The organism is Nonomuraea gerenzanensis, from assembly GCF_020215645.1.
In the GTDB taxonomy this organism is placed as follows: domain Bacteria; phylum Actinomycetota; class Actinomycetes; order Streptosporangiales; family Streptosporangiaceae; genus Nonomuraea; species Nonomuraea gerenzanensis.
In genome coordinates, this window is the sequence record NZ_CP084058.1 from 8,546,200 (window position 1) to 8,603,870 (window position 57,671).

General features: G+C 72.2%; 45 protein-coding genes and 1 pseudogene (2 of these 46 only partly in view). 21 read left to right on the top strand and 25 right to left on the bottom strand.

All coding sequences use genetic code 11. From position 1 onward, the window contains the following. Positions 1–2,537, top strand: the 3' portion of a protein-coding gene (locus LCN96_RS39790) for a DEAD/DEAH box helicase (RefSeq protein WP_225267575.1). The gene continues 427 nt to the left of window position 1, outside the view; the window shows 2,537 of its 2,964 coding nt (coding positions 428–2,964); its start codon lies off the left edge, out of view; the stop codon is at positions 2,535–2,537. A gap of 49 nt (positions 2,538–2,586) precedes the next feature. Beyond that, the gene (locus LCN96_RS39795) at positions 2,587–3,354 is read left to right on the top strand and encodes an SWIM zinc finger family protein (protein WP_225267576.1); all 768 of its coding nucleotides are present in this window, start codon (positions 2,587–2,589) and stop codon (positions 3,352–3,354) included. A 126-nt stretch (positions 3,355–3,480) separates the two neighbouring features. Here LCN96_RS39795 and LCN96_RS39800 read toward each other — a convergent pair whose 3' ends face one another. The 8 genes from LCN96_RS39800 to ctaD all read right to left on the bottom strand — a co-directional run bounded on the left by LCN96_RS39800 (position 3,481) and on the right by ctaD (position 12,606). Continuing rightward, complete coding sequence (locus LCN96_RS39800) at positions 3,481–4,419, bottom strand: diacylglycerol/lipid kinase family protein (RefSeq protein WP_185102849.1); 939 nt, start codon at positions 4,417–4,419, stop codon at positions 3,481–3,483. A 99-nt stretch (positions 4,420–4,518) separates the two neighbouring features. Then, complete coding sequence (locus tag LCN96_RS39805) at positions 4,519–7,263, bottom strand: immune inhibitor A domain-containing protein (RefSeq protein ID WP_225267577.1); 2,745 nt, start codon at positions 7,261–7,263, stop codon at positions 4,519–4,521. 122 nt (positions 7,264–7,385) lie between these two features. Further along, a complete protein-coding gene (gene frdD / locus LCN96_RS39810) occupies positions 7,386–7,727 on the bottom strand; it encodes a fumarate reductase subunit FrdD (protein ID WP_225267578.1) in 342 nt (113 codons plus the stop codon). Next, the gene (locus tag LCN96_RS39815) at positions 7,724–8,119 is read right to left on the bottom strand and encodes a hypothetical protein (protein WP_225267579.1); all 396 of its coding nucleotides are present in this window, start codon (positions 8,117–8,119) and stop codon (positions 7,724–7,726) included. The genes frdD and LCN96_RS39815 overlap by 4 nt, the downstream gene beginning before the upstream one ends. Next, entirely contained in the window at positions 8,116–8,877 is a 762-nt protein-coding gene (sdhB, locus tag LCN96_RS39820) for a succinate dehydrogenase iron-sulfur subunit (RefSeq protein WP_225267580.1), read from the bottom strand. The genes LCN96_RS39815 and sdhB overlap by 4 nt, the downstream gene beginning before the upstream one ends. Continuing rightward, complete coding sequence (frdA, locus tag LCN96_RS39825) at positions 8,870–10,615, bottom strand: fumarate reductase (quinol) flavoprotein subunit (protein WP_225267581.1); 1,746 nt, start codon at positions 10,613–10,615, stop codon at positions 8,870–8,872. Before frdA ends, sdhB begins: the two co-directional genes overlap by 8 nt. A gap of 5 nt (positions 10,616–10,620) precedes the next feature. Further along, on the bottom strand, positions 10,621–10,854 hold the full coding sequence (locus LCN96_RS39830; protein ID WP_225267582.1) for a hypothetical protein: 234 nt from the start codon (positions 10,852–10,854) through the stop codon (positions 10,621–10,623). A 42-nt stretch (positions 10,855–10,896) separates the two neighbouring features. Further along, on the bottom strand, positions 10,897–12,606 hold the full coding sequence (gene ctaD / locus LCN96_RS39835) for an aa3-type cytochrome oxidase subunit I (protein ID WP_225267583.1): 1,710 nt from the start codon (positions 12,604–12,606) through the stop codon (positions 10,897–10,899). Between the two features lie 189 nt (positions 12,607–12,795). Here ctaD and LCN96_RS39840 point away from each other — a divergent pair. Beyond that, positions 12,796–14,010, top strand: a pseudogene (locus tag LCN96_RS39840) (aminotransferase class I/II-fold pyridoxal phosphate-dependent enzyme); the annotation flags it as partial. Between the two features lie 30 nt (positions 14,011–14,040). Here the strand turns inward: LCN96_RS39840 and LCN96_RS39845 are convergent. Next, entirely contained in the window at positions 14,041–14,562 is a 522-nt protein-coding gene (locus LCN96_RS39845) for a hypothetical protein (RefSeq protein ID WP_225267585.1), read from the bottom strand. A gap of 112 nt (positions 14,563–14,674) precedes the next feature. Here LCN96_RS39845 and LCN96_RS39850 point away from each other — a divergent pair, with 112 nt between their 5' ends. The 6 genes from LCN96_RS39850 to LCN96_RS39875 all read left to right on the top strand — a co-directional run bounded on the left by LCN96_RS39850 (position 14,675) and on the right by LCN96_RS39875 (position 24,613). Next, positions 14,675–16,036 (top strand): FAD-binding oxidoreductase, encoded by a 1,362-nt coding sequence (locus LCN96_RS39850; RefSeq protein ID WP_225267586.1) that lies wholly within the window; start codon positions 14,675–14,677, stop codon positions 16,034–16,036. Between the two features lie 171 nt (positions 16,037–16,207). Beyond that, the gene (locus LCN96_RS39855; protein WP_225267587.1) at positions 16,208–18,466 is read left to right on the top strand and encodes a serine/threonine protein kinase; all 2,259 of its coding nucleotides are present in this window, start codon (positions 16,208–16,210) and stop codon (positions 18,464–18,466) included. 72 nt (positions 18,467–18,538) lie between these two features. Beyond that, complete coding sequence (locus LCN96_RS39860; protein WP_225267588.1) at positions 18,539–20,134, top strand: acyl-CoA carboxylase subunit beta; 1,596 nt, start codon at positions 18,539–18,541, stop codon at positions 20,132–20,134. Next, entirely contained in the window at positions 20,131–22,008 is a 1,878-nt protein-coding gene (locus LCN96_RS39865; RefSeq protein WP_225267589.1) for an ATP-binding protein, read from the top strand. Before LCN96_RS39860 ends, LCN96_RS39865 begins: the two co-directional genes overlap by 4 nt. Continuing rightward, positions 22,005–22,772: an enoyl-CoA hydratase-related protein gene (locus LCN96_RS39870; protein WP_225267590.1), complete on the top strand. Its 768-nt coding sequence runs from the start codon at positions 22,005–22,007 to the stop codon at positions 22,770–22,772. The genes LCN96_RS39865 and LCN96_RS39870 overlap by 4 nt, the downstream gene beginning before the upstream one ends. 2 nt (positions 22,773–22,774) lie before the next feature. After that, complete coding sequence (locus LCN96_RS39875) at positions 22,775–24,613, top strand: acyclic terpene utilization AtuA family protein (protein ID WP_225267591.1); 1,839 nt, start codon at positions 22,775–22,777, stop codon at positions 24,611–24,613. Here LCN96_RS39875 and LCN96_RS39880 read toward each other — a convergent pair. Further along, positions 24,555–25,493, bottom strand: coding sequence for an ROK family protein (locus tag LCN96_RS39880; protein WP_225267592.1), 939 nt, complete (start codon positions 25,491–25,493; stop codon positions 24,555–24,557). The two genes, LCN96_RS39875 and LCN96_RS39880, sit on opposite strands and share 59 nt — an antisense overlap. Before the next feature lie 54 nt (positions 25,494–25,547). Between LCN96_RS39880 and LCN96_RS39885 the strand changes: the two genes are divergently transcribed. The 5 genes from LCN96_RS39885 (at position 25,548) to LCN96_RS39905 (ending at position 29,054) form a co-directional block, all read left to right on the top strand. Continuing rightward, positions 25,548–26,354 carry a GNAT family N-acetyltransferase gene (locus LCN96_RS39885; RefSeq protein ID WP_225267593.1) on the top strand — a complete coding sequence of 269 codons (807 nt, stop codon included), beginning with the start codon at positions 25,548–25,550 and terminating at the stop codon, positions 26,352–26,354. 64 nt (positions 26,355–26,418) lie between these two features. Next, the gene (locus tag LCN96_RS39890) at positions 26,419–27,432 is read left to right on the top strand and encodes a phosphotransferase family protein (RefSeq protein ID WP_225267594.1); all 1,014 of its coding nucleotides are present in this window, start codon (positions 26,419–26,421) and stop codon (positions 27,430–27,432) included. A 99-nt stretch (positions 27,433–27,531) separates the two neighbouring features. Next, positions 27,532–27,810, top strand: coding sequence for a hypothetical protein (locus tag LCN96_RS57220; RefSeq protein ID WP_311132040.1), 279 nt, complete (start codon positions 27,532–27,534; stop codon positions 27,808–27,810). Between the two features lie 56 nt (positions 27,811–27,866). Further along, the gene (locus LCN96_RS39900; RefSeq protein ID WP_225267595.1) at positions 27,867–28,718 is read left to right on the top strand and encodes a helix-turn-helix domain-containing protein; all 852 of its coding nucleotides are present in this window, start codon (positions 27,867–27,869) and stop codon (positions 28,716–28,718) included. Between the two features lie 69 nt (positions 28,719–28,787). After that, positions 28,788–29,054: a hypothetical protein gene (locus LCN96_RS39905; RefSeq protein WP_225267596.1), complete on the top strand. Its 267-nt coding sequence runs from the start codon at positions 28,788–28,790 to the stop codon at positions 29,052–29,054. Here the strand turns inward: LCN96_RS39905 and LCN96_RS39910 are convergent. The 6 genes from LCN96_RS39910 to LCN96_RS39935 all read right to left on the bottom strand — a co-directional run bounded on the left by LCN96_RS39910 (position 29,051) and on the right by LCN96_RS39935 (position 36,969). Continuing rightward, entirely contained in the window at positions 29,051–30,283 is a 1,233-nt protein-coding gene (locus LCN96_RS39910) for a DUF1266 domain-containing protein (protein WP_225267597.1), read from the bottom strand. The two genes, LCN96_RS39905 and LCN96_RS39910, sit on opposite strands and share 4 nt — an antisense overlap. 53 nt (positions 30,284–30,336) lie before the next feature. Further along, positions 30,337–32,415: a glycosyltransferase family 39 protein gene (locus LCN96_RS39915; protein WP_225267598.1), complete on the bottom strand. Its 2,079-nt coding sequence runs from the start codon at positions 32,413–32,415 to the stop codon at positions 30,337–30,339. Then, the gene (locus LCN96_RS39920; protein ID WP_225267599.1) at positions 32,412–33,587 is read right to left on the bottom strand and encodes a bifunctional glycosyltransferase family 2/GtrA family protein; all 1,176 of its coding nucleotides are present in this window, start codon (positions 33,585–33,587) and stop codon (positions 32,412–32,414) included. Before LCN96_RS39920 ends, LCN96_RS39915 begins: the two co-directional genes overlap by 4 nt. A gap of 25 nt (positions 33,588–33,612) precedes the next feature. Further along, positions 33,613–35,013: a HAMP domain-containing sensor histidine kinase gene (locus LCN96_RS39925; RefSeq protein WP_225267600.1), complete on the bottom strand. Its 1,401-nt coding sequence runs from the start codon at positions 35,011–35,013 to the stop codon at positions 33,613–33,615. Then, the gene (locus tag LCN96_RS39930; RefSeq protein WP_225267601.1) at positions 35,010–35,708 is read right to left on the bottom strand and encodes a response regulator transcription factor; all 699 of its coding nucleotides are present in this window, start codon (positions 35,706–35,708) and stop codon (positions 35,010–35,012) included. The genes LCN96_RS39925 and LCN96_RS39930 overlap by 4 nt, the downstream gene beginning before the upstream one ends. Positions 35,709–35,772: 64 nt before the next feature. Next, a complete protein-coding gene (locus LCN96_RS39935; RefSeq protein WP_225267602.1) occupies positions 35,773–36,969 on the bottom strand; it encodes a cytochrome P450 in 1,197 nt (398 codons plus the stop codon). Positions 36,970–37,056: 87 nt separating this feature from the next. On the opposite strand from LCN96_RS39935, the gene LCN96_RS39940 reads away from it, so the two are divergent. Continuing rightward, entirely contained in the window at positions 37,057–37,611 is a 555-nt protein-coding gene (locus tag LCN96_RS39940; protein WP_225267603.1) for a TetR/AcrR family transcriptional regulator, read from the top strand. A 12-nt stretch (positions 37,612–37,623) separates the two neighbouring features. On the opposite strand, the gene LCN96_RS39945 is transcribed toward LCN96_RS39940, so the two are convergent. Further along, complete coding sequence (locus LCN96_RS39945) at positions 37,624–39,126, bottom strand: phytoene desaturase family protein (protein WP_225267604.1); 1,503 nt, start codon at positions 39,124–39,126, stop codon at positions 37,624–37,626. Between the two features lie 81 nt (positions 39,127–39,207). After that, positions 39,208–40,098: a LysR family transcriptional regulator gene (locus LCN96_RS39950; RefSeq protein WP_225267605.1), complete on the bottom strand. Its 891-nt coding sequence runs from the start codon at positions 40,096–40,098 to the stop codon at positions 39,208–39,210. A 70-nt stretch (positions 40,099–40,168) separates the two neighbouring features. On the opposite strand from LCN96_RS39950, the gene LCN96_RS39955 reads away from it, so the two are divergent. The 4 genes from LCN96_RS39955 to LCN96_RS56905 all read left to right on the top strand — a co-directional run bounded on the left by LCN96_RS39955 (position 40,169) and on the right by LCN96_RS56905 (position 45,826). Continuing rightward, positions 40,169–41,350 (top strand): YeiH family protein, encoded by a 1,182-nt coding sequence (locus tag LCN96_RS39955; protein ID WP_225267606.1) that lies wholly within the window; start codon positions 40,169–40,171, stop codon positions 41,348–41,350. 119 nt (positions 41,351–41,469) lie between these two features. Further along, positions 41,470–42,396, top strand: coding sequence for a pseudouridine-5'-phosphate glycosidase (locus LCN96_RS39960; protein ID WP_225267607.1), 927 nt, complete (start codon positions 41,470–41,472; stop codon positions 42,394–42,396). Continuing rightward, positions 42,393–43,322 (top strand): carbohydrate kinase family protein, encoded by a 930-nt coding sequence (locus tag LCN96_RS39965; RefSeq protein ID WP_225267608.1) that lies wholly within the window; start codon positions 42,393–42,395, stop codon positions 43,320–43,322. Before LCN96_RS39960 ends, LCN96_RS39965 begins: the two co-directional genes overlap by 4 nt. An 83-nt stretch (positions 43,323–43,405) precedes the next feature. Continuing rightward, positions 43,406–45,826: a hypothetical protein gene (locus tag LCN96_RS56905; protein WP_263657377.1), complete on the top strand. Its 2,421-nt coding sequence runs from the start codon at positions 43,406–43,408 to the stop codon at positions 45,824–45,826. Here LCN96_RS56905 and LCN96_RS39975 read toward each other — a convergent pair. Next, complete coding sequence (locus LCN96_RS39975; RefSeq protein WP_225267609.1) at positions 45,816–46,409, bottom strand: helix-turn-helix domain-containing protein; 594 nt, start codon at positions 46,407–46,409, stop codon at positions 45,816–45,818. The two genes, LCN96_RS56905 and LCN96_RS39975, sit on opposite strands and share 11 nt — an antisense overlap. A gap of 70 nt (positions 46,410–46,479) precedes the next feature. Between LCN96_RS39975 and LCN96_RS39980 the strand changes: the two genes are divergently transcribed. After that, positions 46,480–47,799 carry an erythromycin esterase family protein gene (locus LCN96_RS39980; protein WP_225276157.1) on the top strand — a complete coding sequence of 440 codons (1,320 nt, stop codon included), beginning with the start codon at positions 46,480–46,482 and terminating at the stop codon, positions 47,797–47,799. Between the two features lie 51 nt (positions 47,800–47,850). Here the strand turns inward: LCN96_RS39980 and LCN96_RS57225 are convergent, their stop codons facing one another. The 6 genes from LCN96_RS57225 to LCN96_RS40015 form a co-directional block, all read right to left on the bottom strand. After that, on the bottom strand, positions 47,851–50,979 hold the full coding sequence (locus tag LCN96_RS57225; protein WP_311132042.1) for a helix-turn-helix transcriptional regulator: 3,129 nt from the start codon (positions 50,977–50,979) through the stop codon (positions 47,851–47,853). Positions 50,980–51,092: 113 nt separating this feature from the next. Then, positions 51,093–51,527: a GNAT family N-acetyltransferase gene (locus LCN96_RS39995; RefSeq protein ID WP_185102821.1), complete on the bottom strand. Its 435-nt coding sequence runs from the start codon at positions 51,525–51,527 to the stop codon at positions 51,093–51,095. 46 nt (positions 51,528–51,573) lie between these two features. Continuing rightward, the gene (locus LCN96_RS40000) at positions 51,574–52,710 is read right to left on the bottom strand and encodes an acyl-CoA dehydrogenase family protein (protein WP_225267610.1); all 1,137 of its coding nucleotides are present in this window, start codon (positions 52,708–52,710) and stop codon (positions 51,574–51,576) included. Between the two features lie 3 nt (positions 52,711–52,713). Continuing rightward, positions 52,714–53,619, bottom strand: coding sequence for a hydroxymethylglutaryl-CoA lyase (locus LCN96_RS40005; RefSeq protein ID WP_225267611.1), 906 nt, complete (start codon positions 53,617–53,619; stop codon positions 52,714–52,716). Then, the gene (locus tag LCN96_RS40010; RefSeq protein WP_225267612.1) at positions 53,619–55,652 is read right to left on the bottom strand and encodes an acetyl/propionyl/methylcrotonyl-CoA carboxylase subunit alpha; all 2,034 of its coding nucleotides are present in this window, start codon (positions 55,650–55,652) and stop codon (positions 53,619–53,621) included. Before LCN96_RS40010 ends, LCN96_RS40005 begins: the two co-directional genes overlap by 1 nt. 3 nt (positions 55,653–55,655) lie before the next feature. Then, positions 55,656–57,209 carry a carboxyl transferase domain-containing protein gene (locus LCN96_RS40015; RefSeq protein ID WP_449867119.1) on the bottom strand — a complete coding sequence of 518 codons (1,554 nt, stop codon included), beginning with the start codon at positions 57,207–57,209 and terminating at the stop codon, positions 55,656–55,658. Between the two features lie 66 nt (positions 57,210–57,275). On the opposite strand from LCN96_RS40015, the gene LCN96_RS40020 reads away from it, so the two are divergent. Next, a protein-coding gene (locus LCN96_RS40020; RefSeq protein ID WP_225267614.1) for an SACE_7040 family transcriptional regulator crosses the window boundary here: on the top strand, positions 57,276–57,671 show its 5' portion. 198 nt of this gene lie beyond the right edge of the window; 396 of the gene's 594 nt are visible here — the first part of the coding sequence; the start codon lies at positions 57,276–57,278; its stop codon lies beyond the right edge, outside the window.

Consider the following 57,671-nt stretch of genomic DNA (forward strand, 5'->3'; position numbering starts at 1 on the left):
ACCCTGCCGGGCCTGACGACGGGTGGGTGGCCCCCGGCGACAACGCCCGGGCCGGGTGGCGGCCGGTCCTGACGGGGGCGGACGCCGCCTACTTCCGCGACCTGGCCCTGGCCATGCCACCCGCCTGCCGCACCTCCTCGGTCGAACGCCCCTCCGCCGACGTCCAGCACGAGGCCCTGGAGGCGTTCACCGACGCCCTGGTCCGCCGCCGGCTGACCGGCAGCCTCCTCACCAGGCCCGCCCGAACTCTCCAGGAGCGCTGGCTGGCCGCGCTCACCGGCGACAGGCCGTCCTGCCCCGACGTGCCCGAGCTGCGCCGCGAGCTGGAGAAGTGGCGGGTGGCGGTGGCCGCGTCCGAGGGGGCGACGCGGGTGTGCTTCCGCCTGCTGGAGCCCGCCGACACCGACGACTGGCGGGTGGAGCTGGCGCTGCAGGCGGCCGACGACCCGAGCCTCTACGTTCCCGCCGCGCAGGTGTGGCGCGGGGTGACGGGGCTGCCTGGCGTGCCCGAGCGGGAGCTGCTCACCGGGCTGGGCCGGGCGGTGCGGCTGTATCCGGAGCTGGACCGGGCGCTGCGCGTGCCGGAGCCGAGCGAGCTGGCGCTCGACACGGCGGGCGCGTTCGGGTTCCTGCGGCAGGCCGCGCCGCTGTTGCAGGCGGCCGGGTTCGGGGTGCAGCTGCCGCGCTGGGCGGGGCGTACCCGGCTGGGGCTGAAGCTGACCACGCGCACCACCAAGCAGCAGTCCGCGGCGGCGAGCCAGGGCTTCGGCATGCGGGAGCTGGTGGACTTCCGGGTGGATCTCGCGGTGGGCGACGAGACGATCAGCGAGGCGGAGCTGGCCGAGCTGGCCAGGCTCAAGGTGCCGCTGGTCAGGGTGCGCGGCCAGTGGGTGGAGCTGGACGACAGGCAGCTCAAGGCGGCGCTCAGGGCCGTGGAGGGCAGCCGCGCGGGCCAGGCCAGCGCGGCCGAGATCCTGAGGCAGGTCGTGCGGAGCGACGACGAGGAGCTGCCGCTGCTGGAGATCGACGCCGACGGGGTGCTGGGCGACCTGCTGTCCGGGCAGGCCGAGCGACGGCTCACCCCGCTGGCCACCCCGCCGGGCCTGGACGCCACGCTGCGGCCGTACCAGGAGCGCGGGCTGGCGTGGCTGAGCTTCCTGTCGGAGCTGGGGCTGGGCGGGGTGCTGGCCGACGACATGGGCCTGGGCAAGACGATCACCACGCTGGCGCTGCTCGTGCACGAACGCGGCGCGGCGGCGCCGGCCGAGCCGGTCGGCGCCCCGACGTTGCTGGTGTGCCCGATGTCGCTGATCGGCAACTGGCAGCGGGAGGCCGCCAGGTTCGCGCCGGGCCTGCGCGTGTACGTGCACCACGGCAGCGGGCGCGACGCCGCCGAGATCGAGCGGGCCGACCTGGTCATCACCACGTACGGCACCGCCTACCGCGACCTGGAGACACTCAAGCGGCACCGGTGGCGCAGGGTCGTGTGCGACGAGGCCCAGGCGATCAAGAACAGCGGCACGCTGCAGGCCCAGGCCGTGCGCGCCATCCCCACGGACACCCGCCTGGCGCTGACGGGCACCCCCGTGGAGAACCACCTGGCCGAGCTCTGGTCGATCATGGAGTTCGCCAACCCGGGGCTGCTCGGCCCGCGTTCGCGGTTCAAAACCCGCTTCCAGGAGCCGATCGAGGCCCGGCAGGACGAGCAGGCGGCCAGGGCGCTCAAGCGGGCGACGGGCCCGTTCATCCTGCGCCGCCTGAAGACCGACAAGTCCATCATCTCGGACCTGCCGGAGAAGCTGGAGGTCAAGGAGTGGTGCCCGCTCACGACCGAGCAGGCCACGCTCTACCAGGCGGTCGTGGACGACATGCTGGCCAAGATCGACAGCAGTGAGGGCATCGAGCGGCGCGGCCTGGTGCTGTCGGCCATGGCCAAGCTCAAGCAGGTCTGCAACCACCCCGCCCACCTGCTGAAAGACGGCTCCCGCCTGGCCGGCAGGTCGGGCAAGCTGGCCCGCCTGGAGCAGCTCGCGGAGGAGATCCTGGCGGAGGGCGAGAAGGCCCTGCTGTTCACCCAGTACGCCGAGTTCGGCGCGATGCTGCAGCCCTACCTCGCCCAGCGCCTGGACCGCCCGGTGTTGTGGCTGCACGGCGGCCTGCCGAAGAAGACCCGCGACCGCCTGGTGGACCGCTTCCAGCACGACCCCGAGCCGACGCTGTTCGTGCTGTCGCTCAAGGCCGCCGGGGTCGGGCTCAACCTGACCGCCGCCAACCACGTCGTGCACGTGGACCGCTGGTGGAACCCGGCCGTCGAGGACCAGGCCACCGACCGCGCGTTCCGGATCGGGCAGCGCAAGAACGTGCAGGTGCGCAAGCTCATCTGCGCCGGCACCCTGGAGGAGCGCGTGGACCAGATGATCGAGCGCAAGAAGGCGCTGGCCGAGCGGGTCGTCGGCACGGGCGAGGACTGGCTGACCGACCTGTCCACCGAGGAGCTGCGCGAGGTCTTCCGGCTGACCACCGAGGGGGTGGGCTGATGGCCCGGCACGTGACGGGCAGGGCCGCCGGGCGTCAGGAGGCGCGCTGATGGCCTGGTTCGAGGGAGGCGAGCCGATCCAGGTCGAGGGCGGCATCAAGGCCAGGTCACAGCGCGGCAGCATCGGCTCGGCCTGGTGGTCGCGCCGGTTCATCGACATCCTGGAGCGCGTCTGCGACAAGGGCCGCCTCTCGCGCGGCCGGGCCTACGCCCGCAAGGGCCAGGTGCTGTCCATCGAGCTGTCCGCCGGCGAGGTCACGGCGGCGGTGCAGGGCTCACGGCCCGATCCGTACGCGGTCGTGATCAGGATCGAGGCGTACGACGAGTCGCGCTGGGCGGCCATCGAGGAGTCGATCGCGGCGCAGGCCGGCTACCGGGCCAGGCTGCTGGCGGGCGAGATGCCGACGGAGATCGAGGAGCTGTTCGCCGCGATGGGCGCCGACCTGTTCCCGCGCGATCTGGACATGAGCTGCTCCTGCCCCGACTGGGGTTTCCCCTGCAAGCACCTGTCGGCCGTGCTCTACCTGCTGGCCGAGTCGTTCGACGACGACCCGTTCCTGGTGCTGGCCTGGCGCGGGCGCACCAGGGAGCAGCTGCTCGGCTCGCTGGCCGACGAGCCCGCGGCGGATCCGCTGCGGGTGACGGACGTGCCGTTCGCGGACCGGCTGGCCGACTTCTACGCGCCGGGGGCCACGGCGCACCGGCCGGAGCGGCGTCCCGGGGCCGTCGCCCCCGATCTCCTGCCGCGGGTCTTCCCGCCGCCCGGCGACCTGGAGCGCACGCTCACCCCGGCCTACCGGAGGCTCGGGGACGCCTGACGTACGCCCCCTTCGCACTCTCCCTGCCCCGTGACGTACAGCGATCGCTCGGTTACTTTGAGTAGAGGAAGCCGCGACTAGGGAAAGGGCGCGAACGTGGGATTCTCCTGGACCTGAGCCGCTGACTCAGCGGTCCTCGAAGGCGGCGGGGACCATGACGCGCACTCCGTTCGGGACGACGCGGAGCCTGATCGGAGTGCGCAGCCGCACCTCGCCGTCCACGTCGGCGGCCATCGGCGGATCGGTCTCCAGCAGCATCTCCCTGCCGACCACGAAGGGCCCGCCCGCCAGGCTGCGCCAGCGGCCCGTCGTGGCGCGCAGCAGGGTCTCGCCGAGCAGCCGCAGCTTCTTGCCCGAGCCGAGCTGGTAGGCCACCAGCATGCCGTTGTCGATGCTGATGTCCCTGGCCACCTGCCAGCCGCCGTGGAAGCGCCCGTTGGCGATGTTGAGCTGGTGGGTCAGCAGCTCGTGGCGCTGCCCCTCCACCGTGATGAACGCGCGGAAGGCCCGGTGGTTGGGCAGGATCGTCAGCGCGGTGAGCGGGTAGGCCGGGCGGCCCACGATGCGCTTGAGCCACGGCTTGACCTTGCCCGCCACCTCGACGGAGACGCCGAAGCTGGCCAGGTTGGCGAACGGCCGGTCGTCTGCCATGCCGAGGTCGATGTCGGCCACCTTGCCGGTGGCGAACACCCTGATCGCCCCCGCCAGGTCGAGCGGCAGGCCCAGGCTGCGCGCGAAGTTGTTGGTGGTGCCCAGCGGCAGCACGCCGAGCGCCACGTCGCGGTGGGCGACGTGGCGCACGGCCGTGGACAGGGTGCCGTCGCCACCGCCGACGATGAGCAGGTCGGGGTCGGTGGCCAGGGCGGTGTCGAGCAGGTCGCGCAGCTTCTTGGTGTTGTAGACCGACAACTCCGCCAGCGGCTCGAACCCGAGGTTGTGAATCTGCTCGATCACCTCGAAGTAGTGACGGCGGCCGCGGCGCGAGCGAGTGTTCACCACCACCGCCACCCGGCGATCCCGCCGGATCGCCTCGGTGTGCTCATCTTTGGTGCGCAGTTCGCTCATGGTCATCAATCGTAGGTGCAAAGACTCGCGACCTGAGATCGATCGCTGGACGCGACCGATCATAGGGGGCCACCGGGTTACCGGTGGCCCCCTGGATGATTACTTCTTCGGGGGGACCACGTGAACGATCGCGCCGAGGTTCCCGGGCAGCGGGCTCACGAGCTTGAACTGCACGCCCAGCGCCTTGCCCTCGTCACCGGGGTTGCCGGTGCCGAGGACGGAGCCGGCGGCCACCTGGCCGTACAGCTCCGTGGCCGGGGTGCCGTCCTGGTGCACCACGCGGGTGGTGTACGTCTGGTCGCCCTTCGACGGCACGACCACCGAGGCGTCGGCGTCGCGGTAGTACAGCCCGCCGTCGATCACCTCGAGACCCGGGTACCAGGTCTTCGCGTCGGTGAAGGTGGAGACGCCCTTCTGCGCGGGGAAGTCCGTGCAGTACTCGCTGTACGGCTCGTCCGCCGCCTCCAGGCACTCCTTGAACGGGTAGGTCTTGCCGAACCCGAACGCGGCGTTGGAGGTCTGCACCCGCCCCTGCAGGTTCTTCTGCAGCGTCGGGTCCTTCTCGGCCGCGGCCCCGGTGCGGCGCAGCGGCTCGAAGTGGGAGTCCACGACGAGCAGGCTGCCCTTCGGGCCGAGGCTCGGCGGCTGCCTGAGGGTGTCGGCGATGTTGTTGTTGATGTACGTCGAGTCGCGGTACCAGACGAGCAGACCCGGCGCGTTGTACTTCACCTTCTGCACCTTCCACGCCCCGTCACGGAGGTAGTCGGTGTCGTAGGTGTACTGCAGGCCCTTGTCGAAGCCGTCGAAGTTGCGCCACTCGGCGAGGTAGAAGCGCTGGATCTCGCGCTCGCCGTTGTTGCGGGTCCAGCCCGTGCCGCTGGTGTTGGTGAACGTGCCGTGCAGGGGCTTCCAGCCCGTGTCGGTCTCGACGTCGTCGCTCCACACGGCGGCGCCGCCGTTGGTGAGCTCGAAGTCGTCCACGTGCCAGCCGCGCATCTGGTAGGCGGCGTCGGTGTTGTACGTCAGCCGCAGCTTGATCGTCTGCCCGGCGAACGGCGTCAGGTTCACGTAGTCGTGCCGCCAGGCGCCGCCGGTGTCACCGGTGAGGCCGTACTTCTTGTTGCCGAAGGTCTTGAGGTTCTTGTACGGGTCCGGGTAGTCGTCCGGCGTCGTGACCTCGTTGCCGGCCTCGTCGTAGACCTTCTGCTGGGTCCACGTCTCGCCGCCGTCGGTCGAGACCTCGACGAAGCCGAAGTCCCAGTCCTGCTCGATCTCGTAGTTGTTCCACATCCACAGCTTGAGATCGGTGCCGGCCGGGACGGGCAGGTCGCGCTGCAGGCTCAGGTTGGCCCAGTCCTGGTCGAGGCCGCTCCACCAGGCGTTGGAGCCGCTGTGCACGTCGATCATCTTCAGCGGCGTGGAGGCCAGGTTCACCCGGATGCCGTCCTGGGTGAGCTTGGGCGTGCGCGACGTCTGGCCGACGGTGACGAGCTTGGCGGCGTCACCGGGGTTGAACGTCTTCGGGTTCGCCCAGCCGAGCACCCACTTGTCCCACAGACCCATGTGGGTCGGCATGGACTGGAAGATCGGGCCGGAGTGGGAGCCGCTGGACATCAGGTCCCAGAAGTCCACGGCGGAGCTGGCCGCGCCCGAGGTGTCGTACAGGTCGGGCAGGCCCAGGTCGTGGCCGTACTCGTGGGCGAAGACGCCGACGCCGGAGTCCTCGGGCTGCACGATGTAGTTGGAGATCTTCTTGTCGGTGCCGGGGATCTTGTAGCCGCCGGCCACCGCGCTGGAGTGGGCCCAGATCGCGTACGTGCCCTGGGCGCCGCCGTCGGAGGACTTGTCCTTGCCGGCGTGCACGAGCACGAGGTGGTCGATCACGCCGTCGGGCTCGGCGAAGTTGCCGTCACCGTCGGCGTCGGAGATGTCCTCGACGTCGTAGTCGGCCCACGGGAAGTTCGGCTGGGCCTGGGCCAGCGCGTTCACCGTGTCGATCGGCAGCTGCTGGGCGCCGAGCGGGTTGTCGGGGTGGCCGGACATGTCCTGGGGCGGGTTGCCGCAGGCGGCGGCGCCGTACCAGGCCTCGGAGTGCGGGACCTTGATCCAGCCGACCGCGGAGCCGGTGACGGAGTAGGCGCCCTTGGACATCTCCTCGTACATCTTCTTCATCGTGAAGCCGGAGATGTCGATGCCGGGCTTGCCGTCGCGCGGGTCCTTCAGGTCCGGGCGCACGCGCTCGGTGATGCCCTTGTCGGTGTAGAGCATCTTGTTGAAGTGCTCGGTGCTGAAGTCCTTGACCCAGAAGGAGTTGTTGTCCTTGTGCGGCAGCGTCGCCGGGTCGGGGATCTGGTTGTGCAGCGGGCCGTTCAGCAGCGTGCTCGGCGGCTCGACGACGCAGTCGTCCGCCTCGCCCTGCGTGCTGCGCAGCCGGTTGAAGCCGGAGAAGTCGTCGTTGGCCTGCTCGTTGAACTCGACGAGGACGGTCAGCAGCTTGGCCGTGCGGGTCTGCTTGGTGTTCTTGAAGATCCACTCAGCGGGGTTGCGGCCGGTCTTGATGGCCTGGTCCTCGCGGGCGGCGAGGATCCGGCCGGTCACCGGGTTGCCGCTGTTGAACTTCCTGTCGAACTTCTGCGCGGGGGTGAGCGAGCGGGACCTCGCCTCGTTGAGCGTCGGCTGCTCGGGGTCGTCGGGGACCGCCGGAGGAGCGTAGTTGATGTAGTAGTCGGCGGCCGTCGGCTGGTACTCCGCGACGGAGGTCGCGGCGGCCGGCGGCGTGGCCAGGGCGGCGCCAAGCAGGGCGACCGCCGGGAACGTTGCTAACAGGCGCTTAGTACGTGGCACCAGGAACCCTCTCTGCCCGGGGTCGCCGGGCGCATGGCCATAGGGTGTGCAATGCCGGACGCTAAGGGGTACGTCAACCCAACGTAAAGTACGTTGTTGAAACGTGATCAAACTACGACATTTCAGAACATCAACATCACTGCGAGCACCCCGCCCGTAATGGCCCCGCCGTAACACAGAAGTGCCACGACCAGGTCGAACCTGGCAATGCCGAGCAGCTCCTCACTCGTGTGGCGGATGCGGTGCGCGGCGTGGAAGAGGCAGAGCACCACCACCACGACCAGTGCCAGCCGGACCAGCACGTTGCCCAGCAGCCCGCCCAGGTGCCCGGCGGTGGGCCAGTCGAGGACCCCGAGCGGCATGAGCACCCCGAACAGCAGCACGAGCACCGGCAGCACGAGCGCCGCCACCACTCCCCCGCCGCTGAACAGCAGCCACAGGTACGGCTCCAGTGTGCGCCTCAATGGAACCCCCTCAGCACGAAGAACGCGATCACCGCGGAGACCGCCAGCCAGAGCGAGTGGTTGCCGCCCTGGATCATCCAGGCGGGCAGCCGGTAGCCGTCCAGGCGCACGACGGTGGCCTTGGGCGCGAGGTTCAGGAACGTGACCGCGTGGAAGCACGTCGCCGCCAGGGCCAGCACGTTGAGGGCGATCATCCAGGGCTGCGCGGCCAGCGCCGCGAAGCCGGCCAGCCGGCCGCCGAGCACCGCGTCGGCCAGCAGCAGCAGGAAGACGACCGACCAGGCCACGAAGACGCTGGTCAGCTCGCGCAGCACGAAGATCGTGTAGTTGCGGGTGCGGGCGAACCAGAGGTGGTCGCGCCGCGGCCGGTACGCCGCCGGCGGCGCCTTCACCGCCTGCTCCACGGCAGCACCGAGCGCAGGGCGGCGGTCAGCTTGTAGCGCTGGATCGCCTCGGCCGGGTCCACGTGCTTGGGGCAGACCTTCGTGCACTCGCCGACGAACGTGCACCCCCACACCGCGTCGTCCTGGTTGAGCACGTCGAACCGGTCGCCCATGTCCCGCGAGTCCAGGTTGTAGCGCTGGGCCAGCGCGATGGCGGCCGGGCCGAGGAAGTCGGGGTCGAGCACGTAGACCGGGCAGGCCGAGTAGCACAGCAGGCAGTTGATGCACATGCTGTACTGCTTGTACGCCTCCAGCTGCTCGGGCGTCTGGGCGTACTCGGCGGTCAGCGGCGGGTCCTCGCCCTCCCTGATCAGCCAGGGCCGCACGGACGTCAGCTTGGCCAGGAACTCCTCGATGTCCACCACCAGGTCCCTGATCACCGGGAACCCCTTCAGCGGCTCGATCCTGACCGGCCCCTCGCCGTACTCGGTGAGGAAGGTGCCGCAGGTCAGCCGGGCCTCGCCGTTGACCGTCATGCCGCACGAGCCGCACACGCCCATCCGGCACGACCACCGGTAGGACAGGCTGCCGTCGAGCTGGTCCTTGATGTAGTTGAGGCCGTCGAGCACGGCCCAGTCGCTCATCAGCGGCACGTCGTAGCCCTGGAAGACCGGCTCGGCGTCCTGGCCCGGCCGGTACCTGGCCACTTCCAGCCGGATCGTGCGCGTGCCCGCCGCCTGCCGTACCGCTTGCGTCGTGTCAGTCACGGCCATAGACCCTTTCTCCCGGAGGCCAGCGGGTGATCGTCACGGGCAGCAGGCCGACCGACGGCGTGCCGTCGGGCGCGCGGTGCACCAGCGAGTGCGCCAGGAAGGCCGCGTCGTCCCTGGCCGAGAAGTCGGTGCGCTGGTGCGCGCCGCGCGACTCCCGCCTGTTCAGCGCGCAGGCCACGATCGTCTGCGCGATCTCCAGCATGCAGTGCAGCTCCTGCAGGCTGATCAGCTCGGTGTTGAAGGCGGTGCTGCCGTCCTCGACGCACGCCTCCTTCGCCCGCTCGCGCAGGTCCGCGAGCGTGTCCACGGCCTTGGCCAGCTCGTCGCCGGTGCGGTAGATGCCGGCCGCGCCTTCGAGCGTGTGCTGCATCTGCTCGCGCAGGTCGGCGATCCGCTCGCCTCGTCCGTCGCCGTGCCTGCTGCCCTCGCGCACGCGCTCCAACCGCCGCCGCTCGTCGCCGCCCTGGCTGCGTACGGCGGGCGGCTCGGCGTCGCGGTGCTCCTTGGCGAACCCGGCCGCCGCCAGGCCCGCCCGGCGGCCGAAGACGAGGATCTCGGGCAGTGAGTTGGAGCCGAGCCGGTTGGCGCCGTTGATGCTCACGCAGGCCGTCTCCCCTGCCGCGTACAGGCCCGCGATCGGGGTGGCGCCGTCGAGGTCGGTGTGCACGCCGCCCATCATGTAGTGCACGACCGGGCGTACCGGGATGAGGTCGGTGGCCGGGTCCAGGTTCTGGTAGCTGCGGCACAGCTCGCGGACGAACGGGATGCGGGCGTCGATCTTGCCCTCGCCGAGGTGGCGCAGGTCCAGGTAGACGACGGGCCCGTACGGGGTGTCCACCGTGCGGCCCTTGTGCTGCTCGTGCACGAACGCCTGCGACAGCCGGTCGCGCGGCCCCAGCTCCATGCTGCGCAGCTTCGGGGTGGGGGTGGGCTTGCCCAGGTCGTAGTCCTGGAGGTAGCGGTAGCCGTCCTTGTTGATCAGCCAGCCGCCCTCCGCCCTGGCCGCCTCGGTGATGAGGATGCCGGTGAACGGCAGGCCGGTGGGGTGGTACTGGACGAACTCCATGTCCTTCAGCGGCGCGCCCTCGCGGTAGGCCAGGGCCATGCCGTCGCCGGTCTTGATGGCGGCGTTGGTGGTGAAGGGGAAGACCTTGCCGCAGCCGCCGGTGGCCAGGATGACGGTCCTGGCCGGGATGGTCTCGATGCGGCCGGTCCTGATCTCCACGGCCACGACGCCGTGGACGCGCCCGTCGTCCACGACGAGCTTGGTGACGAACCACTCGTCGTACCTGATGATGTCCTGATATTTCAGAGTGGTCTGGAAGAGCGTGTGCAGCAGGTGGAAGCCGGTCTTGTCGGCCGCGTACCAGGTGCGCATCTTCTTCATGCCGCCGAACGGCCGCACCGCCACCCGGCCGTCGCTCTCCCTGCTCCACGGGCAGCCCCAGTGTTCGAGCTGGATCAGCTCTCTGGGCGCCTCGGCCACGAACGCCTCCACGGCGTCCTGGTCGCAGAGCCAGTCGCCGCCGGAGATCGTGTCGTAGCAGTGCTCATCGAGCGTGTCGCCGATGCCGATCACCGCGGCGGCGCCGCCCTCGGCGGAGACGGTGTGGCTGCGCATCGGATAGACCTTCGACACGACCGCCACCTTCAGCGAAGGATCCGTCTCGGCGACCGCGACGGCCGCGCGCAGCCCGGCCCCGCCTCCCCCGACGATGAGCACATCGATCATTGACGTCACTTCCCGTGGTCTGGCTGTATCGGGTCCTTCACCCGCTTGCCGTCGTGGCGGATGGCCGACAGGTGGATGCTGCCGTCGTGGTACTCGTGCCGGATGCGGCGGCAGCCGCAGTCGAAGAGCTGGTCGCGGATGACCAGGCCGTAGCCGTCGTCGTCGACGAGGCGATCACCTCCGGACTTCTTCCCGCAGGGGGCCGTCTCGGGGTCGAAGGGAATCTTCGTGCCTGTCATCGCCGATCTCCCTAGATAGGCGAAACATCATGGGATGAGGGGTCAGCCGGGCGGGTCCTGGCGCGGCGGCACCTCGGGAGCGCCCTCCTGCTCCTGCTCCGGTTCCGGCTTCTCGCCGGGCTCCTCGTGCGGGTAGTGCAGGTCGAAGGCCGGCCGCTCGGAGCGGATGGGCGGCATGCGGGTGAAGTTGTGGCGCGGCGGCGGGCAGCTCGTCGCCCACTCCAGGGAGTTGCCGTAGCCCCACGGGTCGTCGAGCGTGACCTTGGGCGCGTACCTGGCGGTCTTCCAGACGTTGTAGAGGAACGGCAGCGTCGAGGCGCCCAGCAGGAACGCGCCGACGGAGGAGACCTGGTTGAGCGCGGTGAAGCCGTCGGCCACGCCGTAGTCGGCGTAGCGCCTGGGCATGCCGAGCTGCCCGAGCGCGTGCTGCACCCAGAAGGTGGCGTGGAAGCCGATGAACAACGTCCAGAAGTGCAGCTTGCCGAGGCGGTCGTCGAGCATGCGGCCCGTCATCTTCGGCCACCAGAAGTAGAAGCCGGAGAACATGGCGAACACGACGGTGCCGAAGACCACGTAGTGGAAGTGCGCGACGACGAAGTAGGTGTCGCTGATGTGGAAGTCGAGCGGCGGCGAGGCCAGGATGATCCCGGTCAGCCCGCCCAGCAGGAACGTGATGAGGAAGCCGACCGCGAACAGCATCGGCGTCTCCAAGCTCAGATGGCCCCGCCACATCGTGCCGATCCAGTTGAAGAACTTCACCCCGGTCGGCACCGCGATGAGGAACGTCATGAACGAGAAGAACGGCAGCAGCACCTGGCCGGTCGGGAACATGTGGTGCGCCCACACCGTCATCGACAGCCCGGCGATCGCGATCGTGGCCCCGACCAGGCTCATGTAGCCGAAGATCGGCTTGCGGCTGAAGACCGGGATGACCTCGGTGATGATCCCGAAGAAGGGCAGCGCGATGATGTACACCTCGGGATGGCCGAAGAACCAGAACAGGTGCTGCCAGAGCAGCGGCCCGCCGTTCTCGGCCACGAAGACCTGCGTGCCGAGCTTGCGGTCCGCCTCCAGCACCAGCAGCGCCGCGGCCAGCACGGGGAACGCCATCAGCACGAGCATGCTGGTCAGCAGCACGTTCCAGGTGAACAGCGGCAACCGGAACATGGTCATGCCCGGCGCCCGCATGCCGATGATCGTGGTGATGAAGTTGACCGCGCCGAGGATCGTCCCGAGCCCCGAGAGCGCGAGCCCCATGATCCACAGGTCGCCGCCGATCTGCGGCGAGTAGGTCGCCGACGACAGCGGCGTGTAGGCGAACCAGCCGAAGTCCGCGGCCCCGCCCGGCGTGAAGAACCCGGCGACCACCATCAGCCCGCCGAACAGGAACAGCCAGTACGCCACCGCGTTCAGCCGCGGGAAGGCCACGTCGGGCGCGCCGATCTGCAGCGGCATCACCACGTTCGCGAACCCGGCGAACAGCGGGGTGGCGAACATCAGCAGCATCAGCGTGCCGTGGATGGTGAAGAGCTGGTTGTACTGCTGCTGGCTGACGATCTGCATCCCGGGCGCGGCCAGCTCGGCCCGTATGAACATGGCCATGACGCCCGCGACGAGGAAGAACCCGAACGAGGTGATCAGGTAGAGGTACCCGATGACCTTGTGGTCGGTCGTCGACAACCAGGCGGCGATGACGGTCCCGGTACGACGGCGCCTGACCTGCTCGATCGAGCTCTCGCGGACGGTCGTCACGGCTGCTCCCTCCGACGCGGAGTTGTGCCTGCCCCGATCTACCCATTCCACGCCAACGATCGCCGCTCGGCTAGGCGTTCTTTGTGATTGGCCCCCGAAACCTTTGGCCGCGGCGGCGTCCATATTCCGGATACTTACCGGCCTACCTGGTGACATCTTCTATCCTTCGTAGGCCACACAGAATCGGAGGAGATGCTCGTGACCGCCCAGCGTGACTACGCCGACCTCGTTCAGCGAGGGCTCTCGCTCGACCTCACCCGGGGCAAGCCGTCGCCGCGCCAGCTCGACCTCTCCGACGATCTGCTGAAACTGCCCACGACGTACCGGGCGGCCGACGGCACCGACGGCCGCAACTACGGCAACCTCCAGGGCCTGGCCGAGCTGCGCGAGCTGTTCGCGCCGCTGGTGCAGGTGCCGGCCGAGCAGCTCGTCGTCGGGGGCAACTCCAGCCTGGCGATGATGCACGACACCGTGGTGCACGCGCTGCTCAGCCCCGTGCCGGGCGCCGCGCGCCGGTGGGTCGAGGAGCCGGAGATCACGTTCCTGTGCCCGGTGCCCGGCTACGACCGGCACTTCACCATCTGCGAGCGGTTCGGGATCAAGATGGTGCCCGTGCCGATGAACGCGCAGGGCCCCGACATGGACGTCGTCGAGCGCCTGGTCGCCGCGGACGCGAGCGTCAAGGGCATGTGGTGCGTGCCGAAGTACAGCAACCCGTCCGGCATCACCTACAGCGACGAGACCGTGCGCAGGCTGGCCGCCATGCCGACGGCCGCGCCCGACTTCCGGATCTTCTGGGACAACGCGTACGCGGTGCACCACCTCACCGACACCCCCGACGAGCTGGCCGACCTGCTCGCGCTGGCGGCCGAGGCCGGCAACGCCGACCGGGTGTTCGTCTACGCCTCGACCTCGAAGGTGACGCTGGCCGGCTCCGGCGTCTCGTTCTTCGGCGGCTCTCCGGCGAACGTGAAGTGGTTCCTGCACAACACCTCGAAGCAGTCCATCGGCCCCGACAAGATCAACCAGCTCCGTCACGTGGAGTTCCTGCGCGACGGCGCCGGCGTGGCCGCGCACATGCGGCGGCACGCCGAGCTGATCGGGCCCAAGTTCGAGCTGGTCGACAAGGTGCTGACCGAGCGGCTCGGCGACCTGGCCACCTGGACCAGCCCGAGGGGCGGCTACTTCATCAGCCTGGAGGTGCCGCACGCCGCCGAGGTGGTGGCCAAGGCCAAGGCCGCCGGCATCGCGCTGACGCCGGCCGGCGCCACGCACCCGTACGGCGAGGACCCCGACGACCGCACGATCAGGATCGCGCCCACCTACCCGGACCTGGAGGAGCTGGAGCAGGCCATCAACGGCCTGGCCGTCTGCGTCCGCCTGGTGGCGGAAGAGCACGCCTGACCCGGATCGGGCACGCGGCCTCCGCCCTGTTCAGGGGCGGGGGCCGCCGCCGTTCCTGAAGCCGAAGATGTACTCGCGCGTCTCGCTCGGGTGGAAGGAGACGTCCACGCCCGGCTCGAAGACGACGTTGTCGCGCGCGCAGTAGTACAGACCCTCCCACACCGCCAGGGCCTTCTCCCTGGCGGGGGCCTCCAGCGCGTCGCGCTTGCGGGCGCCGTGCGCGCCGAGCACGTTCAGCAGGCCGAACCCCCAGAACAGGCCCGTCAGGCAGAACGGCGCCAGCAGCACCTCACCCCAGTTCGGGTCCTGCCCCATCGCGATCACCAGCGACACGACGAGATGCACCAGGGCCGCGACCAGCAGCAGCACGTACCCCTGGTTCCTGGCCCACGGGGTGTAGTGGCGGCTGGGGAAGGACAGCCAGACCGCGAGCTGCGTGCGGCTCATGACGTGCTTGGAGGCGCCCAGCGCCGCCTGCGTGGGCAGGTCCGCGACCTCGCGCGTGCCCGGTAACCTGACCCGCCCGATCTTGTACGTGGTGCCGGCGGCCACCGCTCCCGGAACCGCGACAACCTGGTCAGCCTCCGTACACACCGGGCACCCGACTTTCACCCGGGCAGTCTGGCCTTAAGGAACGCACTGCGCAAACCATAGGGTGCATAGTGTGAGACCGATTGATGCCCTGGTGGACTCTCTGTCCGAAGCCCGCGTCCTGACCGACCCCGATGTGATCGACTCCTACGCCCGCGACCGCACGTTCCTGGAGCCCGGCAAGCCGCTCGGCGTCGTGCTCGCCACCTCCCGCGACGACGTGGTGACCACCATGAAGTGGGCCACCGAGCACCGGGTGCCGGTGGTGCCCCGCGGCGGCGGCACCGGCCTGGCCGGCGCGTCGGTGGCCGGCGACGGCTCGCTCATCCTGTCGCTGGCCCGGATGACCGCGATCAGGGAGCTCTCCCCCGCCGACGAGATCGCCGTCGTCGAGCCCGGCGTCATCACCGCCGACCTGGACAAGGCCGCCAGGCGGCACGGGCTGATGTACGCGCCGGACCCGTCCTCGTACGAGATCTCCACCATCGGCGGGAACCTGGCCACCAACGCCGGCGGGCTGCGCTGTGTGAAGTACGGCGTGACCAGGGACTCGGCGCTCGGCCTCGAGGTCGTGCTGGCCGACGGCCGGGTGCTGAACACCGGGCGGCGCACGATGAAGGGCGTCACCGGCTACGACCTGACCGGGCTGTTCGTCGGCTCGGAAGGCACGCTGGGCGTCATCACCGCCGCCACCGTCCGGCTGCGGCGCGCGCCGGCGGCGCCGCCCGCGACGTTCGCGGCCGACTTCTCCTCGCTTCGGGACGCGGGCGCGGCCGTGTCGGCGATCATGGCGGCCGGCTGCCAGCCGTCGCTGATGGAGCTGCTCGACCGGGCCACGCTGGCGGCCATCGACGAGTGGCGCAACATCGGTCTCGAACCCACCACGCAGGCCATGCTCATCGGCCAGTCCGACGCCCCCGACAGCCAGGCGGCGGTGGAGCGCATGGAGCGCATCTGCACGGAGAACGGCGCCTCCTTCGTCGCCGTCTCGTCGAGCCCGCAGGAGGCCGACGAGCTGATCGGGCTGCGCCGGCTGGCGTACGGGGCCAAGGAGCGGCAGGGCGCCTGCCTGGTCGAGGACGTGTGCGTGCCGCGCTCGGCGCTGGCCGAGATGATCGGCCGGATCGAGGCGGTGGCGGCCAGGCACGACGTGCGGATCGCCACCGTCGCGCACGCGGGCGACGGCAACCTGCACCCGGTCTTCATCTTCGAGCACGGCACCGTGGAGCCGCCGCCCGAGGTGTGGGCCGCGGCGGACGAGGTGTTCAAGCACGCACTGGACCTCGGCGGCACGCTGACCGGGGAGCACGGCGTGGGGCTGCTGAAGCGGCGCTGGCTGGAGCTGGAGTCCGGGCCGGTGGCGGGTGAGCTGCAGCGCGGGATCAAGGCCGTGTTCGACCCCCTCAACCTGCTCAACCCGGGCAAGGCGATCTGATCACCCCGCCTTCACCAAGCCGTGACCTTGGGCGTCGAGGCGTACACGACCTGCGACGGGAGCCTGACTTTCTTCGTCAAAAGGTGAAACTTCTGACAGGTCCGGCAGACGTCCCAAGGGTCACGCTGGTAGCGTTTTGCCTCATCTATTGGGTTGTGATGGGGGTCCGACGTGAATCAGTTCCAGCCGTTGGCGGCGGACGATCCGCGGCGGCTGGGGGCGTATGACATCGTCGCCCGGCTCGGCGAGGGCGGCCAGGGCATCGTTTATCTCGGCAAGAGCGACTCGGGGGAACAAGTCGCGGTCAAGCTGCTGCACCAGGCCCTGGTGGCGGACGCCGACGCCAGGACGCGCTTCCTGCGCGAGGTCGCGGTCGCCCAGCGCGTCGCCCGGTTCTGCACCGCTCCGGTGCTCCACGCGGACCTCGACGGGAGCAAGCCGTACATCGTCAGCGAGTACGTGCCCGGGCCCTCCCTGCGCGAGCTGGTCATCAACGAGGGCCCCCGGCGGGGCGCGGCCCTGGAGCGGCTGGCCATCAGCACGGCCACCGCCCTCGCGGCCATCCACCGGGCCGGGATCCTGCACCGCGACTTCAAACCCGCCAACGTGCTGATGGGCCCCGAAGGCCCCGTCGTGATCGACTTCGGCATCGCCAGGGCACTGGACTCGCCCGGCGCGACGGCCACCGGCATGGCCATGGGCACGCCGTCGTACCTGGCGCCGGAGCAGCTCAGCGGGGCGCAGGTGTCGGAGGCGGCCGACGTGTTCGCCTGGGGCGTCACGATGGTGTTCGCCGCGACAGGGAAGCCCGCCTTCGGGTCCGACTCGATTCCCGTGGTGATGAACCGGATCCTGAACGAGGAGCCGGAGCTGGGGAAGATGGAGGGGCTGCTGGGCGATCTGGTGGCCGCCTGCCTGTCCAAGGATCCGGCGCAGCGGCCCAGTGCGGATGAGCTGATCGTGCACCTCACGGGGCAGCCCGCACCCAAGGCGGCCATCGAGCCGGTGACGGGCGGCCAGCGCACCACTTCCGGTGCTGCTGCTTCGGCCGGGGCTGCGGCCGGTCCTGACCATTACCCGGGCCCCTGGCATCAGCCGACCGGGCCTCAGCAGCTTCCCGTGCCACAGACGGGCGACTACGGGCAGGCGGCGGCAGCGGCGGCCCAGAGCGGTCCCGCAGGCAGCGCCCCTCACGCTGGTCCGGGCCAGGGCGGGTCGTCGGGTTCCGCTCAGGCCGGCGCTCCGGGTAACGGGCCTCAGGTCGGCACGCCGCAGGGCGGCCCCGCAGGCAACGGTCCTCAGGCAGGCAGGCCCCAGGGCGGCCCCATGGGCAACGCCCCTCATGGCCCTGGCCAAGGCGGGGCACCGCAGGGCGGCCCTCAGCCCGGGATGCCCGGCATGCACGGCGGGCAGCAGGCCGCTGCGTCCGGCATGCTGCCCCACGGCCCCGGCCAGCCCTTCCAGGCGGGCGCCCACAGCGGCCCCGCAGGTCCGGGCGGACCCGGAAGGCCGAACAGCCCGGCAGGTCGCGGTGGGGCCAACGGCCCGGCCGGGGCAGCCGGGACGCGGCCCGGCAACGGCGCTCCGGCCAAGCAGCGCCGCACCCTCACCCTCGCCCTGTCAGGCGCCGCAGCAGCAGCCCTGCTGGTGGTGATCGGCGCCGTGGTCGTCCAGGCCAACAGCAAGGAGACCCCGGTCGTCGCCGTGGGCAACTCCTCCAACGAGACCGACGGCGGCTCGGGCGCCGGTCAGCCCGGTGAAGGCCCGACCGAGCAGATCCAGACCGAGCAGCCCCCGCCCGTGACAGTCCCCACGGACAGCGCGGCACCGGTGCCCACGCTGGACATCGAGCCGGAAGAGACCAAGAAGACCAAGAAGCCGACCAAGGAGCCCATCGCCCAGGTGCCCAACCCGGTCACCGAGGCTCCCCGGCCCCAGACGACCACGACCACGAAGCGCCCCGAGCCCACGCCCACCCCGACCAAAACGAAGAAGACCACGCTGATCGAGCCGGAGGTGGAGCCGACTGAGCAGCCGACCTCGGGCCCCACGACCACCGTGCGGGCGAAGGGTGAGGCGGACAAGCCGGCCACGTCGCTGAAGCCGAACACGTACAAGCCGACGGCGGTGTGCGGCGCCGGCTACAAGATCATCAACTCGCGCGCGCTGGGCAGCAACGCCACCGTCTATCTGCTGTACAACAGCAGCGCGGGCAAGAACTGCGTGGTCACCATGTCCAAACTGATCCACCCGGGCAAGATGAGGATGAGTGCGACTCTCCAGGTCAAGGGCGGTTCCACCGGCAACAACTCGGGTGCGTTCACCGCGTACGCCGGCCCGGTCCGCCTGCCCGCCGCCAAGAAGTGCGTGATCTGGGGCGGCTCGTGGAGCTCTTACAGCTGGAAGTCCGGCTGGAGCCACTGCACCTGATCCACAACACCCACAGAGCCGCCACCCCCCACAGGGTGGCGGCTCGTTCCATGCCTGAGCTAGCGTGCAGGCATGATCGTCGGGAGCAGGCTCGACACCGAAGGCGACGACTACCGGACCAGACGCGAAGCGATGCTCGCCAAGCTGTCCGACCTGGACGCCGAGCACGCCAGAGCGGTGGCGGGCGGCGGTGAGAAGTACGTCCAGCGGCACCGCGCCCGCGGCAAGCTGCTGGCCAGGGAGCGCGTGGAGCTGCTGGTCGACCCCGACTCCCCGTTCCTGGAGCTGTCGCCGCTGGCGGCCTGGGGCAGCGACTTCCCCGTCGGTGCCAGCGTGGTGACGGGGATCGGGGTGATCGAGGGCGTCGAGTGCGTGATCACGGCGAACGACCCCACGGTCCGCGGCGGCGCCTCGAACCCGTGGACGCTGAAGAAGACCCTGCGGGCGGCGGAGATCGCGCTGCGCAACCGGCTGCCGTACGTGAACCTGGTGGAGAGCGGCGGCGCGGACCTGCCGACGCAGAAGGAGATCTTCATCCCGGGCGGGCAGATCTTCCGGGATCTGACCAGGCTGTCGGCGGCGGGGGTGCCGACGGTGGCGCTGGTGTTCGGCAACTCGACGGCCGGCGGCGCGTACGTGCCCGGGATGAGCGACCACGTGGTGATGGTGCGCGACAGGGCCAAGGTGTTCCTGGGCGGTCCGCCGCTGGTCAAGATGGCGACCGGGGAGGAGTCCGACGACGAGTCGCTGGGCGGGGCCGAGATGCACGCCAGGGTGAGCGGGCTGGCCGACTACCTGGCGGAGGACGAGGTCGACGCATTGCGGATCGGGCGGCGCATCGTCGCCTCGCTGGGCTGGCGGAAGCTGGGCCGCGCGCCCGATCCCGGGGTGGCGGAGCCGGTGTATCCGGCCGACGAGCTGCTCGGGATCGTGCCGGAGGACCTGAAGGTGCCGTTCGACCCCCGGGAGGTGATCGCGCGGGTGGTGGACGGGAGCGAGTTCGCGGAGTTCAAGCCGCTGTACGGGGCCTCGCTGGTGACCGGGTGGGCGCGGGTGCACGGGTATCCGGTGGGGGTGCTGGCCAACGCGCGCGGGGTGTTGTTCAGCGCGGAGTCGCAGAAGGCCACGCAGTTCATCCAGCTGGCGAACCAGTCGCGCACCCCGCTGCTGTTCCTGCAGAACACGACCGGCTACATGGTCGGCAGGGACTACGAGCAGGGCGGCATCATCAAGCACGGCGCCATGATGATCAACGCGGTGTCCAACTCGACCGTGCCGCACCTGACCGTCGTCATGGGCGCCTCGTACGGGGCGGGCAACTACGGCATGTGCGGGCGCGCCTACGATCCCCGCTTCCTGTTCAGCTGGCCGAGCGCCAAGTCGGCGGTGATGGGCCCCGCCCAGCTCGCCGGGGTGCTGTCCATCGTGGGGCGGGCCTCGGCGCTGGCCAGGGGACAGGTGTACGACGAGGAGGCCGACGCGGCGATGCGGGCGATGGTGGAGGCGCAGATCGAGGCCGAGTCGCTGGCGTTCTTCCTGTCGGGGCGCCTGTACGACGACGGGGTGATCGATCCGCGCGACACCCGTACCGTGCTGGGCCTGTGCCTGTCGGCGATCAACAGCGCGCCGGTGCCCGAGGCGGCGGGGTTCGGGGTGTTCCGCCCGTGATCACCCGCCTGCTCGTCGCGAACCGGGGCGAGATCGCCCGCCGCGTCTTCCGCACCTGCCGGGCGCTCGGCATCGCCACGGTCGCCGTGTTCTCCGACGCCGACGCGGACGCGCCGCACGTGGCGGAGGCCGACCTGGCGGTACGGCTGCCCGGCACGAGCCCCGCGCAGACGTATCTGGACGTGGCGCGGATCCTGGCCGCCTGCCGGGCAGCGGGCGCGGACGCCGTGCACCCGGGCTACGGCTTCCTGTCGGAGAGCGCGCACTTCGCGCGGGAGGTGCTGGCGGCCGGGCTCGTCTGGGTCGGCCCGCCGCCCGAGGCGATCGCGGCCATGGGGGTGAAGATCGGGGCGAAACGGCTGATGGCGGAGGCCGGGGTGCCGGTGCTGCCCTCACTCGACCTCGCCACGCCGGAGGAGTTCCCGCTGCTGGTGAAGGCGTCCGCGGGCGGGGGCGGGCGCGGGATGCGGGTGGTGCGCGAGCCGGGAGAGCTGGCCGGGGCGGTGGAGTCGGCGCGGCGGGAGGCGTCCGCGGCCTTCGGCGACGGCACGGTGTTCGCCGAGCCGCTGCTGGAGCGGGCCAGGCACGTGGAGGTCCAGGTGCTGGCCGACCGGCACGGCACCGTGTGGGCGCTGGGCGAGCGCGAGTGCAGCGTGCAGCGCCGCCATCAGAAGGTGGTCGAGGAGTGTCCCTCGCCGGGCGTCTCGGACGCGACGCGGACGCTGCTGTACGAGGCCGCCGTACGGGCCGCCCGCACGATCGGGTACGTCGGCGCCGGGACGGTGGAGTTCCTGGTCAAGGACGACAGGGTGGCGTTCCTGGAGATGAACACCCGGCTCCAGGTCGAGCATCCGGTGACCGAGCTGGTGTACGGCGTGGATCTGGTCCGGCTGCAGCTCGAGGTGGCCGAGGGCGCCGCGCTGCCCGCCGGGCCGCCGTCCCCCGCCGGGTGGGCGGTCGAGGCGCGGCTGTACGCCGAGGACGCCGCGCACGTGCCGCAGGCCGGGGTGCTGCGGCGGTTCGAGGTCCCGGGTGAGGTGCGCGTGGACGCCGGGGTGGAGTCGGGGTCGGTGGTGCCGCCGTACTACGACGCGCTGCTGGCCAAGGTGGTGGCGCACGGCCCGACGCGGGCGGAGGCGGTGCGCAGGCTGGTGTCGGCGCTGCGCGGGGCCCGGCTGCACGGTCTCACCACGAACCGTGACTTGCTCGTAAATATCCTGACAAATCGGGATTTTGTGGCCGGGGACACGCACACCGGCTTCCTCGACCCGGACGGCCCCCTTCACACCTCCCCCACACCCCCGAAGGACGCCCACGATCAGGCCGGGCTGGCCGCCGCCCTCGCCATGGCAGCGCTCAACCGCAGCCGCGCCCGCGTGCTGCCCGGCCTGCCCAGCGGCTGGCGCAACGTCCGCTCCCAGCCCCGCACGATCACCTTCGAGGAGACGGGCGAGGTGACCCATGACCCGCTCCCCGAGGGTGTCACGGTCGTCCGCGCGGACCCGTACCAGGTGATCCTGGAGCACCACGGTCTGCGCCGCACCTACGAGATCACCCACTATCCCGGCAGCGTCTGCGTGGACCACGCGGACGGCCACGCCGAGCTGACCCCCGTCCCCCGCCTCCCCGAGCCCGTGGAGCACCTCGCGCCCGGATCCCTCCTGGCCCCCATGCCGGGTAACGTGCTGCGGGTCGAGGTGGAGCCGGGCGACCGGGTGGTGAAGGGCCAGGCGATCCTGGTCCTGGAGGCGATGAAGATGGAGCACCGGATCACCGCCCCGGCCGGTGGCGTGGTGGCCGCCGTACACGTGGAGAAGGGCCGGCAGGTGGACGCCGGAGCGGTGCTGGCGATCATCCAGGAGGGGGACTCATGACGGAGCTGGTGCACAAGGAGCTCGCGGGCGGCGTCGCGACGATCACACTCGACTCGCCGCCCAACCGCAACGCGCTGTCCTCCCGCCTGCTGGCCGAGCTGGCCGACCAGCTGAGCTGGGCGCTGGCCGAGCCGGCGGCCAGGGTGATCGTACTGACCGCGACGGGGCACGTGTTCTGCTCGGGAGCCGACGTCAAGGAGCAGCGCGCCACGGGAGCGCCGGTGACGGCCTCGTTCCCCGAGATCCTGGAGCTGATCTGGGAGAGCGAGAAGCCGGTGATCTGCCGGCTGAACGGCACCGCGCGGGCGGGCGGCCTGGGGCTGGTGGCGGCGTGCGACTTCGCGATCGCGCCGCTGACGGCGTCGTTCGCGTTCACGGAGGTACGCCTCGGGGTAGCGCCCGCCATGATCGCCGTGCCGGTGCTGCGCCGGCTGAGCAGCCGGGCGGCGGCCGAGTACTTCCTGACGGGCGAGGTGTTCGACGCGGCCAGGGCGGTGGAGATCGGCCTGCTGTCGGCGGCCGTCCCGCCCGAGGGGCTCGACGCGACCGTGACGCGTTACGCCGAGATGCTGATGATGGGCGGCCCGGAAGCGCTGGCGATCACCAAGCGGCTCGTCAGGGACGTGCCGGCGATGTCGTTCAAGGACGGGCTGGCGCGGATGAGCGAGCTGTCGGCCGAGCGCTTCACCTCGGCGGAGGGCCAGGAGGGCATCGCCGCGTACCTGGCCAAGCGCCCGCCCACGTGGGTCCCCCAGGAGGGCTGATCATGGCCCTGCGCGTCGCGAACTGCAGCGGTTTCTACGGCGACCGGCTCTCCGCCGCCAGGGAGATGGTCGAGGGCGGCCCGATCGACGTGCTCACCGGCGACTGGCTGGCCGAGCTGACCATGCTCATCCTGGCGGGCAACCGGCTCAAGGGCCGCCCCGGCTACGCCCCGACCTTCCTGCGCCAGCTGGAGGACGTCCTGGGGCCCTGCCTCGACAGGGGCATCAAGATCGTGACGAACGCGGGCGGCCTCGACCCGGCCGGCTGCGCGGAGGCCGTGCACGAGCTCGCCACCCGGCTCGGCCTGTCCCCCTCCATCGCGCACGTCACCGGCGACGACCTCACCGGCCACCCGTTCCCCCTCGTCAACGCCGACACCGGCGAGCACCTCACCGCCACCCCGGTGACAGCCAACGCCTACCTCGGCGGCCGCCCCATCGCCGCCGCCCTCACGGCGGGCGCCGACGTGGTGGTGACCGGCCGCGTCACGGACGCGGCCCTGGTGACGGGCCCCGGCATCTGGCGGTACGGGTGGGGGCCCGAGGACCTCGACCCGCTGGCGGGCTCGGTGGTGGCGGGGCACGTCATCGAGTGCGGCTGCCAGGCGACAGGCGGCAACTACGCGTTCTTCCAGGACGTGCCGGACCTGGCCCACTGCGGCTTCCCCCTGGCCGAGCTGCGCGCGGACGGCTCGTCCGTCATCACCAAGCACCCGGGCACGGGCGGCCTGGTATCGGTCGGCACGGTCACGGCGCAACTGGTGTACGAACTGGGCGGCCCGCGGTATCTGGGACCCGATGTGGTGGCCCGCTTCGACACCATCACCCTGACGCAGGAGGGCCCCGACCGGGTGCTCATCTCCGGCGTACGCGGCGAACCGCCGCCGGACACGGTGAAGGTCGCCGTGAACTACCCCGGTGGTTACCGCAACACGATGACGCTCGTCCTGACGGGGCTGGACGTGGCGGCCAAGGCCCGGGTGGCCGAGGAGGCGCTGTGGGCGCGGATCCCGCGCGAGTCGTTCGACCAGGTGGACGTCACGCTCACGGACGGCGGGCTGCTGCGGATCACGGTGATGTCCACGGATGAGCGCAAGGTGGGGCGGGCCTTCTCGGCGGCCGTGGTGGAGACGGGGCTGGCCAGCTACCCGGGCTTCTACGGCCTCGCCCCGCCCGGTAACGCCTCGCCGTACGGGGTGTACTGGCCGGTGCTGGTCCCGGCGTCGGAGGTACGGCCCCGGGTGTTCCTCGACGGCAAGGAGCTCCCCTTCCCGCCTCCGGCCGCGGGCATGGGGACGGGAGGCGCAGGCGCAGCGGGCGCGACCGGCGCAGCGGGCGCGACCGGCGCAGCGGGCGCGGGCGCAGCGCGCGAGGTGCCCCCCGTCGCGGCCCCCGCGCCCCTCCCAGCGCCGCGTCGGCGGGACGAGGTACGGCGGAGCCCGGCGCCCGTGGCAGACGCCCAGCCGACCGCACCCACCAACACCACCACGATCCCCCTGGGCCGCATCGCAGGCGCCCGCTCAGGCGACAAGGGCGGCAACGCCAACCTAGGCGTCTGGACCGACACCCGACCCCGCTACGACTGGCTCGCCGCCCACCTCACCCCCGACACCCTCAAACGCCTCCTCCCAGCCCTGACCCCCTACGAGATACACCGCCACGACCTCCCCAACCTCAAAGCACTCAACTTCGTCATCCACGGCCTCCTCGGCAGAGGCGTCGCCGCCAGCCCCCGCATGGACCCCCAGGCGAAGGCCCTGGGCGAGGAGTTGCGCGCCTGCCTCACCGACGTCCCGGCGCACCTGGCACCACCCCCCACCCCAGCAGCCCCGCCCCCATGAGCCCCGCCCTGGCCCCCAGCGACGACGCCCGCACCTGCGGCGCCCGCCGGAACGCCAGCCGCCCCGCCAACGCCTCCCGCAACGGCCCGAGCAGGTGCTCCCCCGCCTGCGAGACCCCACCCCCGATGACGACGGCCGCCGGATCCAGCACCAGCGTGTAGGTGGCCAGCGCCAGGGCGAGCGCCTCCACGGCCTCACCCCACACCCGCCCCGCCCGCGCGTCCCCGTCCAGAACCCGCCGCAGCACCTCTTCCGCGCCGCCCGCCCCACCGCCCGCCCCGCCGTCCACCCCGCCGTCCATCCCGCCGTCCACCCCGCACCGCGCCGCCATGCCCCCGCCCGACGCGTACGCGGCCAGGCACCCCCGCTGGCCACACCCGCAGGCCGCCCCACCGGGCCGTACCGGGATGTGCCCGATCTGCCCCGCCCAACCGCCCGCACCCCCGTACAACTCCCCCGACAACACCACGGCGCCCGCGATACCCGTACCGATGGGCAGGTACAACACATCCCGCCCACCCTCCCCGTACGCCAGCTCAGCCTCCCCCGCGGACCGCACGTCGTGGCCGAGCGCCACCGGCACGTCCACGCCCGCCGCGAACGCGGAGACGGGCACGTCCCGCCAGCCGAACGCGGCGGAGAAGACGGCGTGCGTGGGCGTGACCAGCCCGGGCACCGCGAGCCCCACCGCCAGGGGACGCTCGCCGTCCCGGGGGCGGGCCAGGTCGGCGACGAAGGCGGAGACGGCGGCGACGACGCGCGCGGGGCCCTCCGCGCGCGGGGTGGGCCGGCGCTCGAACGCGTGGATCGTCCCGTCGCGGGTGACGAATCCGCCCTTCATCGTGGTGCCACCGACGTCGATCGCCGCAACGTAGCCCATGCGTCCCCTTAATCACTTTGAGCCGTACCTCGTCCATGAAGAAGAATGCCTGCCATGAACCTGCGCCGCCTCACCTGGGACGACCTCGACGACTGCACCCGCCTGGCCAAGGACCGCGGCTGGCTGCCCGAGCGGCACAAGTGGGGCCTGCTGTTCGAGATCGGCGAGCCGTACGGCATCGACGCCCCCGACGGCGACGGCCTGGCCGCCACGAACGTGCTGACCCGTTACGGCGACGACCACGCCGTGATCAGCATGGTCCTGACGGCCGCCAGGTACGAGCGGCAGGGCCTGGGCCGCAAGCTGATGGAGCACGTGCTGGAGCAGGCGGGCGGGCGCGTGGTGTCGTTGTACGCCACCGACCTGGGCCGCCCCCTGTACGAGCGGCTCGGCTTCCGCGTCGTCGGCCGGGCCGCCAAGCACACGGGCGTCTTCCGCGGCGAGCCGTCGGGCCGCACCCGCCCGGCCACGCAGGCGGATCTCGACGGCATCCTGCGGCTGGACGCGGAGCTGTTCGGCACGGACCGGTCGGCGGCGCTGCGGCGCATGTTCGGGTTCGGCGAGCAGGTACGCGTCGCCGAGGGCGGCTTCGGGCACTGCTGGCGCAACGACGACAACACGGTGATCGGCCCGGTCGTGGCCAGGGACGAGGAGACGGCCAGGGCGCTGATCGGGGATCTGGCGTTGCACGCGGGTGGCGAGGTGCGGATGGACTTCGACCTGTCCAGGCAGGCGATGGTGGCGTGGGCGGGCGAGCACGGCATCGGCAGCCCGTGGCCGGTCTCGATGATGGTGCGGGGCGGGGAGCTGCCGGGTGACCGGTCGTGCCAGTACCTGCCGTTCATGCAGGCGCTGGGTTGACCTTGCGTGCGGGGCTCTCGTAGGGTCGGGCACCAGAACATCGTTCTGTAGAGGGGCGCGGTAGATGACCTCCACCCACATCGACGTCGGAGCCATCGACTTCGACGAGCTCGGCGCGTGGATGGACGCCGAGGGGCTGCCCGGCGGCCCGATCACGGATCCGGCACCGGTGCTGGGCGGCACGCAGAACGTCATGGTGCGCTTCGAGCGCGGCGGCCGGCCGTACATCCTGCGCCGCCCTCCCCTGCACACCCGCCGCAAGAGCAACGAGGTGCTGCGGCGCGAGGCGCGGGTGCTGGCGGCGCTGCGCGACACCGCGGTGCCCGCGCCCCGGCTGGTGGCGGCGCAGACCGAGCGGGAGCCGGTGTTCTACCTGATGGAGCCGGTCGAGGGGTTCAACCCCTCGACGGGGCTGCCTGAGCCGCACGCGTCCGACCCGGCGATCAGGCACCGGATGGGGCTGGAGGCCGCCGCGGCGCTGGCCGAGCTGGGGCGGGTCGATCCGGCGGTGCTGCCCGGGTTCGGGCGGCCCGAGGGCTTCCTGGAGCGGCAGGTGCCGCGCTGGCTCAAGGAGCTCGACTCCTACGGCGAGCTCGACGGCTATCCCGGGCCCGACATCCCCGGCCTGCGCGAGACGGCCGACTGGCTGACCCGCCACGTGCCGCGCACGTTCACGCCGGGCGTCATGCACGGCGACTACCACTTCGCCAACCTCATGTTCGCCCTCGACGGGCCGCGCGTGGCCGCGATCGTCGACTGGGAGATGTGCACGATCGGCGATCCCCTGGTGGACCTGGGCTGGCTGCTGGCCATGTGGCCGTCGGGCAACGACCACGTGCCCGGGCTGCCGCCGCCGCGCGAGCTGGTCGCGTACTACGCGGCGCTGTCGGAGCGGGACCTGTCGGCCATCGACTGGTACGCGGTCATGGCCTGCTTCAAGCTCGGCATCGTGCTGGAGGGCACCCACGCCCGGGCGTTCGCCGGAAAGGCGCCCAAGGACATCGGCGACCTGCTGCACGCGGCGACGCTGGGGCTGTTCGAGCGGGCGCAGGAGTTCATGAAGGGAGCCCTCGACTAAAAGGGAAGGCTCATATCACGTTTTCCGGAAAGACGATCACAGGCTGGGCGAGGCGACGTACAATTGCGCGCAATTGCACAGTATCGGGGAAGGATCGTCATGCGAATGCGGTTCCTCGGCTCCACCTCGGAGGCAGGCGCCTGTCCCACCCTCTACGAGACCGACCGCGGCACCATCGTGGTGCAAGGTCTGCAGCTCACGGACGCGGAGGCGCTCGCCGACCTGCGCGACGTGCTCGACGGCGAGACCGCCGTCGAAGTCCCCCGCGAGCTGATCACCGAGATCGCCCGCCGGGTCCTCCCGGCCCCCGGCGACGGCCCGAGCAACCCAGCAAACGCTTTCCCCAGCAGCCGGGGAACACCGTCGGCAACCGGTTGATCACAATTGCGGCAGGCCCTGGCATGATCGGCGCACGCGCGGCTAGCCTCTGCGGCGTGACGTCGTTTCAGCAGGCGCGCATCGACCTCGGCAGCCAGCTGCGCCAGCTGCGCGAGGCCGCCCATCTGTCGGGCAAGGAGCTGGCCGGGCGGCTGCGCTGGCAGCCGTCCAAGGTCTCCAGGCTGGAGAACGCCCGGCAGACGGCGACCGAGGACGACGTGGTGGGCTGGGCGCAGGCCGTCAACGCCTCGCCCGACACGACCGACGAGCTGATCAGGCAGACCCTGGCCCTGCAGGAGCGGCACGACAGCTGGAAGCAGCGCTACCGCAGCGGCCTGGCCGCCATCCAGGAGGACATGCGCGACCTGGAGGCGCGCACGAAATTGTTCCGCGCGTTCGAGCCGGGCATCATCATGGGCCTGCTGCAGACCTCCGAGTACGCCCGCCACGTCTTCCGCAAGGTCAAGCGCCTCTACAGCGCCGCCGACCAGATCGACGCGGCGGTGCGGGTGCGGATGCAGCGCCAGGAGATCCTGTACGACCGCAACCGCACGTTCCGGTTCGTGGTCCCGGAGTCCGCCCTGCACACCGCGCTGGCCCCGCCCGAGGTGATGCGCGGCCAGCTCGACCGGCTGCTGGCGGTGAGCACGCTGCCGAACGTGGAGTTCGGCGTGATCCCCTTCGGTACGGAGCTGCCGTCGGCCCCGATCAACGGCTTCTGGATCTACAACGAGGCCATGGTGGGCGTGGCCACGATGACGAAGGACCTGGTCCTGCGGGATCCGGATGACATCGCGTTCTATGTCCAGGCTTTCGACAATTATGCCAAGGTGGCCGAATTTGAGGAGGAGGGCCGGGAAGTCATCATCCGCATTCTTCACGATTCCCGGAAACAAACTCCACATTAATCGCAGCAATTGCTTGCCTCTCCCCGCGAGATCGTGCAATTGTGGCGCGAGACGTTGCGGAGGTGACGCATGATGCTCGATACCGCGCTCTGCCTCGAGCGGTTCGCCTGGTATGCCGGTCGTCACGCCGACCTGTCCGTGCAGAGCCTGGCCCTGTCGAGCGACCCGGCCTACGTGTCGGTCCGCAACCGCTTCTCGGCCACGCTCGCGGAAACCGTGACCTGCTCCGACGACGGCGCCTTCATCACCTCGTGGGGCTACCGCCTGGGCACCACGGAGGACGTCGAATCCGCCGCCGCCCGCCTCGCCTTCCTGCTGGCGGCGCTGCCCGCCTAGGGGTTCTTGAAGGGGATGTTCAGCCAGGGGCTGTCGGGGTGGGTCGTCAGCAGCCTGTGGGCGTCGAGCATCTCGCCGTACCAGTCGCCGAACTCCTCCTCGTCGAAGTGCAGGCAGCGGCCCAGCACGTAGCCGGCCGAGAAGTCCTCCCACGAGCGGTAGTTGAACCGGCTGAGCCGCCCGGCGCGCACGACCGCCCGCTCGGCCTCCTCCAGCGTGCAGTAGCGGGCGCCCAACCCCCAGCGGGCCATCTTCGAGGCTCGCCCGTAGTCCCACGCCTCCACCGAATGCACGAACCGGCCCTCGGGGAGCAGCCCGTCCGCGCGGAAGCGCGCCTCGTACCTGGCGATGCGCCCGATCAGCCGCTGCGCCCCGGCGACCATGGCCTCCGCCTCGGCCTCGCCCAGCGGCTCCGCGCCCTCCGCCGCGCGGCTGCGCAGGACGCGCGAGGTCACGCTGCGCCAGTGGTCCACCTCGACCACGCCGCCGTAGTCGAGGGCCAGGCTGCGGCGCAGGCCCAGCACGAAGCTCCAGACCGAGCTGCTCATCCGGCCGGCGAGCAGCGTCTCCAGCGTGTCGGCCAGCTCCGCCGGGCCGGTGATCTCCCACCACTCCCGCAGCCGTTTCCGCTCGCCGAGGTAGCCGGTGCCGTGCCAGCCCATCGCGTTCCACAGGGAGCCGTTCCTGACGCAGAGCAGCGCCCCGCAGGCCAGCCCGTGAGCGACCGGTCCGTGCAGCGGCCCGCCGTCCCACAGGGTGCGCAGCCGGGGGCCGGTCTGGGCGGGCGCGCGCTCGACGTGCCGGCGCCACACCTGCCGGTGGACCTCCCCCGCGGGGAAGAACGCCTCGCACGGGCTGCCCGGGTTGACGGCCAGCCACGCGTCGTCCCCGGGCCAGTCGTGGGCCAGGGACGCCAGGTCGGTCCTGAAGAAGACCGGGTCGGGCACGGGCGCGGGCAACATCCCGTCGGTGAGGAAGACCAGGCTCCGGACGCCGTGCCGGCGGTCCCAGCGGACGGGGTTGAAGGAGACCCAGCCGGGCCGGGCGTCGGCCTGGGCGCGGGACATCGCGTGGAAGAGGTCCACCTGGGCGAGCACGTCGAAGTAGGCGGGCCAGTCGCCGCGGAGCTTGGCCTCGTACAGGCCGCGCTCGGTCTCCGTGGGCGCCCGCCAGTACGCGGGCGGCGCCGCGCCCGCCCGACCGGCGCCCAGATCATCCCGCACCCCCATGCGGCGTCACCATACAGCCCGCGTCCGCCGCCGCGCTCATCAGCACCGGCACCCTACGTCGCGCAGTCGTAGAGCCCGTCCTGCCCGTCCACGGCCGTGCAGTTCTGCCGCACCCAGGTCGTCACCTCCGTGTTCCCCCGGCCGCCGGGGCCACCTCCGCTGGCCGACAGGACGTACCTGAGCTGTCCCGAGGAGACCAGCGACCGGAGCCGGTCCACGGTCATGGCGGGGTCGCTGCCGGTGAAGCCGCCCATGGCGATCACGGGCTCGCCGGTCGACAGGATGAGGCCGGACGCCTGCTGGGCGCTGCTCACCGCGACCAGCCACGTCGCGTCGCCCTGGTTGGCCACCAGGTACGCGGCCAGTTCGTCGCTGACGCCGCCGCCCGGCCCGCCGCGCCCCATGAACCCGGAACGGCCGCCACCGCGCCCAGCGGCCTCCTGCTGGGCGTTCCCGGCCTGCGGGGTGCCGGTCCGAGGACTGCCGGTCTCAGGACTGCCGGTCTGCGGGGTGCCGTCCGGCCTCCGACCGCGCATCCCGCCAGGCCCGCCGCCGAAGCCCATTCGGCCGGACGAGGGCCCGGCCGTCGGGTTCGTCCCGCTGATCTGGGACTGCAGCGGGGTCACCGCGTACGCGGCGGGCCCGGCCAGCCCCGCGACGATCGCGGCGGCCAGCGCCACGGCCGCGATCCGCACCGTCACCTGAGCCCGCACCCTGGCCAGCACGAGCGCCACCACGGCCACCAGGCTCGCCCCGAGCACGACCCAGGCCAGCCACGGCAGCCAGTCAGGCGTGCGCCGCAGCACCACGAACGACCAGCCCCCGGTCAGCGCCACCGCCAGCGGCAGCGCCCAGGCCCACGCCCGCGAGCGCCGGTACGCCTGCCACATCACCACGAGCCCCATCCCGGCCAGCGCGGCCACCGCCGGCGCCATGGCGGTCGTGTAGTACGGGTGGAAGGTGCCGCTGGAGAAGCTGAACACCACGTAGTGCACGACCAGCCACCCGCCCCACACCAGCCAGGCCGCCCCCGAGGGCCCGCCGCCGTCGCCGTGCCGCCGCCGTACCCGCAGCAGGATCGCGAAGGCCAGCGCCACCACGCAGAGCGGCAGCAGCCACGAGATCTGCCCCGCCAGGATGTCGTTGAACAGCCGCCCGGCCCCCGGCTCCCCGCCGAAGCCGCCGCCACCGCCGCCGCCACCCGCGCCGCCGCCCCGGCCCTGGCCGAAGACGCGCCCGAGTCCGTTGTAGCCGATCACCAGGTCCCAGACGGTGTTGTCGGTGGAGCCGCCGATGTAGGGCCGGGAGTCCTGCGGCCACAGGTCGGTGATCACCATCCACCAGGCGCTGGACACCACCAGCACACCCCCGGCCGCCAGCAGGTGTCCCACCCGCCTCAGCCACGGCACCCCCGCGCACGCCAGGTACGCCGGCGCGAGCGCCGGCACCACCAGGTAGGCCTGCAGCATCTTGGCGTTGAACCCGAGCCCCACGAAGAACGCCGCCAGCAGCAGCGCCCGCAGCCGCCCGGTACGCAGCGCCTCCAGGCAGAACCAGGCCGACAGCACCAGCAGCAGCACGAGCATGGTGTCGGGGTTGTTGTCCCGGTTGATCGCCACGGTGATCGGCGTGAGCGTCATGACGACGGCGGCGATCAGCGCCGCGACGTGCCCCCGGCGCGCGCCGCCCGCCACCGGCCGCAGCCCCTGGCCGGAGCCGGCGGGGGCGGTGAACGCGCGGCGCACGGCCGAGTGCACCAGGCCGACGGCCGCCACCCCGGCGAGTGCCTGCGGGAGCAGCATGCTCCACGTGCCGTAGCCGAAGACGCGTGCCGACAGCCCCATCACCCACAGCGCCAGCGGCGGCTTGTCCACGGTGATGAAGGAGCCGGCGTCGATGGCGCCGAAGAAGAACGCCTTCCAGCTCCGGGTGCCCGACAGGATGGCGGCGGCGTAGTACTCGTTGGCGTTGCCGCTCAGCGCCCAGGCGTACAGGACGAACGCCACGGCGAGCACCGCCCACAGCGCGGGCCGCGACCAGCGCGGGTCCCCCTCCGCGCCGAGGAGGGCGCGGGCGAGCGCGCCGCGCCTGCCCGGGGCCCGGTGCGCGGGGGTGATGGCGGTGACGGTCATCGGGTGGCCCTCCGCTTCGGGTTGAAGACCCAGGCGCGCAGCAGCAGGAAGCGGACGAGCGTGGCGGCCGCGTTGGCGACGACGACCGCGGCCAGCTCCACCCCGTGGGAGACTCCATCGGGCAGCAGCGAGAGGCTGCCCGAGGTGAGCGCCAGCCCGACGAGGAAGGCGAGCAGCCCTTCGAGCTGGTGCCGTACGGCGCCGCCCGAGCCCTTGACGCCGAAGGTGAAGCGGCGGTTCGCGGCGGTGTTGGCGACGGCCGTGACGAGCAGCGCGACCGCGTTGGCGGCCAGGGGCGGCACGACCTGGCGCAGCAGCGAGTACAGCACCAGGTACGCCAGCGTGCTGACCACTCCGACGACCGCGAATCTGGGCAGTTGCCTGGCCATGCCCTTCGGCAGCTCGGCCCGCTCCACCCTGGCGGGCACGGGGATGCGGGCGGCGCCGGACAACGTCCTGCGGCCGACCCTGACCATGCCGCGCAGGTCGTCGAGGGCGGTCTGGACGATGTCCACCCGGCTGTCCGGGTCGTCCACCCAGTCCACCGGCACCTCGTGGATGCGCAGCCCGTGGCGCTCGGCCAGGAGCAGCAGCTCGGTGTCGAAGAACCACTGCTCGTCCTCGACACCGGGCAGCAGAGCCTGGGCGATCTCCGTACGCACGGCCTTGAAGCCGCACTGCGCGTCCGAGAACCCGGCCCCCATCCCGAAGCGGAGCAGCAGGTTGTAGGAGCGGGAGATGAACTCCCGCTTGGGCCCCCGCTCGACCCGCGACGCCCGGGCCAGGCGGGTGCCGATGGCCAGGTCGCTGTGGCCGGACAGCAGCGGCGCCACCAGCGGCAGGAACGCGTCGAGGTCGGTGGACAGATCCACGTCCATGTAGCTGACGACGTCGGCCTCGCTCTGCGACCACACCCTGCGCAGCGCCCGCCCGCGGCCCTTCTCCTCCAGGTGCACGGCCCGGACGTGCGGCAGCTCCCTGGCCAGCTCGGTGGCGAGCTGCCAGGTGTTGTCCGTGCTGGCGTTGTCGGCGATCGTGATGCGGAAGCCGTAGGGGAAGTTGCGGGTGAGGTAGGTGTGCAGCCGGGTGATGCCGGCGCGCAACGCCCGCTGCTCGTTGTAGACCGGGACGACCACCTCGACCAGGCGTGTCCGCACTGCTGTTGTCTCCATGCAGCTAAGGACACGTTTTGGGTCTTTAAGACGACTTATCCGATTCTGAGCTGCGGATGAGAGTTCCCGGGACGTCCATGGTGGCGATGGCGCCGCCTCCGGGCGCGTTGGCCAGGCGCACGCTGCCGCCCGCCTCCGTGACGGCCTGCGCCACGATCGCCAGCCCCAGCCCCGAGCCGGGCAGGCCGCGCGCCGACGGTGAGCGCCAGAAGCGCTCGAAGACGTGCGGCAGCTCCTCCTCGGGCAGCCCGGGGCCGTGGTCGCGGACGGTCAGCCGGCCGTCGCGCAGCTTCACCTCGACCTGGGTGCCCGGCGGGCTGAACTTGGCGGCGTTGTCGATGAGGTTCAGCACGGCGCGTTCGAGCGAGGTGGCGCTGCCCACGACGTACCAGGGGCTCAGGTCCGTCACGACCTCGGCGCCGCGCAGCCTGGCGCGCTCCACGGCGGCCGTGACCACCTCGTGCAGGCCCAGCTCGACGTGCGGCTCGTGGTCGGTGTCGCCCCTGGCGAGCTGCAGCAGGTCGGCCACCAGCGTGGACAGCTCGGCGAACTGCGCCTTCACGTTGACCAGCAGGCGCTCCTTGGCGCCCGGGTCGAGGCTGCGGCCGGTCTGCTCACTGCGCAACAGCAGGTCGATGTTGGTGCGCAGGGTGGTCAGCGGTGTGCGCAGCTCGTGGCCGGCGTCGGCGACGAGCTGTTTCTGGCGCTCCCTGGAGCCGGCCAGCGCGGCCGTCATGGCGTTGAAGGAGGAGGACAGGCGGGCGATCTCGTCCTGGCCGTGGACGGGGATGCGCGTGTCGAGGTCCTCGGTCTGCGCGATGTGCTCGACCGCCCTGGTCAGGTCGCCGACCGGGCGCAGCGCGGCCCGGGAGATCGTCAGCCCGGCCCAGGCGGCGCCGAGCACGCCGAGCGCGGTGATGCCGCCGAGCATGAGCGCGGCGATGCGCATCGTGCGCTCGATGTGCCCGTAGAACCTGGACTCCATGACCGCCACGCCGGGCTTGAAGTTGACTGTCACCACGCGGACCTTCTTGCCGTCGAGCGTCTCGCCGTAGCGGTAGACCGGCTCACACGGCTCGAAGGCCTTCTTGTCGACCTCGTAGTCCGGCTTGATCGGGGACGGGCCGATCGAGCACGTCCTGCCGTCGGCGAACAGCAGCGTGGCCTGGCCCTCCGCGAACGCGGCCGGCGTGCCGCCCGGCGCGCAGGTGCGCTCCAGGTAGCCCTTGTCGCCCTGGTCCAGCGACGCCAGGATCGTCATGTCGAGGTTGCCGCGGAGCCGGTCCTGGAGGATGAAGTAGGACAGGCCCGCGCACATCGCGATGGCCAGCGCGACGGCCACCGTGACCAGGAGCGTCAGCCGCGTGCGCAGGGTGCCGCGCCTGGACAGCGCGATGAGCCGGGCCCGCAGCTCGCCGCCGTTCACTGTGTGGTCCGGAGCACGTAACCCACCCCGCGCACGGTGTGGATCACGCGCGGCTCGCCTCCGGCCTCGGTCTTGCGCCGCAGGTACATGACGTACACGTCGAGCGAGTTGGACGTCGGCTCGAAGTCGAAGCCCCATACCTCGCTCAGGATCTGGTCCCTCGTCAGCACCTGGCGCGGATGCGCCAGGAACAGCTCCATCAGCAGGTACTCGGTCCTGGTCAGGTCGAGCCTGCGCTCGCCGCGCGTGACCTCCCTGGTCGCCGGGTCCATGCGCAGGTCGCCGTAGGTGAGCGTGTCGCCCTCGGCGGTGCCCGTGCTGAGCGCGCCGCGCCGCAGCAGCGCCCTGACCCTGGCCAGCAGCTCGTCCAGCTCGAACGGCTTGACCAGGTAGTCGTCGGCCCCCGCGTCGAGCCCGGAGACGCGGTCGCCGACGGCGTCGCGGGCGGTGAGCATCAGCACCGGCACGTGGTTGCCCGATCCGCGCAGCCTGCGGCACGCGGTCAGCCCGTCGAGCCTGGGCATCATCACGTCGAGCAGCACCGCGTCGTACGGCTCCACCGCCAGGGCGTCGAGCGCCTGCTGGCCGTCGTTGGCGGTGACGACCTTGTAGCCCTCGAACTCCAGGCTCGACTGCAGAGCCTCGCGCAACGCGGGCTCGTCGTCCACTACCAGCAACCGTGCGGGCTCACTCATACGGCAAACGCTAAATGTCCATCATGAGAACGTGATGAACGACCTCACAGACGATTCATGAGGATCACCACGCCACGGGCATCGAGGTGAGCCCGAAGATGGCTCCATCGTACTTGGCGGGCAGTTCCGCTTCCGCCACCGCGAGCCGCAGGCCGGGCAGGCGCTCGAACAGCGCGCGCAGCGCGATCTCCAGCTCGGCGCGCGCCAGGTTCTGCCCCAGGCACTGGTGCACGCCGTAGCCGAAGGCCACGTGGTGGCGGGCGCCGCGCTCGACGTCGAACGCGTCGGGCCGCTCGAACGCCCGCTCGTCCCGGTTGGCGGAGGCGCCGAGCACGAAGATGCCCTCTCCCTTCCTGACGAGCTGCCCGCCGATCTCCTGGTCCTCGACGGCGACCCGGTCGAAGGCCACCCAGTCCACGATCGAGTGGTAGCGCAGCAGCTCCTCGACCGCCATGGGCCAGCGCTCCGGGTCCTCGCGCAGCACGGCGAGCTGGTCCGGGTGGCGCAGGAGGGTGAGCGCGGCCAGGGGGATCATGTTCGCGGTGGTCTCGTGGCCGGCGACGAGCAGCAGGAACATCACGCCCACCAGCTCGTCGTGGGTGAGCCGCCCGCCGGTGATCAGCCGGCCCAGCAGGTCGTCCCGCGGGGCCTGCTCCGCCTTGGTGACGAGCCCGTCGAGGTACTCCCTGATCGCGAACGCCGGCTTGTGGAAGTCCCCGTCGGAGCTGAGCATCTCGCGGGTGCGCGCCTGGAAGAACTCGCGGTCGGCGTACGGGACCCCGAGCAGCTGGCAGATCACCAGCGAGGGCAGCGCCAGCCCGAACGCCTCGACCAGCTCCGCCTCCGAGCCCCGCGCGAGCATGTCGTCGATGAGCTGGTCGACCAGCGCCTGGATGCCCGGCCGCAGCTCCCTGATCCGCCTGACGGTGAACTCGGGGATGAGCAGCCGCCTGAACCTGGTGTGCTCCGGCGGGTCCAGGTCGATGAAGTGACCCGCCAGGAACCTCTCCATGGCCGCCGCCTCCTCGGGCGACGGCGGCGGCCCTGGACGCAGGGCGGCATTCGGATGGCCGGGCGTGGCCGGGCTGGTGCTGATGCCGCTGCCGGCGAGCACCTGCTGGGCCTCGGCGTGCCGGGTGACGAGCCAGACGTCCCCGCCGGGCAGCGAGGTCCTGACGAGCGGAGCCTCCTCGCGCATCCGCTCGTACTCGGGCGGCGGCGCGAACGGGCAGGTACGCGGGACCGGGAAGGAATGCGCCATAGTGTTGCCCCCAAAGAAGCCGATCGCATTGCTTACTTACGCGAAAGTAAGCAATGAGACGATGGGCCGTCAAGTGATGGGAGCGGGATGGCGGGCCGGCGGACGGACACACGTGAGCGGATCCAGCAGGTGGCGCTGGAGTTGTTCGCCGAGCGCGGATACGACAAGACCTCGCTGCAGGAGGTGGCCGAGCGGCTGGAGATCACCCGCCCGGCGCTCTACTACCACTTCCGCACGAAGGAGGACATCCTCGCCAGCGTGGTGGACCGGCTCTGCGACTCGATCGACGAGCTGACGGCCTGGGCCGCGGAGCAGCCGAGGACTGCCGAGTCGCGCCGGGAGATCCTGCGGCGCATGTCGGAGCTGATGGAGGACCAGTGGCGGCCGATGTTCAGGTTCGCCCAGGTCAACCAGGGTGTCATGCAGCACAACGTGGCCGGGGAGCGGATGCGCAGCCGGATCGTCGGCATGTTGTCGGTGCTGGCGACGCCGGGAGCGAGCGCGGTCAAGCAGTTCGAGGCCAGGCTGGCGGTGTTCGCGGTGATCCTCGGAAGCGCGCCGTTCCTGTTCGACATGGACCTGAACGAGGCGGAGCGGGCGGACGTGGCCCTGGAGGTGGCCACCAAGCTCGTCGCCGATTGAGCCTCCCGGCTGTTAGCGCAGGAGTGCCATGGCGGCGTTGTGGCCGCCGATGCCGCTGACGCCGCCGCCCCTGCGGGCGCCCGCGCCGCACATCAGGATGCGCTCGTGCTCGGTCTCCACGCCCCAGCCGCCCCGCTCGGCGTACGGCCAGCTCAGGTCGGTGTGGAAGATGTGACCGCCGGGCAGGCCGGCGTCGCGTTCGAGGTCCACGGGGGTCTTGACCTCGACGCAGGGAGTGCCGTCGGGGGCGGTGAGCAGGCAGTCCTCGATGGGCTCCGCGAGGACCGCGTTCATGGAGGCGAAGGTGGCGTCCAGGGCCTGCTTTCGCGCCTTGTCCGGATTTTTCCTGAAAAGGCGGGCGGGCAGGTGCAGGCCGAACAGCGTCATCGTCTCCGCCCGGCCCCGCAGCTCGGGGCCGAGGATCGACGCGTCGGTCAGCGAGTGGCAGTAGACCTCGGCGGGCGGCAGCTCGGGCATCTCGCCGCGCGCCGCCTGCGCGTACGCCGCCGCGAGCTGCTCCTGCCCCTCGTTGATGTGGAACGTCCCGCTGAAGGCCGCCCGCGGGTCCACCGAGGCGTCCTTCAGCCGGGGCAACCGCGTCAGCACCATGTTGACCTTGAGCTGGGCCCCCTCCGGCACCGTCACCGGCCGGCCCATCAGCCGGTCGAGCACGGCAGGCGGCAGGTTCACCAGCACGTGGCCGCCGGTCACCGTGTGCTCGCCGTCCTCCGCCACGAACGTCACCTCGCCCTCCGGCGAGATGCCGACGATCTCGGCCCCGGTCCTGATCTCGGCGCCCGCGCGCCTGGCCGCCGCCTCCAGCGCCCCGGAGACCGCGCCCATGCCGCCGACCGGCACGTTCCAGTCGCCGGTGCCGTCGCCGATCACGTGGTAGAGGAAGCACCGGTTGGCCAGCAGGTCGGTGGCGGGGTCGGCGAACGTGCCGATCAGCGCGTCGGTCAGCACCACGCCGCGCACCGTGTCGTCGCGGAACCGCTCGGCCACCGTCTCCCCGATCGGCCGCGCGAACAGGTCCCGCCACGCCTCCGGCCCGACCAGGCGCTCGATCTCGGCCTGCGGGCGCAATGGTTCGAGCAGCGTGGGGGCCAGGGCGCGCGCCACCTCGGCCGTCATGCCGTAGAAGCGCCGCCACGCCTCATGGTCGGCCTCGCCGCCCGTCACGTTCCTGAACGAGGCCGCCGTACGCAGGTCGTCCTCGTTGTCCACGAGCAGGCCCGTGTCGCCCGTGGGGGTGTAGGAGGCGTACCGGCGGTGGCGCAGCTCCAGGTCGAGCCCCAGGTCGCGGACGATCCTGCCGGGCAGCAGGCTCACCAGGTAGGAGTAACGCGACAGGCGCACGTCCACGCCGGGGAACGCCCGCGCGGAGATCGCCAGGCCGCCCACGTGCGTGTACCGCTCCAGCACGAGCACCCGCCGCCCGGCGCCGGCCAGGTACGCCGCCGCGACCAGCCCGTTGTGCCCGCCGCCTGCCACGACCACGTCATACGAAGCCACCCTCGCACCTTACGACCCGCCAGTCCCCACCCGTCAACGCCCCACCAGACCCTGCCTCCGCCTGCTGACCCCCGCGGCCGGTCAGGGACGGCCGGCGATGGCCAGCAGCGTCGCGGCGGGGCCGGTCAGCGGGCGGCCCCGCCGCCACACCGCGCGCAGGCTGCGGACCAGGTTCACCCCGGTGAGCGGCACCTCGACCAGCCGCCCCGTGGCCACGTCCGACTCCACCGCGTGCCCGCTCAACACGGCGGGCGCCACCCCTGCCTGCGCCGCCCCCTTCACCGCCGAGTTCGACCCCAGCTCCAGCCGCGGGGTGGCCCGCTGCATCGCGGCGAAGGCCACGTCGAGCGTCTCGCGCGTCCCGGAGCCGGGCTCGCGCACGACGAGCGGCGTGGCGGCCAGCTCAGGCCCCCGCAGCACGGTACGCCGCCGCGCCCACGGATGCGCCGGCGCCACCACGACCACCAGCCGGTCGGTTCCCACGACCCGCACGTCGAGCCCGTCCGGCACCGTCGGCCCTTCGACGAACCCCAGCTCCACCTCCCCGGCCAGCACCCGGGCCGCGACGTCCGCCGAGTTCACCACGTCGAGCCCCACCTGCACCTCGGGCTCCCGGTGCTGCAGCTCGCCGAGCCAGCGCGGCACGAGGTACTCGGCCACCGTCATGCTCGACGCCACCCGCAGATGAGCGGCCTCGCTCAGGCGTACGGCCTGGACCGCACGCATCAGCTCCTGCGCCGCGGCCAGCACCTGCGCGGCCCAGCCGGCCACCATCTTGCCCTCGGCGGTGAGCGTGGAGCCGCGCGGGGTCCGTTCGAGCAGGGGGAGGCCGAGGCGGCGTTCGAGCAGGGCGATGCGCTTGCTGGCGGACGGCTGCGCGATCCCGGCCGCCCTGGCGGCGCGGCCGAGGCTGCCCAGCTCGCCGACGTCCACGAGGAGCTTGAGGGAGTCGAGGTCGGGCAGCGCACTCATAGCCTCAGGCTATGACCTCACAGGCAAGGAGTGGCTACCGGGCGGTTCTCCCGCTCCCGAGACTGGGATCATGCTCACCAGCCCGCACGACCCGGCCACCCGCGACCACCCGCGACGGACCCCGGCGGGCACCTCGCGAGACCCTCGGACCCGCCTGGCCGGTCGTAGCCGCTGGACCGCTGCGGCCCTCACCGGTCGCGGCTTCCGGACCGGTGTGGGTGTGCTCGGCCCGCTCTGGCCCGGTGTGGCCGTGACGGCCGTGGCGGTGGTGGGGGCGGTGCTGGTCAACCGGCTCGTCCCGGCCATCGCCCCCGCCGTCGTGGCCGTCGTCGCCGGGGCGGTGACGGCGAGTGCGGCGGGCGTCGGCGAGCGGCTCAGGCCGGGCCTCGCGTTCGTGTCCAGGCGGGTGTTGCGGGTGGCGGTCGCCCTGCTCGGCCTGCAGATCGCCGTGCCCCAGGTGCTGGCGCTGGGCTGGCAGAGCCTGGCCGTCGTGGTGGTGGCGACGGGGGTGACGTTCGCCGCGACGCCGCCGATCGGGCGCAGGCTGGGGCTCAGCCCCGGCACGTCCCTGCTCATCGCCACGGGCGTGGCCATCTGCGGCGCGGCGGCCATCGCCGCGATGCGGGAGAGCACGGACCTGCCCGATGACGACGAGGCCGCCGCGAGCGCGCTCGGCGTCGTGGTGCTGTACGGGACGGCGGCCATCGCCGTGATCCCCCTGCTGGCCTCCGCCCTCGGCCTGTCGTCCGCCCAGCTCGGGGTATGGACGGGCGCGGCCGTGCACGAGGTGGCGCAGGTGGCCGCGATCGGCGCCGCGTCGGGCGTGCTGGCCACGGCCGTGACGGTCAAGCTGGGCCGGGTGATCCTGCTCGCTCCGATCGTGGCGCTGACGGCGTGCCGGAGACGCACGACCCTGACCGCCGCGCGGCACGAGAAGCGGGCGGATCCGGCCGTCGCAGGGTCGCAGGCCCGGGGGCGGCGGGAGGGGGGTAGGCGGCCGCCGGTCGTGCCGCTGTTCGTGGTCGCGTTCCTGGCGCTGGTGGCTCTGCGGAGCACCGGCCTGGTGCCCGCAGCGGTGACGGACGCCCTGCCCGGGACGACGAACGTGCTCATGGCCGCAGCCCTGTTCGGCCTCGGCACCGGCATCGACGTGCGTAAGCTCGCCCAGGGCGGCCGGGCGGCGCTGCTGGGCGGCATCGCCACGGCGATCATCGCGGTGACGTCCCTGGCGGGGGTCGCGCTCCTCGTGTGATCCTCGGAGTGGACGACCGGGCCGGAGGGCCCGTACCCTGCTCCGTTCGGAACAAATACCGCGAGAGCGGCCGTTCCGGTAAGCAGGTCCAGCACCACTCGAGGAGCAAGAAACCCACCATGCGCAGCACCACCGACTCCATCCTGCAGCCGTCCGACGAGGTCGCCGAGGCCCTGGCGGCCGGCGCGCCGGTCGTGGCGCTGGAGTCCACGATCATCTCCCACGGGCTGCCGCAGCCGCGCAACCTGGAGGTGGCGCGGGAGCTGGAGGGAGTCGTACGGGCGGCGGGCGCCGTGCCGGCCACGATCGCCGTCCTGGACGGTGTGCCCCGCATCGGCCTGGACGAGGCGGAGCTGGAGCGCATCGCGTCCGAGCCCGGGCTGCGCAAGCTGGGCCAGCGGGACCTGCCCCTGGCGGCGGCGCTGAAGGCCAGCGGCGCGACCACGGTGTCGGCCACCTCGTTCCTGGCCGCGCGCGCCGGGATCCGGGTCTTCGCCACCGGCGGGCTGGGCGGCGTGCACCGTGGCTGGGCCGAGGACCAGGACGAGTCCGCCGACCTCGACACGCTGGCCGGCACCCGGATCACCGTGGTCTGCGCGGGCGTCAAGTCGATCCTCGACGTGCCGGCGACGCTGCAGCGGCTGGAGACGCGGGGCGTGAGCGTGGTGGGGTTCGGCACGGACACCTTCCCCGGCTTCTACCTGCACTCCTCGGGCCAGCCGATCGACTGGCGGATCGAGTCGCCCGACGAGGTCGCGGCCGTCATGCGCGGCCAGGACGCGCTGGGCGGCCCCGAGACGGCGCTGATCGTGGCCAACCCGGTGCCCGAGGACCAGCAGCTCGACCCCGAGCTGCACGACCGGGTGCTCGGTGAGGCGCTGGCCGCCGCCGAGCGCGAGGGGGTCAAGGGGCAGGCGATCACCCCGTTCCTGCTCGGTTACCTGGTGAACGGCACCGCCGGCGCCTCCCTTGAGGCCAACCTCGCCGCCGTGCGCGGCAACACCGCCCTGGCGGCCCGGATCGCGGTCTCCTGGGCCCGATCGTGACCGACGGCGCCCTCCTGATCGTCGGGGACGTCGTCACCGACGTGGTGGCGTTGCACGGCTCCCCGGTGCGCTCCGGCACCGACACCTCGGCCGACATCGTGCTGCGCCCCGGCGGATCCGGCGCCAACACCGCGGCCTGGGCCGCCTGCCTGGGCGCCGAGGTGCACCTGCTGGCCAGGCTCGGCTACGACAGCAGCGAATGGCACACCACCGAGCTGGTGAAGACGGGCGTGCGTCCGCACGTGGTGGTCGATCCCGACCGTCCGACGGCCGTCGTGATCGCGATGGTGGACAGGACCGGCGAGCGTTCCATGCTCACCAACCGCGGCGCGGGCGGCCTGATCTCGGCGGCCGACTGGGACCCCGCCCTGCTCGACGGCGTGGCCAGGCTGCACCTGTCGGGTTACATCCTGTTCGCCGAGGCCGGGCTGGGCCTGGCCAGGCAGGCCATGGCGGACGCCGCCGCCGCGGGCGTCGCGATCAGCATCGACCCGGCCTCCACCGGGCCGCTGCGCGACTTCGGCGTTGAACGTTTCACCCGGGAGACGGCGCAGGCCGGCCTGATCATCCCGAACCTCGACGAGGCCCTCCTGCTCAGCGGGGCCGAAACGGCGGAGCGGGCGGCCGTACACTTGAGTGAGAGATATGGCACAGCGGTGGTGAAGCTGGGTGCGCGGGGCGCGCTGGCCGCCGTGGACGGCGAGGTGGTGGCCACCGCTGAGGGGGTGTCCGCCGAGGTCGTCGACTCCACGGGGGCGGGTGACGCGTTCGCCGCCGGGTTCCTCGCCGCGAAACTCCTCGGCGCCGACGAACAGGCCGCCTTGCAGGCGGGTTGCCGTGCTGGTGCCGAATGTGTGGCCCAGGTGGGCGGCCGTCCACGGTACGGTTTGGATCTGAACCGTCTTTACCCTATTCACACTGATTGATAGCTTGCCGCGTAGGCTGCACCATTAGCCACATGCGTTACGGGCAGCACCACGCGGCTCACTGGGGAGGATAAGGTCCGCCGATGGAAGTCGAGTCATCGATCTGCCTGAGCGACCTAGTCCCTGCGCTGCGTTGGAGCCGCCCGCAGCAGGTGGCCGAGGCGCTGGGTGATCCGCGCCTGCCCGCGGGGTGGTGGTCCTCTCTGGCGCTGTCCAAGGCGCTCGGCACGGCGGGGCTCGACTGGATCTGCGAACGCCTGGCCCGGCTGGCCTCCTCCCGCTGGGACCACCTGCCGCTGGCCGACCTGCTGCCCGCGCTGGCGGTTCACCACATCGACCCCTCGCTGCCCGGCTGGCCCGAGGCCACCCGCACGGCGATCGCCGGCCTCGGCGGCTGGCAGCGGCTGCGCCGCCTGTCGCCCAGCGACCTGACCACGCCGTCGGCCACGCCCGAGGTCGTGATCGGGTCGGTCTTCCGCGAGATCCTCGGCCGCATCCCGGCCCAGCGTGAGGCGCCCGTGGCGGCGGCGTCCGCGCATCCGGAGGTCACCCGGCCGCTCCAGGTGGGGCAGCAGCCCTCCGGCACGGGGGCGTTCCCCGCGCAGCCCGCGCGCCAGACCGGCTCCTTCCCGCTGCCCGCCGCGGCCGACAGCGGGGCCACGGCCCGCCAGACGGGTTCCTTCCCCGCCGTGGCCGGCGACCGCCAGACGGGGTCCTTCCCCGCCGTGGCCGGCGAACGGCAGAGCGGGCCGTTCCCCGCCACACCGCCCGAACGGCAGAGCGGCCCCTTCCCCGCCACGCCCGGGGACCGGCAGACAGGGTCGTTCCCGGCCGTGCCCGGTGATCGGCAGACAGGGTCGTTCCCGGCCGTGCCCGGTGATCGGCAGAGCGGGCCCTTCCCCGGCAAGCCAGGCGACCGTCATACCGGCTCCTTTCCCTCCGTCGCCGAAAGCGGGCCGGGAGCGCGCCAGACCGGGTCGTTCCCGGCGGTTCCCCCCGAACAACGCTCCTTCCCCGCGGCGGACGGCGCGCAGGGCTCGCGTGAGACGGGCGCGTTCCCCGCGCAGGGCGGGCCGCGCCAGGGGTTCGCGGGCGAGGGCGGCCTGCCCCAGCGTCCGGCCCCCGGCCAGCAGGAACGCCTCCCGCAACGCCCCACCGGCCCGCAACTCCCGTCCCGTCCCGGCGCTCCGGGGGCCACGAGCCCGGCCGCCGGCACGCCGGGCGTCCCCAGCCCCGGCGCCGGCACGCCAGGCGTCCCCGGCGCCCCTGGCGCTCCCGGCTCCCGCCCCGCCGGCTCCCCGCTCCCCGGCTCCCCGCTCCCCGGCGCACCCGCGCCCGCCCCGGCCTCCGGCGGCCCGCACACCGGCTCGATCCCGCCCATCCCCGGCGCCGCCGACCCCGCCAAGGGCACCCCGGCCTACGCCACCCCCGCCCCCACGGACACCGACCACGCGATGGTCCGGGTCGTGGACAGCCTGTTCCGCAGCCTGGACAAGCTGGAGCTGGCGGTAGCAGTGCACCGGCTGTTCGCCGAGGACCCGGTCAGCCTGCGTACGCTCGCCCACAAGATGCTGGTCGAGCGGGAGTCGCTCTCCCATGCCCAGCGCACCGCCGAGGAACGCGTCCTGCAGTGGCTGCGCTCCTCCGAGTCCGCGCCGGTCACCGGCCACATGTTCCGCCTGACCGAGTGGCTCGGCGCGGCGGCCACCGAGGAGCAGCTCATCGGCGCCGACCCGGCTCACCCGGTGATGGTGCCGTCGCTGCGCACGCCGCTGTGGCGGGTGCTGGTGACGCTCATGCCCGACCGCCGGCTGCAGGACGGCTGGCTCGTCGTGGGTGACATCCACGGCCTGCAGGCCCGTACGAGGCAGCTCCTGGCCACCAGCCCACCGGACGCCGACGTCGTGGAGCTGATGGGCGAGCTGGGCATCCGCGCCCACTCGGCCAAGGCGTGGCTCGACGCCCTGCCCGCCGAGTCCGCCTCCGCCCCGGCGGCCACCGCCTCGTCTCCCGCGCAGCCCCTGCCCCGGCGCACGCCGGGCGCCAACGGCCACCATCATCGCGGCGGCCAGCCCGTCCCGCCCGCGACGGCCGGCTCCATCGACCCCTCCGCCGCCCTCGCCACGCTGTCGGCGCTGTCGGGCGGCCGCTCGCCGATGTTGCCCACCGGCGGGCTGGCGGGCGCCCCGTCCACGCCTCCGCCGCCGCTGCCGAGCCCGTCCTCCGACCCACGCCGCTGGCAGCGCATCGAGGTGACGCCCGAGCACCTGCGGGGCGGCCCGGTGGCGGTGCCCGAGGGGTACGCCGCGCAGCTCGGCATGCGCCCCGGCACCCTGCTGTCGGTGACGGGGCCCGGCGACAACGCGATCGTCCTGGTCTGGCAGGGCCACCAGCCGGTCTTCGACTCGCTGCAGCCGGTCCTCATGCGCCTGAACGCCCGCCCGGGCGACCAGGTGTACGTTACGGTGGACGGCTACCGCCTGGAGGCCCAGCTCACGGCCTGACGCCGTCACCACCCTCGGCGGGGCCGCCCGCCGGGTGGTCCGTGGGGTCGTCCGTGGGGTCGTCCGTGGGGAAGAAGATCGCGCTCATCACGTACGGCCTGCGCCGCCCCCCCGGTCCGTTGTCGGCCCGCGCCCTGAGCACCTGCCGCAACTCCTCCGCGACCTCCCCCATCTCCTCGGGGCTGAGCCACAACGTCCCCTGCCGATACCCCACGCGGTCAACCTCCGGGTCGGCCCCGGGCCGCTCCAGATAGGCGTTGAACTCGGCGAGCAGCGCCGCCATGGCCGCCGCGAAGCCGTGCCGGTGGTCGTCCAGCGACATCGCCCTGGCCGTCTCGGGATCGACGCGCGTGGCGTCGCGGCGCAGCCGGTAGTGGCGCTCCACCATCCCCCGCACCCGCTGCTCGCCGGCGACCTCCAGCAGCCCGGCGTCGGCCAGCAGCCCGACGTGCCGGTAGAGGGTCGTCTTGGGCACGTCGGGCAGGCTCTCGCACAGCTCGGACGTGGTGCGCACGCGCCCGCCCGACAGGGCCCACATGATGCGCAACCGGATGGGATGCAAGATCAGCTCCAACGTGTCCATCCGCCAATGTTCCCACAACTGGTACTGTTCCCAAAGTTGGGAACAGTCGTGGAAGGGGACCTCAGTGACCATGCATGTGACGGCCAGGCTCAGCGACCAGGCGGTGATCCCTCTGCACACGCTGGATCCCGCCGCCCCGCTCGACGATCTCGCCTGGCTGGACGAGGCGATCGGAGACGCGCGAGTGGTGGCGCTGGGCGAGAGCGCGCACTACAACCGCGAGACCTACGAGTTGCGCCACCGCTTCCTGCGTTACCTGGTCGAGCGGCTCGGGTTCGGCGCGTACGCGATGGAGACAGGCTTCACCGAGGGCTGGCGGGCCGATGCCTGGGTCAGGGGCGGTGACGACCACCTCGGCGAGGTCATGGCGAGCGGCGCGACCTCCCTGACGGGCCTGTGGCGGCAGTTCGGCGCGCACCTGGAGTGGATGCGCCGGCACAACGCCGCCGCCGCGCGCCCCGTCGGCTTCTACGGCATCGACCTGGGCGGCCAGAACGCCTCCCTGCTGCCCGGCCTGGACGCGGTGACTGCCTACCTCGCACAGGCTGATCCCGGCTTCGAGCTCGATCCGGCCATCAGGGAGACGGCCTCGCTCCTCGCCGCGACGTCCGCGTTCGCCGCGCCCGCCACCCTGGCCGCCTACGCGCGACTCCCCCTCGGGACGCGGCACGCGCTGACGGCGGGCCTGGCCGACCTCGCCGCCCGCATGCGGGGGCGGCGCCTCGAGTACGTGCGGCACACCGGCACTCAGGCGTACGAGCGAGCCCTTCGTTCCATGTCGCTCCTGGTCACCCTGGAGGCGGTCGTCCGCGACCTGAGCCGCGGCGATCAGCGCAGCGTGATGTACAACCGTGACGCCGCGATCGCCGACACGGTGGAGTGGATCCTGCGCGGGGAGGAGCGGATCCTCCTGGTCGCCCACAACGGCCACCTCCAGCGCTGGCCCGGCGTGCTGCCCGGCATGGACCCGGTGACGCCGACGGGCATGCACCTGGCCGACCGGCTCGGCGCGGACTACCTGGTCATCGGCGCCACCTTCGGCACCGGCCAGATGCTCAACGCCGACGCCGCCGCCTTCCAGTCCGGCGCCCTCTTCGCCCCTGCCCAGCCACCCGAGCCGGGCAGCCTCGACGCTCTCATGCACGCCAGCCACGACGGGCCCTTCGCCACCGACCTGCGACGGCTGCCACCCGCCGACGTCGATGCCGTCCGTGCCGCCACCGTGCAACGTGCTGGTTTCGGTACGTTCTACGCGCCCGTGAGCCCGTTGGACGCCTATGACCTCGTCGTACACGTGCCCCGGGTCACGGGGGCCACGCCTGACGAGGGCGCGCTCGCCTGTTCGCCTCCGGAGGTGCGGGAGGTGTTCTCCTCGTACGCACCGCAGTGACCCGATCCGGCGGAGAGGGACGTCGGCACGGCGGGCGGCGGGTGGCGGGTGTCAGTCGAACAGGCGCAGGCGGTGGGCGGTGGCCGCGGCCTCGCCGCGGGTGGCCGCGCCCAGCTTGGCCAGGATGTTGGACACGTGCACGCTCACCGTCTTGATCGAGATGACGAGCACCTCGGCGATCTCGCGGTTGCTCCGCCCCGCCGTGACCTCGCGCAGCACCTCCAGCTCGCGGGCCGTGAGCCCGAGCGGCTGCCCGCCGGTGCCCTCCTCCGCGCCGCCCCCCATACCGGCGCCGCCGATCCTGGCTCGCCGCCCGAACGCGTCGAGCTGTTCCAGCAGCGGCGTGGCGCCCAGCTCGCGGGCGAGGTCGCGGGAGCGGGTCAGGCGGGTCGCCGCGCCCTGCCGGTCGCCGGACGCGAGTGCCGCCTGGGCCGCCGCGACCAGGCTGAGCGCCTCGGCGTACGGCTCCTTGAGCGCCTCCCACGCGCCCACCGCCAGGTCCCAGGCCTTGAGCCGCCAGGCGACCGCCTCGGTGGTGTGCTCCAGCGGCGCCTCCGGCCCCGTCAGCGCGATGAACGTGAGCCGGTGCGCCTGCTGCAGATCGCCCTCCACCCGCAGGTCCGCGCCGAGCGCCCGCAGCCGCGGCAGCAGCGACAGCGCCAGGTGCGCGACCGCCCCCAGCGCGCCGGAAGCCCTCAGCCCGCCGGACGCCCCCAGCACCCCGCCGACGCCGAACGCGCCGGCCGTCCCACGGTCCGCGACGTCGAGCCCACCGGACACCCCGGGGCCATCGGGGGCCCCGGGCGCACCGGGCTCAGCCGGGGACGCCTCTGCGAGGCCCGCTGTGGCGCTCAGCAGGCGTGCCGACGGCACCACGAGCCAGACGAGCTGCGCGACGGTCACCAGCAACGGCCAGGAGTAGCGCGGGCTGCTCACCAGGTCGCGCTCGTCGAGGGCGCGGGCCGCCATCTCCACCGCCTGGTCGAGCTGCCCCCGCGCCTGCAGGAGCCGGATCTCCCTGCACAAGTGCGGCAACGTCGTCTGATCCCGGTAACTGCCCCGGGACAGCACGCTGCGCGAGGCGTCCAGCAGCTTCTCGGCCCGGTCGTACTGGCCTCGCGCCAGCGCGATGTCGGTGGCGAAGCCCTGGAGGCTGGCCCGGTAGGGGGCGGGCGGCGCGAGCTCCAGCGCGTGCTCGACCACCTGCAGCGCCTCGTCCCAGCGCCCGAGCGAGACCAGCGGCTCGGCCAGGTTGATCGACAGGAACGTGCCGGACGTGCGGGCCAGGCCGTACTGGCGGGCCTCCTCGACCCCCTCGCGGGCGACCTGCGCCGCCCGCTCGTGCATGCCGGCGCCTTCGAGCGCGTCGGACTCGGAGATCGCGCACCGCATCAGCGCGTTGTACGCCTCACCGCGCCGGGCGATGGCACGGGCCCGGGCGAACGCGTCGAGCTGGGAGCCCATGTCGGAGTAGCAGGAGTGGCCCCAGGTGAGGCTGATCAGCGCGTGCGCCTCGACGTTGGTGTCGCCCACCTCGTGGCCGATCTCCATCGCGTGCCGGGCGGTGGCCTGGCGCTCCGGCCGGTCTTCGAGCCGGTGCAGCATGCGCGAGAGGCTCTCCAGCACCTGGCCGCGCAGCTTGAGCTGGTCGGCGGGCACCAGGGCGGCGGCGGCGCGCAGGTCTTCGAGGTGGCCGGTGCGGCCCAGGTCGTAGCGGGTCAGGCCGCGCTGACGCAGCAGCATGGCCGCCCTGATCGGGTCGACGCAGTGGTCGAGCTCGTCGAGCGCGACGCTCGCCAGGGCGATGCTGCGTTCGTACTCGCCGGACAGGTGCGCGACCGTGGCCGTCTGCCGCAGCACGTCGATGCGGTCGCCGCCGATGCGCTCGGCCGCGTCGGGCACCTGGTCCCACAGCTCCAGCACCCGGGACAGCATGCGCAGCTGCTCGTCGTAGGCGGTGGACTTGCGGGCGGCGGCGGCCGCGCGCCAGGCGCTGATCAGCGCCCAGGTGGAGTCGTGCGCGGAGTGCCAGTGGTGGGCCAGCTCGATCGCGCCGCGCGGGGCGGGCAGGATCGACAGGTCGCGCTCCAGCGCCTCGGCGTAGCGGGTGTGCAGGCGGACGTGCTCGCCGGGCAGCAGGTCGTCGTGGAGCGCCTCGCGGATGAGCGCGTGGCGGAAGCTGTAGCCCTCGCCGTCGACCACGAGCACGTTGCCCGCCACCGCGGGCCGCAGCGCGCGTGACAGCGCGCCCTCGTCGAGCCCGGCGACGGCGCTGATCAGGGCGTGCTCGATGCGCTGGCCGCCGGCGCTGGCCACGCGCAGCAGCTCCTGCGTCTCCTCCGGCAGCCGCTCGACGCTGGCCAGCAGCAGGTCGCGCAGCGACTCGGGCAGCGCCTCGCCGCCGCCGCACTCGTTGAGCAGCGCCTCGACGAACAGCGGGTTGCCCTCGCTGCGCGCGTAGATCAGGTCCATGTCGGCGGCGGACGGCTCCCGCTCCAGGATGCCCGCCGCCAGGGCGACGGCCTCCTTGCGGGTGAGCCTGCGCAGCTCGGCCCTGCTGACCCACTCGACCCGGCCCAGCTCGGCGAGCAGCGGCCGCAGCGGGTGGTTGCGGTGCAGCTCGTCGGTGCGGTAGGTCACCACGATCAGCAGCCTGGCCGCCGTACGCTGGTAGCGGACCAGGAACGTCAGCAGGTCGCGGGTGGAGCGGTCGGCCCAGTGGGCGTCCTCCACGATGAGCACCACGGGGCGCTCCTCGGCCAGCCGCTCCAGCAGCCCGAGCACCTGCTCGAACAGCCGCGCCCTGGCCTCCGGCCCGTCCTTGCCGGGCTCGCCGAACTCGGGCAGCAGCCGCGCCAGCCCGCGCGCGTTGCCGCCGGGCACGAGCGCGGCCACCGCGTCGCGGCCCAGCTCCCGCACCAGCCCGCGCAGCACGGCGGTGAACGGCGCGAACGGCAGGCCCTCCGTGCCCAGCTCCAGGCAGCCGCCGACGAGCACCAGCGCGTCGCCGGCCCGGTGGTCGACGAACTCCTTGATCAGGCGGGTCTTGCCGACCCCGGCCTCGCCGCCCACCAGCACGGTGGACGACGCGCCGGCGCGCGATCGGGCCAGGGCGTCACCGAGAGCGGCGAGCTCGCGGGCACGCCCGACGAACAGGGGACTCACGGCGTGGATACTCACGCCCTAAGGATGCCATCCGCCCACGACAGAAACGTGCGACAGCCCCGCGATACGCGCTCAGCGCACAACTTCGCGGAAGCTCACGCAGGCGCCGCCAAGGCCCCTGTACGCGCTCAGCGCAGGACCTTGCGGAAGAACGTGGCGGAAGCCTCATACCCCAGCGCGTGGTAGAACTCCGGCGCCCGCCGCGTCGCCATCGCCACGTAACCCGCCTCGCGCGACCTGGCCCACCGCTCGAACTCCTCCAGCAGCGCCCGCCCGATCCCCTGCCGCCGCGACCCGGACCCCACCATGGCCTCCTCGACCCAGGCGACGGGCCCGTTGGCGAACAGGGTCAGATGCACGAACCCGAGCAGGTATCCGTGCACCCGCCCGCCCACGACGGCCGTCAGCAGCAGGGCGTCGTCGTTGGCCAGGAGCGCGGGCAGCGCGGCGTCGAAGGCGTCGCGCTCGGGCCTGAAGGTCAGGCCGAACTCGCGGGCCAGCGCGAACACCTCGTCCGCGTCCGACTTCTCCGCCCTCCTGATGAGAAGATCGTCAGCCGTCATGACCAACGACCCTAGATCGTGGCGAGCGCATAAGGCAAACACCTGTTCACAGGTCCCCCAGCCCGAGTTGCCGCGCGATGAGCATCCGCTGCACCTCGCTGGTGCCCTCGCCGATCTCGAGGATCTTGGCGTCGCGGTAGAACCGGCCGACGGGGAACTCGTTCATGAACCCGTAGCCGCCGAAGATCTGCGTCGCCTCCCGCGCGTTGTCCATCGCCGCGTTCGAGGAGACCAGCTTGGCGATCGCCGCCTCCTTCTTGAACGGCACCCCGGCCAGCATCTTCTCGGCCGCGTGGTAGTAGGCCAGGCGGGCGGTGTGCGCGCGGGCCTCCATGTCGGCGATCTTGAACTGGATGGCCTGGTAGTGGCCGATCGGGTGGCCGAAGGCCTTGCGGTCCCTGACGTACCGCACGCACTCGTCCACGCAGCCCTGCGCCAGCCCCACGCCGATCGCCGCGATCGCGATGCGGCCCTCGTCGAGGATCTGCAGGAACTGGGCGTATCCCCGGCCGCGCTCGCCCAGCAGGTTCTCCGCCGGGACGCGGCAGTCGGTGAACGACAGCTCCCGCGTGTCGGAGGCGTTCCAGCCGACCTTGGAGTACTTCTTCGACACCGCGAACCCGGGCGTGCCGCTCGGCACGAGGATCGTGGAGATCTCCCGCTCGCCGGTGAGCGCCGCCACGCCGACGACGGCGGTGATGTCGGTGCCGGAGTTGGTGATGAACGCCTTCGTCCCGTTGAGCACCCATTCGTGGCCGTCCAGGACGGCTGTGGTGCGCATGCCACCGGGCACGTCGGAGCCGCCGCCCGGCTCCGTGAGCCCGAAGGCGCCCAGCCGCTCGCCGGCGGCCATCCCGGGCAGCCACTCGGCGCGCTGCTGCTCGGTGCCGTACCGGAAGATCGGCATCGCGCCCAGCGACACGGCCGCCTCCAGGGTGATGGCCACGCTGGAGTCGACCCTGGCCAGCTCCTCCAGGGCCAGGCAGAGGGCGAAGTAGTCGCCGCCCATCCCGCCGTACTCCTCGGGGAACGGCAGGCCGAACAGCCCCATCGCGCCCATCTGCCGCACGACGTCGTACGGGAACTCCTCCCGCTCGTAGTAGTCGCCGATCACCGGCGCGACCACGTCGCGGGCGAACGCCTCCACCGTCTTGCGCAGTTCTTCGTACTCGTCGTTGAGCATGTCTCAGCCTTTCGAAAGCGCCTGTACGACGCGGGACGGGCTGGGCCTGCCGAGCAGCTCCGCCAGCCAGGTGCTGGTGGACACGAGCTTGCCCAGGTCGAGGCCGGTCTCGATGCCGAGGCCGCGCAACATCCAGACCAGGTCCTCGGTGGCCAGGTTGCCGGTGGCGGACTCGGCGTAGGGGCAGCCGCCGATGCCGCCCGTGGAGGCGTCGATGGTGGTGACGCCCGATCTCAGCGCTGCGAGGGTGTTGGACAGCGCCTGTCCGTAGGTGTCGTGGAAGTGCACGGCCAGCCGCTCCGGCGAGCGGAACGCCTCGATCAGGGCCGTGACGTGGCCGGGCGTGCCGACGCCGATCGTGTCGCCGAGCGACAGCTCGTAGCAGCCCAGCCCGAGCAGCCGCTCGCCGACCTGGACGACCTGTCCGATCGGCGTGGGCCCCTCCCAGGGGTCGCCGAAGCACATCGACACGTACGCGCGCACCTTGACCCCGTTGTCCAGCGCCCTGGCCACCACCGGCTCGAACATCTCGAACTGGCTCTCCAGGCTGCGGTTCAGGTTCTTGGCGGCGAACGTCTCGGTGGCGCTGGCGAAGATGGCGATCTCGTCCACGCCCAGGTCGAGGGCCCGGTCGAGGCCGCGCAGGTTCGGCACGAGCACGGGGTAGCGCACGCCCGGCTTCCTGCGCAGCGTGGTCAGCAGCCGGTCGGCGTCGGCGAGCTGCGGCACCCACTTCGGGTGCACGAAGCTGGTCGCCTCGATCACCTTGTGCCCGGCGTCCGCGAGCCGGTCGATGAACTCGGCCTTCACCTCGACGGGGACGATCGCGGACTCGTTCTGCAGGCCGTCGCGCGGGCCGACCTCGTAGACGGTGACCTGGTGCGGAAGACCTTCCATGCTGTACGGCATCACGCCTCCTCGCTGGTGACCACGGCCAGGACGGCGTCCATGTCGACCGGCTGCCCGGCCCGCACGGACAGCTCGGAGACGACGCCGTCGCGCGGCGCCGTGACCGTGTGCTCCATCTTCATGGCCTCCACGATGAGCAGCGGCTGGCCCTCGTTCACCCGGTCGCCCTGCTGCGCCTTGACCACCAGGACGGTGCCGGGCATGGGGCTCCTGACCACGCCGTCTGCCGCCCCGGTGGCGCCCGCCCGGTCGCCGGGATCGCCGATGAGGTGCCGGATGAACGACCAGGACGCGCCGTCGCGGCCGAGCCACAGGGTGTCGGCGTCGCGTACGCACAGGTAACGGGCGGTGCGCCCGCCGAGCGTGACGAACAGCTCGCCACCGCCGCCCGCACCGCCGCCCGCACCGCCGCCTGCGCCGCCCTCCGCGCCGCCGTGCGAGGCGCCGTGTGAGGCGCCGTCCGCGAGCCGGATGCGCACCGGGACCGCTTCGCCATTTATCGCGACTTCGGCGGATTCTTCGGGCAGGCCGCGCACCTTGACCGCGTGCACCCCGCCCCTGGACTCCAGCCGCCACGTCGTCCAGGCCCGCTCCCCGAGCCGCCACCCGTCGGTGACCTCCCACGGATCGTCGCCCTGGGGCATGGCGTGGAAGACGAGCGCAGCCGCGGCCACGACCTCCTCGGGAGGCGCCGCCTCGCCCACCAGCTCGGGCAAAACGCGCTCCACCAGGCCGGTGTCCAGCTCGCCCGCCACGACGGCCGGGTGGGCCGCCAGCGCCCGCAGGAACGGCACGTTGGTCACCACGCCGAGGACGGCCGTGGCGGCCAGCGCCCGGTCCAGCGTCCTGAGCGCCGTGGCGCGGTCGGGCGCCCAGGCGACGACCTTCGACAACATCGGGTCGAACTCGCTGCCGACGACACCCCCCTCGGCCAGCCCGGAGTCCACCCGCACGACCGGCCACGCACCGCCGGCCGCCGCGCCGCCGGGCTCCCGCAGGGCCAGCACCTGGCCGCCGGTCGGCAGGAAGCCGCGCGCGGGGTCCTCGGCGTACACGCGGGCCTCCACCGCGTGCCCGTCGAGCCGCACCTCCGCCTGCCCGAACGGCAGCGGCTCCCCCGCCGCCACCCGCAGTTGCAGCTCCACCAGGTCCAGCCCCGTCACCAGCTCGGTGACCGGGTGCTCGACCTGCAGCCGGGTGTTCATCTCCATGAAGTGGTAGGCCCCGGTGGTGCCGTCCACGATGAACTCGACGGTGCCCGCGCCCACGTAGCCGACCGAGCGGGCGGCCTCCACCGCCGCCGCGCCCATCGAGGCCCGCGTCCCGGCCGAGACGAACGGCGACGGCGCCTCCTCTATGATCTTCTGGTGCCTGCGCTGCAGGCTGCACTCGCGCTCGCCCAGGTGCACGACGTTGCCGTGGGTGTCGGCCAGGACCTGGATCTCGATGTGGCGCGGGTTCTCGACGTACCGCTCGATCAGCAGCGTGTCGTCGCCGAACGCGGCCCGCGCCGTCCGCCGCGCCGACTCCAGGGCGTCGGGCAGCTCGGCGGCCGACCGTACCAGCACCATGCCCTTGCCCCCGCCGCCCGCGGACGGCTTGATCAGGGCGGGGAAGTCGCGCCAGCCCTCCAGGCCCGGCTCGGTCGCGCCGGGCACGACGGGCACCCCGGCGGCGGAGACGGTGGCCTTGGCGCGGATCTTGTCGCCCATCGCGTCGATGGCGCCGGCGGGCGGGCCGACGAACACCACGCCCGCCTCGGCGCAGCGCCGCGCGAACGCGGCGTTCTCGGCGAGGAACCCGTAGCCGGGGTGGACGGCCTGCGCCCCCGAGGCGAGCGCCGCCTCCACCATGGCCTCGATGTCGAGATATCTCGGCACCTCAAGGGCGAGGTCCGCCTCGCGCACATGCCTGGCGCCCGCGTCGGACGCCGTGTGCACGGCCACGGACGTGATGCCGAGGCCGCGCAGCGTGCGCGCGATCCGTACGGCGATCTCGCCCCTGTTGGCGATCAGAACACGGTCGAACAGCATGCGTCACATCCGGAAGACGCCGTAACCGGCGGGCTCGAGCGGCGCGTTGGCCGCCGCGGACAGCGCCAGGCCCAGGACCGTGCGGGTGTCGAGCGGGTCGATCACCCCGTCGTCCCAGAGCCTGGCCGTGGAGTAGTAGGGGTTGCCCTGGTGCTCGTACTGGGCGCGGATCGCGTCGGGATCGGCGTCGCCGACCGTGGTCAGCACGTTGGCGGCCTGCTCGCCGCCCATGACGGAGATGCGGGCGTTCGGCCACATCCACAGGAACCTCGGCGAGTACGCCCGCCCGGCCATCGCGTAGTTGCCCGCCCCGAACGACCCCCCGATCACCACCGTGAACTTGGGCACCCGGGCGCACGCCACCGCCGTCACCATCTTGGCGCCGTGCTTGGCGATGCCGCCCGCCTCGTACGCCTTGCCGACCATGAAGCCGCTGATGTTCTGCAGGAACAGCAGGGGGATGCGGCGCTGGTCGCACAGCTCGATGAAGTGCGCGCCCTTCATCGCCGACTCGCTGAACAGGATGCCGTTGTTGGCCAGGATGCCCACCGGGTGGCCGTGGACGTGGGCGAAGCCGGTGACGAGCGTGGCTCCGTACTCGGCCTTGAACTCCAGGAAGCGCGAGCCGTCGACGATCCTGGCGATCACCTCGCGCACGTCGTACGGCTGGCGGGTGTCGGCGGGCACCAGCCCGTACAGGTCGCGGGGGTCGTGGCGGGGCGGCTCCGGCGCGATCGTCTCCCAGGGCCGCGCGGCGCGCGGCGCCAGCGTGGAGACGATGTCGCGGACGATGGCCAGCGCGTGCGCGTCGTCCTCGGCCAGGTGGTCGGTGACGCCGCTGACGCGCGCGTGCAGGTCGCCGCCGCCCAGCTCCTCGGCGCTGACCTCCTCGCCGGTCGCCGCCTTCACCAGCGGCGGGCCGCCCAGGAAGATGGTGCCCTGGCCGCGGACGATGACCGCCTCGTCGCTCATCGCGGGCACGTACGCGCCGCCGGCCGTGCACGAGCCGAGCACGGCGGCGATCTGCGGGATGCCGCGCGCGGACATCGTGGCCTGGTTGTAGAAGATGCGGCCGAAGTGCTCGCGGTCCGGGAACACCTCGTCCTGCCTGGGCAGGAACGCTCCACCGGAGTCCACGAGGTAGAGGCAGGGCAGGTGGTTGTGCAACGCCACCTCCTGCGCGCGCAGGTGCTTCTTGACCGTGACCGGGTAGTACGTGCCGCCCTTCACGGTGGCGTCGTTGGCCACGATCACGCATTCGCGGCCGGAGACCCGGCCGACACCGGTGATGATGCCCGCGGCCGGCGCCTGGTCGTCGTAGAGGCCGTCGGCGGCCAGCGGCGACAGCTCCAGAAAGCGGGAGCCGGGGTCGAGCAGGCCGTCCACGCGCTCGCGCGGCAGCAGCTTGCCGCGCTCGACGTGCCGCCGCCGCGACCGCTCGGGCCCGCCGAGCGCGGCGGTCGCCAGGCGGTCGAGCAGGTCGGCGGCGAGCCGCTCGTTGAGCTCGGCGTTGCGCTTGTACGCCTCACTCCCGGGCTCCACAGCCGTCTTCAGCACCGGCCAGTCGCTCCTCATGGCTCCCGATGTTAGTCATCATTAACGTCATCGTCTAGCATGTGAGACGTGACCACCGCCTCCGACACCCCTACCCGCAGCCGGCGCAACAGGCGCGCGGAGATCCTCGAGGCGGCCGCCCGGCTGTTCGCGGCGCGCGGTTTCCACGGCGTCTCGATCGAGGACATCGGCGCCGCGGTCGGCGTCTCGGGCCCGGCCCTCTACCGCCACTTCGACGGCAAGGACGCGCTGCTGTCGGAGATGCTGCTCGACATCAGCTCCCGCCTGCGCGAGTCGGCCGTCACGGTCGTGACCGGCTCCCCCGGCCCGGAGGAGACCCTGGACGCCCTGCTCGACGTGCAGATCGCGTTCGCGACCGACCACCCCGCCCTGATCATCGTGCACGACAGGGAGCTGGGCAACGTGCCCGAGCCCGCCCGCCGGCAGATCAGGCGGCTGCAGCGG

What these genes read in the sequence shown, in the direction of transcription:
- LCN96_RS39795 (WP_225267576.1), top strand. Translation starts at nt 2,587, where the DNA reads ATGGCCTGGTTCGAGGGAGGCGAGCCGATCCAGGTCGAGGGCGGCATC.
- LCN96_RS39800 (WP_185102849.1), bottom strand. Translation starts at nt 4,419, where the DNA reads ATGAGCGAACTGCGCACCAAAGATGAGCACACCGAGGCGATCCGGCGG.
- frdA (WP_225267581.1), bottom strand. Translation starts at nt 10,615, where the DNA reads ATGATCGATGTGCTCATCGTCGGGGGAGGCGGGGCCGGGCTGCGCGCG.
- LCN96_RS39830 (WP_225267582.1), bottom strand. Translation starts at nt 10,854, where the DNA reads ATGACAGGCACGAAGATTCCCTTCGACCCCGAGACGGCCCCCTGCGGG.
- LCN96_RS39860 (WP_225267588.1), top strand. Translation starts at nt 18,539, where the DNA reads ATGATCGTCGGGAGCAGGCTCGACACCGAAGGCGACGACTACCGGACC.
- LCN96_RS39870 (WP_225267590.1), top strand. Translation starts at nt 22,005, where the DNA reads ATGACGGAGCTGGTGCACAAGGAGCTCGCGGGCGGCGTCGCGACGATC.
- LCN96_RS39875 (WP_225267591.1), top strand. Translation starts at nt 22,775, where the DNA reads ATGGCCCTGCGCGTCGCGAACTGCAGCGGTTTCTACGGCGACCGGCTC.
- LCN96_RS39880 (WP_225267592.1), bottom strand. Translation starts at nt 25,493, where the DNA reads ATGGGCTACGTTGCGGCGATCGACGTCGGTGGCACCACGATGAAGGGC.
- LCN96_RS39885 (WP_225267593.1), top strand. Translation starts at nt 25,548, where the DNA reads ATGAACCTGCGCCGCCTCACCTGGGACGACCTCGACGACTGCACCCGC.
- LCN96_RS39890 (WP_225267594.1), top strand. Translation starts at nt 26,419, where the DNA reads ATGACCTCCACCCACATCGACGTCGGAGCCATCGACTTCGACGAGCTC.
- LCN96_RS57220 (WP_311132040.1), top strand. Translation starts at nt 27,532, where the DNA reads ATGCGAATGCGGTTCCTCGGCTCCACCTCGGAGGCAGGCGCCTGTCCC.
- LCN96_RS39905 (WP_225267596.1), top strand. Translation starts at nt 28,788, where the DNA reads ATGATGCTCGATACCGCGCTCTGCCTCGAGCGGTTCGCCTGGTATGCC.
- LCN96_RS39910 (WP_225267597.1), bottom strand. Translation starts at nt 30,283, where the DNA reads ATGGGGGTGCGGGATGATCTGGGCGCCGGTCGGGCGGGCGCGGCGCCG.
- LCN96_RS39915 (WP_225267598.1), bottom strand. Translation starts at nt 32,415, where the DNA reads ATGACCGTCACCGCCATCACCCCCGCGCACCGGGCCCCGGGCAGGCGC.
- LCN96_RS39920 (WP_225267599.1), bottom strand. Translation starts at nt 33,587, where the DNA reads ATGGAGACAACAGCAGTGCGGACACGCCTGGTCGAGGTGGTCGTCCCG.
- LCN96_RS39930 (WP_225267601.1), bottom strand. Translation starts at nt 35,708, where the DNA reads ATGAGTGAGCCCGCACGGTTGCTGGTAGTGGACGACGAGCCCGCGTTG.
- LCN96_RS39935 (WP_225267602.1), bottom strand. Translation starts at nt 36,969, where the DNA reads ATGGCGCATTCCTTCCCGGTCCCGCGTACCTGCCCGTTCGCGCCGCCG.
- LCN96_RS39940 (WP_225267603.1), top strand. Translation starts at nt 37,057, where the DNA reads ATGGCGGGCCGGCGGACGGACACACGTGAGCGGATCCAGCAGGTGGCG.
- LCN96_RS39950 (WP_225267605.1), bottom strand. Translation starts at nt 40,098, where the DNA reads ATGAGTGCGCTGCCCGACCTCGACTCCCTCAAGCTCCTCGTGGACGTC.
- LCN96_RS39955 (WP_225267606.1), top strand. Translation starts at nt 40,169, where the DNA reads ATGCTCACCAGCCCGCACGACCCGGCCACCCGCGACCACCCGCGACGG.
- LCN96_RS39960 (WP_225267607.1), top strand. Translation starts at nt 41,470, where the DNA reads ATGCGCAGCACCACCGACTCCATCCTGCAGCCGTCCGACGAGGTCGCC.
- LCN96_RS56905 (WP_263657377.1), top strand. Translation starts at nt 43,406, where the DNA reads ATGGAAGTCGAGTCATCGATCTGCCTGAGCGACCTAGTCCCTGCGCTG.
- LCN96_RS39975 (WP_225267609.1), bottom strand. Translation starts at nt 46,409, where the DNA reads ATGGACACGTTGGAGCTGATCTTGCATCCCATCCGGTTGCGCATCATG.
- LCN96_RS39980 (WP_225276157.1), top strand. Translation starts at nt 46,480, where the DNA reads ATGCATGTGACGGCCAGGCTCAGCGACCAGGCGGTGATCCCTCTGCAC.
- LCN96_RS39995 (WP_185102821.1), bottom strand. Translation starts at nt 51,527, where the DNA reads ATGACGGCTGACGATCTTCTCATCAGGAGGGCGGAGAAGTCGGACGCG.
- LCN96_RS40000 (WP_225267610.1), bottom strand. Translation starts at nt 52,710, where the DNA reads ATGCTCAACGACGAGTACGAAGAACTGCGCAAGACGGTGGAGGCGTTC.
- LCN96_RS40005 (WP_225267611.1), bottom strand. Translation starts at nt 53,619, where the DNA reads ATGCCGTACAGCATGGAAGGTCTTCCGCACCAGGTCACCGTCTACGAG.
- LCN96_RS40010 (WP_225267612.1), bottom strand. Translation starts at nt 55,652, where the DNA reads ATGCTGTTCGACCGTGTTCTGATCGCCAACAGGGGCGAGATCGCCGTA.